The sequence below is a fragment of the Vulcanisaeta distributa JCM 11216 genome (genome assembly GCF_001315985.1).
Classification (GTDB): Archaea; Thermoproteota; Thermoprotei; order Thermoproteales; family Thermocladiaceae; genus Vulcanisaeta; species Vulcanisaeta distributa_E.
Genome location: NZ_BBBI01000007.1, coordinates 1 through 56,271 on the forward strand (window position 1 = coordinate 1; position 56,271 = coordinate 56,271).

Genomic DNA, 56,271 nt, shown 5'->3' on the forward strand with positions numbered 1-56,271 from the left:
TTCATGACCATACATGCAGCCGTCACCAGGGAATTAGCAATTAAGGCTTTGAAGAGCGATAGGGTCATACCCATCGTCTCTAGGGGGGGTGGGGGGGATATGCTCATTGGCTGGATGCTCCATAATAATGCTGAGAACCCATTCTACGCCAGGTGGGACTATGTGCTTGAGCTCTTTAAGGAGTACGACGCCATCATCTCGATAGGCGATGCCCTACGCCCAGGAGCCACGGCAGACAGCCACGACGAGTTCCACATAGCGGAACTAATCGAGGCGGCGAGACTGGTGAAGAGGCTAGGAAGGCCGGGGGGGTTCAAGTGATGGTTGAGGGTCCAGGACATGTACCACTTAACGAGATTGTTTGGGATGTTAAGCTAATGAAGAAGTTAACGGATAGCGCGCCGTACTACGTCCTGGGGCCGTTACCTACCGATGTGGCTGCCCCCCCCTACGACCACATCGCCGGCGCCATTGGCGCCGCAATTGCTGGGGGCAGCCGGCGCGGACTTACTATGCTACCTAACACCTGCTGAGCACCTGGGCTTACCAACGCCAAAGCAAGTTGAGGAAGGTGTAATAGCCTTTAAAGTGGCGGCTCACGTGGCGGACACGATAAAGCTTGGCAGGAGAGCCAGGGCCTGGGATGACGAGGTCAGTAGGTTAAGGGGTAGGCTTATGTGGAGGGAAATGATATCCAAATTAATAGATCCAGATAGGGCCTGGGCCGTGTATACGCAGTACGGGGAGCCCAGGGTTAAGGGTTGTACAATGTGCGGCGGTTACTGCCCAATGCTCATGGTGATGCAGCAAATTAAGAAAGTTAAGGGTGAGGCTAATGGATGAGACTTGGGTCTGGAGCACATGGGTTAAGGCTAGCAGGTTAAGGGGGGGCGCTGACGTTGCGATAGTCGCTGCTTGCCTACCCTTCGTAAACCCGAAACTCTATCAAGAGATTTCGAAGAATAAGGTAGTGCTGCTCGCCTGTCCTGAGCGTGAGCACTCGGCGCTTTACGGTAAAATAGCGAGCATGGTTCGATCGTCAAGGCCGAGGTCGATAATGATAGTCTCGATAGATGGTAGCCCACACTGTGCATTACTTCACGCATCGGTCAACGAGGCTGAGTACATACTCAATGAGGACATACCCAGGAGACACTACGTGGTACTTGACGGCGAAGAGCTTAGAGAAATATCGCCGAATGCCGTGAGAGTCGCTAGATACTTATCGATTGTTGAGGAGTTGATCAGGAAAAACCCCGAGGCACTCGAGGAGTTGGCAAAACATAGCCTTGAATATAGGAGTAGCCTCGCCAGGACTGGTAAAGGCGATGCATCAAGGACCTAATGGTGCTATTTCACAATACTTCTTGCAAGTTTTACCAAGTCCTCCACGTATCCTATATCCTCCCTAATCTGCCTCGCTTCAACCTTGCCTCATGGAATCCTTCCATATGCAGAAACCACGCCCTACCCCCCCACCAAAGCCTAACCTCCCCTATTGGGCTTGCTACTTATTGAGCTCACGGCGTCGAATAGCAACGTTGTTGTTTACCTCCCTGGGCCTAGGGCTATGGCCATCGCCTTGATGGCCTCCTCGGCGGCCTTGTAGAGCTTCTCGCTTGCCTGCACGGGGGGGTCCCTACTGACCAATTCAACGCCCTCCCTCAGGAACCTCTCGGCAAGCTCAAGGTGAACCTTAGACCGTTCACTTTTAGGTTTAATACCTTTGATATTATGTCAATACCCCCTCTTCATGGTCTCATTAATTAAGCTCTTAGGTATTGACGTTGTCGAAATCACTCTACACTCAGTATAAAGCCTTACTTAAAAAGTAGTTTGTGCTTTAATTAGTGCTAAACGGGATAGAGTGGAACATGTTCTAGTGCGGTTGTTTCGGGGGGGAAGCCTAGGGCCACGTTCATTGCCTGCACTGCCTGTCCTGACGCGCCCTTCATTAGGTTGTCTATTGCGGCTAGGATCACAAGCCTGTTTAACCTATTGTCTATTTCGAAGCCTATGTCAACCAGGTTCGACCCTATCACGTACTTAACGTCCGGATACCTCTGAAAGCCTGCTCTATCCTTAACAATCCTGATGAATGGTTCATTACTGTACATGGCCCTAATGGCTTCCACACGTCTGGCTCCTGCACAGATTTCGTTAACCACGCGTGTGCCGTGGTTAGTATCCCCCCCCTGACTAGGTCTACGGCGTGTGGGGTGAATGCTACGCGTACCTGCTTATTAATTAGTAGGCTTAGTTCCTGCTCTATTTCTGCCGTGTGCCTGTGGTGAACAACCTCGTAGGGCCTAATCACGTATGTCCTGAAGGGGGTGTAGGTCGAGCCTGGGCGCGTGTGCGCCGGCGCCTGAGCTCGATATCTTCGCATCAACCACAATCCTCTCAGTATCCACGAGACCAGCCTTCACCATAGGTGCTAGGGATATTATGGCTGCGGTTGCCATGCACCCAGGCACGGCTATTAACTTGGCGTTTCTTAATTCCTCCCTATGTAACTCGGGAAGCCCATAAACGGCCTTCTTAAGTAGGTCTGGGTATGGGTGTGGCTTCTCCCACCCGTACCACTCAACGTAGGCATTTGGGTCCTTAAGCCTGAAGTCCGCGGATAGGTCAATCACGGTTAGTCCAGCCTCGTAGAGCTTTGGAACCCACTCAATACTCTGCCATGTGGCAGCGCCAGGAATACTACGTCAACCTCCTTTTTGAGTATGGCGTCAATCGTGGAGTCACTGAAAGTTAGGTTTGTCCTGCCCCCCCTAAGGTTTGGGTGAACCCTAAATATGTACTCGCCCTTAAACTCCCTCGAGGTTGCGCAGGCAAGTTCAATACCCGGGTGGTTAAGCAATAACCTAAGTAACTCACCGCCGGTGACCCCCCCGCTGGCCCCCCCTACGACGCATGCCTTGTACTTACCACTCACCATTGAACCACCTCGCTATTGTGTTCACCACGTTATTCACGACATCCATTGTTAATTCAATCCTGGGTTCTACACCAAGGATTAGGTGCTCATTACCATAGGCGCCTATTGTGTACGTACACATAATGCACCCAATGTTCCTTGAAAGCTTCAAAACCCAGGGCTTTAGGTCGCCGCAACCAATACACTCATCACCGATGACTTGCACGTTAATGATTTTGTCTGGCGCCTTAATAACCATGTTAATTCTGGCCAGCGGATTAGCCATGTACATCCTATGCTCAGCCACTGATTTACCACCTTCCCACGTGGTTACTAAACCATCGAGACTTAACGCCGGTGATGGTGTAGCCAAGTAAGCCCTGCCAAGCCCCCCCCTAATTACCTTACCAACCACGTTGGGATTTAACGCAACACTTATCTCGGGCGTTGGGTAACCCAGCCTGGAGAGTTCCCTAAACAGTGCGGCTCTGTTAATAGCTAGCACGTAGGCGCCACGTGGATTTAACGTATCCTCAAACAAGCTGGATATTACGAGGGCCTCAAAGGTATCATCGAGGAGCAGCACAGCCTTGCTATTCCCGCGTTTCACTTCATCATCTCTAGTATTTATTATGGTAACCCTGAAGCCCCTATTTACTAGATCATTGTGTATTTTCTGCTCTACTGGACCGTACTTACTGAGTACAAGCGTGATGTCTTGGTTGACCGTGGTTCCTGCTTCAATGACCACCACCTGTGCTTACCGTAGCAATGAGACTTTTAAATATTTTCTTTACTATTGCAGGGGTTATAAACGTGTTATTGTTAGTAAAGGAAATGTTTATATAGTGTATTTAGTGGGTAACCTGTGGGAGTGATGGAACGGTTTCCATACTTTATGACACAATGAGAATTGAGGAAAGGCTAATACTTAGGGAGCTTAGGGACCTTGGCGCCAACGTTGCTCTAGTGAATATTGATAACATATCTCTTAACCTTAATGAGGGGGGGGTGATGACCTCGGCATAGTCCTCGTGAGGTCCATGAGCCATACGAAGGCGGGTTTAATTGCCCGTATTCTAAACATCCAGGGTGTTAAGACTATTAATAAGGGACTGGCCATAGAGAATTCATGGAATAAGGCCATTGCCATCTCAACATTGGCTAAGGCAGGTATACCCACCGTCCCAACAAGGCTCTTACTATCGGTGGATACGCAGTATGATGGTGTTAATTATCCGGCCATTGTTAAGCCTGTCCACGGTTCCTGGGGGGGAAGACTCGTAAGCCTAGTGGGCAATCACGATGAGTTAGTACTGTTGCTTAGGCATAAGGCCGTGGGTGATGCCTACTCAAAGATTGCCATGATTCAGCCATTCATTGGCGATGGTACTGACTACAGAGTCTTTATAATTGGTGATGAGGTGGTTGCGTCGATGGTTAGGAAACCAAGCCCAGGTGATTGGAGGAGTAACGTTGCCAGGGGTGGGGTTGCTCACGCACTCAAGCTTAGTGCAGACGCTTATGAAATTGCCATTAAGGCCGTGAAGGCCCTTGACCTTGATTACGCAGGCGTCGACCTACTATATAGCAATGAGACTGGTTACATGGTTAATGAGGTCAACGCAATACCTGAGTTTAAGGGCCTCATGAGCGTCTCGGGCATTAATATTGCGCGTAAAATAGCTGAGTATGTGATAAATACTGCCAGGAGGTGATCACTCAATGAGCAATGACCTACTTAGGTTTGAGGATGAGTACCTGGCTAGGTACTACAGCAAGAAGACCATAAACATTGTCAAGGGCTACATGCAGTATGTTTGGGACTCAAACAATAATAAGTACCTGGACATGCACACGGGCTTTGGCGTTGCATTCCTCGGCCATAGGAATCCAAGGATCATAAACGCCATCAAGGACCAACTTGATAAAATAATCACGGTACCACTGACCTTCTATAACGAGACGAGGGCCGAGTTCATTAGGGAGTTCATGAGGGTCGTACCGAGTAGTTTCGGCAAGGTATTCCTACAGAATAGCGGTACCGAGGCCGTGGAGGTCGCCCTTAAGATAGCGAGGAAAATTACTAAAAAGGCTGAGTTCCTGGCATTCCTGAACTCATTCCATGGCAGGACGATGGGTTCCCTCTCGGTAACCGGTAATGAGAAGTATAGGAGGGCCTTCGAACCAATGCCGTATAAGGTCAGGTTCGCACCATTCAACGTGGTTGACCAGGTGGATAAGTTGGTGACTGAGGATTTAGCAGCTGTGATTGTTGAGCCAATACAGGGCGAGGGCGGTGTTAACCCAGCAAGGCCTGAGTTCCTAAGGGCCCTTAGGCAGGTGACGAGGGAGAGGAATGTGTTGCTTATATTTGATGAGGTCCAGACCGGGTTTGGCAGGACTGGGCGTGTTTGGGCCTTTGAGAATTACGGCGTAGAGCCTGACATATTCACAGCGGGTAAGTCAATAGCCGGTGGGTTACCAATCGGAGTGGCAGTCGTTAGGAGGGAGTTCGGTGACGTTTTCGAACCTGGGGAGCACGGTAGTACCTTCGCAGGTAATCCACTCGTTATGGCTGCGGCTAGGGCAGGGGGTTGAGGTCCTGGTTAATGAGGATGTGCCTGATAGGGCGAGGGCTATGGGTGATAAGTTAATGAGGATACTAGAGGATGAGTTTAATGGCTTGAAAACAGTCTTGAGAATTAAGGGCATGGGACTTATGATGGGTATTGAACTTAAGAAGAGGGCTGATCCGTACATTGATAAATTAATGAGTGCTGGACTACTGGCGAGTGTTGCTGGTGGGACTACCGTGAGGTTACTACCACCTTACTGCATAACTGATGATGATTTAGAGACAGCGGTTAGGGCTCTTAGGTCTGTCCTGTCAGACTCATCATGATGTCATTAAGTATGTTATTCAATTCCTCATCACCTAACGGCTCCCTCCTTAAGCCATTATCGTAAAGATGCATGATCCTCTTATAGACCGCATCAATGAGTTGCGGTGTTGGTTCTATACCACGCTTCTTTAGCCAGTACTCTATCGATGACCTGCCTGAGTACGGCCCAACCAATATATTCGCCTCGCGACCAATTACGGTGGGATCCATTGATAGATACGTCATTGGATTCTTCAGTTGAGCATCGACGTGTATACCCGCTGCTGTTGTAAAGGCATTCTCGCCAACCAGTGGTTGATACCTCGGCACTGGGTAATTAAGACTTCGGAATTCCTCGGCTATCTTACTAATCACCCTGGGATTCATTCCATCAAAGGAACCCCCCCTAAGCCTGGCATACCAAATTACCAAGGCCTCTATGGCACATTACCAGCCCTTTCTCCAATGCCCAATAGCGTTCCATTGTTTATGGACGCACCGTAAAGCCAGGCAGCGACTGCGTTGGGTACTGCCATGTAGTAATCGCCATGACCATGGAACTCCAGGGACTCGCTGGGTATTCCCAACACCTTCCTAAGGACCCACACGAGCTTTGGTACGCTATAGGGCAGTGGCGCGAATGGGTAGGGTACGCCAACGCCTGTTGTGTCTGGTAGCTTTATCGTGATCTCAACGCCATACCTCTCCCCCAAGCTTAAGTAGCTTCTCCACAAAGGGTATTACAAAGCCGACCACGTCAGACCTGGTCACGTCCTCAAGGGAGCACCTAAGCCTAATACCCTCCCTCAACGCGTACTCCGCAACCTCTAGGTACTTAGCCACGACTCTATCCCTCGTGGAATTGAACTTATACCTAATGTGTATGTCAGATATCGACATTAACATAACCATTTCATCAAGGCCTGCCTCCTTAACGAGCCTCACATCCTCAACCCTAGCCCTGCCCCCCCCAACCAATTACCCTGGGCCATTCAAGGCCTAAGTCCCTAACTGCCTTAACAAGCTCTCTATCCCTACCAGTGTATAGGAAGAATTCGCTCCTAATTATTTTGCCGCTTCCATTATCTAAATCAGCCAATAACCTAAACAATTTAACAGCATCATTTATTGAGTAATAAACGTAGAAGGCTTGTTGCCCATCCCTAAACGTCGTGTCGGTTATGAATAAGCGCCCAGGTGGTTCTGGATCGATATTAATCCCATCAGTTATTAACCTAGGCGGTAAGGGCCATTGATTAAGATCAGCATACTCCAACTCCTTGTACTCAATACCCTCGTGCTTCAATAGTCGTATTAACGACTCATTATTTTCCCGGGCTAGTGAACCCTGGTTGTTAAGTGCTTCAATTAGAACCACCCAGGTTTTTCGTAAAATAAATAATTTATAAATTTTACCCCCTAATAATAAATATGGCTTAAAAAACAATACTATTTATAAATATTCATAAATTCAACTATCGCCTGCTTATATATATCTATGGCCCTAAGGTAATCCTCAACAAATATGTATTCCTCAAACGAGTGTGAGTACGCTCCATCGCCAGGCCCATACGCAACCATGTTCTTTGTCAATAATGCCAGGTCATTCATATCACTTGTACCCCATTTCCTGGCCGGGGGGGTGGGTCCCTTACCTAATACCTTAATTATTGCCCTAGACACTGCCCTAGCGCTTGTATTATTGATTGAAACCTCGACGGGTTCAGTGCACCACCTCATGTTTATGGTGATTAATCCTCCATACTTACCCAGTAACTCATTAATTCCCGCCTCAACATCCTTACATGATTTCCCAGGTGGTATCCTAACGTCGAGTATCAGCTGCAGTTACTTGGTATCATGTTCTCGGCCTCGCCGCAGTTCATTATTGTTGGCGTCACGAGAAAGTTCTCGTAGGATGTACCAGCCATTAACGTATTCCACAAATCCCTGTACACATTCATTGCAATGAGTATGGAGTTAGAGCCCAGGTCTGGATTTGATGCATGGCCGCCCCCCCTAGTCCTCACATTAACCTCAAGCCTAGTACCGCCCCCCCTGTACTTGACAACCACCTTATCAATCCCCCCCGTAGGCTCACCAACAATAATACCCGTGGGCCTCGGCACGTGATTACCACTTATCAAATACCTAGTGCCTAGGCTATCACCCTCCTCATGTACGACGGCCGTAAGCACGAGAGTTCCTCTACTCAATTCGCTCTCCATGAATGCCAGCAACATGGCCATTAACGGGCCCTTATCATCGCTGGCCCCCCTACCAATGATTTTATTACCCTCACGCCTAACCTCTATGAAGCCAGGCACCGTATCCATGTGAGCATGAAGCCATAGGACGGGCTCTCCATCACCCTTAATGGCGATTACATTACCAACCTCGTCAATTCTAGCCTCAAAACCATTCATAATTAGTAATTCCGTAAGGAATTCCGCCAACTCATGCTCATCACCCGTGGGTGAGTAAATGTTCAGGGCCTCCATGAGTAATTTTAACTTGGCCTCGTCACTGAACATCGTCAACCCCCCCTCTTAACAATGCCCATTACCAACTCCGCTATTCGCCTAGCCACATTAACACCTGTCACCCTCTGCACATTCTTGAACTCAGGCACTGTGTTGACCTCCAGGACCTTATAACCACCGTCAGACTCAACAACATCAACACCAGCGTAGTAAGCACCAACGGCCCTAGTAGCCTTGACACTTATGTCCTCAAGCTCCGGATCAATCCTCACGGCCTCCGCCTTACCACCCCCCCTCGCGGTGTTCGTCCTCCAATCATCATTAACCGCATACCTATAAATCGCTGCCACCGCCTCGTCACCAACCACAGTCACCCTAATGTCCCTACCGGGCTTCCTAATGAACTCCTGAACTAGATACGTCTCATACTGGGGGGGATTCTCCATGGAACTTCTATGCCTTGCGAGGAGCATTAGATCCTCCCTACTACCCACTAGGCTTACGAGTCTTCCCCAGGAACCGTGGACAGGCTTAACAATGGCCGGGGGGGACCCAACAACGCCTAGGGCCTTCATCGCGGACTCACTGGATAAGGCCACTATAGTGTTTGGTATTGGAACACCAAATCGATTGAGTATAGCCAGCGTGACCGCCTTGTTATTGCCAATCATTATTGATATGTAGGGATTTATTGATTTACCACCAATGGCTTCATACAATTGCGATAATAATTGAGTCCTGTGCTGACTGACAGTCCTTATAAATGCTGTGGCAACCTCATTAGCTCCAGGAAACTCAAAGGTTAAGTCCTCAGCACTCACAAGCCTATAATTAATGCCTAAATTATCGAACTCCCTAATGAGCAGCTTCTCGTCAAGCCTTATGGCATCGTAGAGGAAGTGTACGACTTCAATCAGAACCACCCCCCCTCAGCAATTATTCACCCCCCCAGTCCTCCTCCTCAACCTTAATCAGCTTCAACTGTATTAAGCCATTCTGAATAACCACTTGGTACTTCTGACCGCAACTTGGGCAGCTGACCAACTCACCATCAAGTACATCATCTGGTATTTCTATGTCTGCCCCCCCACAGACCTGGCAGGAAACCTTTGTTGGCATCACGTTACTACGTGAATATAGCTATTTAAGCATTGCGGCTAATAGCAGGAGGTTTTATAAGTCAATGGGCAGGATATATATTCTCAGGAATTACCTGTTGGGATTACGTGAGTGCCAACACCATTAATTGCAGACATGATTGGCTTATCGATCACGCCATTGGAGATTATCGCATATACGCCCTTACTGGCCAATTGGGCCGCCGTGTAGACCTTCCTCTTCATACCACCCCCCCTAACCTCCGGATTCTTAAACAAATCCTGCGCCTCAGCGGCGCTTACCCTATTAATGACCTTTCCATTTATGAGAACACCATCAACATCCGTAAGAATCACCGCGTATTTAGGCATTAAGAAGAGTGAGAGTATCTCGAGTGCTTGGTCTCCATCAACATTTAATGGACCACCAGTCTTATTATCCATGGCTATTGGCGCTATCACCGGCGTGAAACCATCATTAAGTAGTTTCATTATGAAGTCCTTATTCGCACTCTCTATCTTACCTGTGTAACCACCATCAACAACCCTCTCCCTACCCCCCCTCTCATCAATTATTATCATCGACTCCCTCCTCCTAGCCCTCAGTAGGCCACCGTCAACTCCAGAAAGCCCGATGGCGTTAACCCCCCCAACGCCTTGCAACCTACTCACCAAGTCCTTATTTAGGTACATCATACCCATGACGTAGGCACGCAAAGTCTCTTGATCTGTGTACCTGCTCGTAACCCCCCCGCTGGGGCTTGTTACGAACTTGGGCTTAAGCCCCCATTCTCTCCATTAGCTCATTTATGAAGTAACCACCACCATGAATTAGAATCACCCTATGGCCATTATTGATTAAACCAGGTACTTCCTTAACGAGGTTATCAACCCCCCCTTCCTTATTACGGACCCACCCACCTTCACTATTATTAGCATCATTAAGTGGCTGGTTATCAATATTATAAATATTGCCATAATGAAAACATCGGTTTAATATTTAGAAGCGAAAGCTACAACAAGCCTCTTAATTCATTAGCGGCCTCACTAATCCTCTCAATGCCCATGCGTATTCTCTCAATGCTCTCTACCACGAAGGATATCCTAATCGCTGATCTATAAATGTCACTGAAGTACGTGCCTGGTATCACGGTTACACCATACTTCTCAAGAAGCAACTCAGCAAATTTCTCGGAATCCCTGATATACCTCGATAAATCAACGAAGATGAACATGGAGCCCTTTGGAACAATAAACCTGGACTCGGGCAAGTACACCCTCAATGCCTCAACTGCAGCGTCCCTCCTTGACCTATACTCCTCGATTATGTACTTAAGGTGCTTCATCCTGGCCTCGGACCTGAGGTACGCGGCCACGAACTTCTGGGCAATAACGGGTGGGCAGTATGTCATCTCCTCAGCGGCTAGCTTCAACTTGGGTATTGCATCGCTTGGTCCGTAGATGAAGCCCAACCTCCAACCTGGTATTCCTGGATCCTTCGAGAATGTATTTATTGAGATTACGTGGTCAGGCGCATATTTATATATGTATACGTGTTCACCTTCGTAAATTAACGTCCTATATGCCTCATCGGACACTATCCAGAAGTCCCTATCCATGGCTAGATCGGCTATGGCCTTGGCGGTGTTCTTATCGATAATATTACCCGTTGGATTGTCTGGAGATACTATTACCAAAGCCTTCGTCTTATTGGTTACTAACTCCTTAAGTTTCTCAATATCAATCTTAAATCCGTCATCCATACTCAAACCAATCCTTTTTACCCTACCACCGAAGTACTCAATAATTGGTTTGTAGCCGAAGTACGTGGGGGGGTCCAGGAGAACAACTTCATCGCCTGGATTTAGGATCGTCATGAACGTTGCAAATATGCCCTCCTGACCACCCGCTATGATCACTACATTATCTGGACTCACATCAATGCTACCAAGTCTTCTTAAATCCTCAGAAACGGCTTCCCTTAACTCAATAATACCCTGGCTCGGTGTGTATCCGTAAGTTCCATGCTGTTATCCTCAACCAGTTGCTTAGCCAGTAAGGACCTTATCTCAATTGGTGGCGGTAGACCCGGTTGACCGGCAGATAGGTTTATGATATCCCTTCTCTCTCGCTTTAGTCTCTCCCTGATAGCGTCGATTCTCCTCGTGGGGGGGCTCTCCCTTAGGAAGGTTATTGATTGGGAAAAACCGCGCATTGAAGTCTTGTTTTGAGCAAGTATATATACATTATGTATCCAATACGGTACTGTAAATGTCTTAAGGGCAAAGCTTATAAAATATTTATAACAAGCCCGTGTGAATGATTCGGTTTGAGGAGGTACCTCGTACTTCAGGATGGGAGCGTGTACCGTGGCTATGCCTTTGGCGCTAATAACGATGCTGTTGGCGAGGTAGTGTTTACAACAGCTAATGTTGGTTATCCGGAATCCTTGACGGACCCATCATATAGAGGGCAAATACTCGTGTTCACAAGCCCATTAATAGGTAATTACGGCACATCGCCAGACCAGTGGGAGAGCGACTCAATTCAGGTGAGTGGCGCTGTTATTTTTGACTTAACAATGCCCAGTCACTACACGTCGATCATGAGCCTTAACGAGTGGTTTAAGAAGGAGGGTATACCAGGCATTTATAGGATTGATACCAGGGCGTTAACGGTTAAGCTAAGGGAGGTTGGCGTAATGATGGGTGCGATAGCCGATGATGTAAATAAGGCCGTAAAGCTTCTTAGGGATGCGCCTAGGTATGATGATGTTGATTTCACGAGATTAGTCTCGCCAAGTACGCCGATTAAGTATGGCGATGATGATAAGCCCTGCATTGGTATTATTGACTGCGGCGTTAAGATGAGTATTGTAAGGAACCTACTAAACAGGGGGGGCTTTAGGGTCGTTAGGTACCCATGCCACATGTGGAAGAACGCCTTAAATGACTGTGATGGAATCCTCCTTAGTAATGGCCCTGGCAACCCAAACCTACTGACCTATTTAAGCGATGTTGTTACCGATGTGATTAGGGATAGAAAACCAACCCTAGGGATATGCCTAGGACACCAGGTAATTGCCCTAGGCGTTGGGGGGGCTAGGATCTACAAGATGAGGTATGGGCATAGGGCAATCAATAAACCAGTACTGGACCTAATTAGGAATAGGGTCTACATAACGACCCACAACCATGGATATGCCATTGACCCACAGAGCATAAAGGGCACAGGTTTCAGGGTATGGGCTATACAGCCTGATGATAATACGGTGGAGGGGGGGCTGATTCATGATAGATTGCCAATACTAACAACGCAGTTCCACCCCGAGTCCAAGCCCGGCCCCCTTAGACGCTAATTGGGTCTTTGATGAGTTCGCGAGGATGGTGATCAACCATGGACGTTAGGAAGGTCCTAGTGATTGGTAGCGGCCCCATTAAGATTGCGGAGGCTGCGGAATTCGATTACTCGGGGATACAGGCGCTTAAGGCGTATAAGGAGGAGGGCTTAACTACGGTCCTCGTTAATCCAAATGTTGCCACAGTACAAACAACGCGTGTATTTGCAGATAGGGTTTACCTGATGCCCATAAAGCCTGAGTTCCTGGAAATGGTTATTGAGAAGGAAAGACCTGATGCAATTGCCTGCGGCTTCGGTGGCCAGACAGCGTTGTCGGCGTGCATAAGTCTCAACGATTTAGGAATTCTTAGGAAGTATGGCATTAGGGTTCTGGGAACGCCAATAGATGGCGTTAGGTCAGCCCTGAGTAGGCAATTGTTTAAAGACCTAATGAGTAAGTATGGGATACCGGTACTACCATCAAAGACCACGTACTCACTTGAGGAGGCCTTATCAGCGGCCAGGGAATTGGGCTACCCAGTGCTTGCCAGGGTATCCTTTAACCTAGGTGGTGCAGGTGCCTTCGTTGCACATGGCGATGATGAGTTAGTTAATAAGTATCATAAGGCATTGGCCATGAGCGAGATTAAGGAGGTTCTCGTTGAGAAGTACATAGGCGGTTGGAAGGAGATCGAGTTCGAGGTCATGAGGGATCAGTATGGGGGGGAGTCAGTGGCCGTGGTTTGCATGGAGAACATAGACCCCATGGGCGTGCACACGGGCGACTCAGTGGTTGTTGCGCCCTGCCTAACATTAACAAATGATGAGTACCAGAGGGCTAGGTTAATCTCCATTGGCGTTGCAAACGCGATAAACCTAGTCGGTGAGTGCAACGTGCAGGTTGCTATTAATCCCAGGGGGGGCCCGGAGATGTACGTAATAGAGACAAACCCAAGGATGAGTAGATCAAGCGCCCTGGCGAGTAAGGCCTCGGGGGGGTACCCACTGGCGTATATAGCGGCTAAGCTGACGCTTGGTTATAGGCTAAGTGAGTTGATTAATAAGGTGACCGGCAAGACCGTGGCCGCCTTTGAACCAAGCCTTGACTACATAGTAGTTAAGATACCGAGGTGGGAGAGCGATAGGTTTGGCATTGATGAGCCCCCCCTGGGCCCTGAAATGATGAGTATTGGCGAGGTCATGGGCATTGGGAGGACGCTTGAGGAGGCTTGGCAGAAGGCAGTGAGGATGCTTGACATTGGTGAGCCAGGCCTCGTGGGTGGTAGGATATACCATGAGGCAAGTATTGAAGAGGCTGTGAAAATGGTTAAGGAGAGGAAGCCCTACTGGTTCCTGTACGCGGCTGTGCTTCTTAGGGAGGGCTTCTCCGTTGATGATATTAATGAGTGGACCGGCGTTGACAAGTTCTTCCTATACGCGATTAAGAGGGTTGTGGATTTCTACGAGGGATTAAGGAGGGGCGAACCATTACCGCTTGAGGAAGCCTACATACTCGGTTTTAGCGAGGAACAGCTAAGGAATGCTCTTGGCAATGAACCGGAGAAAAAATTACCCGTGATTAAACAAATCGATACCTTAGCCGGGGAGTGGCCTGCGGCCACGAACTACCTATACTTAACGCATGGTGGTGAGGTTGATGATGATGCAGGGCCTGGCGTTGATGTCGTAGTCACGGGCGCCGGTGTCTTTAGGATTGGCGTTAGTGTTGAGTTTGATTGGTCCGTGGTTAATACAGTACTCATGCTTAAGAGACTTGGTTACAGGGTTGGGGTGTTGAATTACAACCCAGAGACCGTATCCACGGACTGGGACTTCGCGGATAAACTCTTCTTCGACCAATTAACCCCCAGAAACCCTAAGGAACATACTAATTAAGGAGAGGCCCAAGTTCGTGGTGCTATGGGCTGGGGGGGCCAGATTGGACAGAGACTCTATGGCAAGGCTAGGTCCTGGCTAATTGAGAATGTCAGGATACTGGGCACGAGACCGGAGTCCGTGGATCTGGCAGAGGATAGGTCCAAGTTCTCGAAATTACTCGATGAGTTAGGCCTTGACCAACCACCCTGGGCCTACGCATCAACTATTGAGGAGTTGATAGGGCTTGTGGAGAGGTGGCTTGATTACCCAGTAATTGTTAGGCCAGTTATGTGCTTGGTGGTACGTACATGGGCATTGCCAGGAATAGGCAGGAACTACTCAATTACGTTAATAAGGCAGCTAGGATAAGCCCCCCCGAGCACCCCCCCGTGGTTGTGTCCAAATTCATCGGTGATGGTATTGAGGCTGAGGTTGATGGTGTTGGTGATGGTAATTCCGTGATCGTTGTGCCCGTGGAACACATAGAACCACCTGGCGTGCACTCCGGCGATAGTACCATGGTAATACCACCGAGAGGTGTTGATTATAGGTTAGATGACAATTGGAGAATTAGAATGGCCGAGGCTCATTGAGAATCGCTAAGGCATTAGGCATTGTTGGGCCATTCAACATACAGTTCATTGCCGGGGGGGATAAGCTATACGTGATTGAGGCTAACGTGAGGGCCAGTAGGTCAATGCCCTTCACCAGCAAGGCCACTGGTGTTAACCTAATGAATTTGTCCGTAAAGGCTGCATTAAGTGGCCTGGGCATGGATAGGGAATTCATCGTGCTTAGGCCAAGGCGCTGGTGGGTTAAGGCAAGTCAATTCGCCTGGAGTAGGGTTAGGGGGGGTTCATACCCGAGGCTTGGGCCTGTGATGTATAGTACGGGTGAGGTGGCATCGAGTGGTAAGGCCTTTGAGGAGGCATTACTTAAGGCCTGGTTATCGACCACGCCATCGAGAATCCCAAGTAAAAACGCCCTGGTTTATACATACGATGAGCAATACGTTAAGGCAATCGACGAAATAAGAAATCGCCTGAGCAGGTGGCTCACGGTTTTAGACGATACTGGGGGGGAGGTTAGGGCCATGCTTAAACAAGGCTCCGTGGATATACTCATGACTGGGGGGGGCGATACTATGAATAAGGACTATGCCACACGTAGACTGGCTGCGGATACCGCAACACCAATAATACTACACCCAAGCCTCGGGCTTGAGCTAACGAGAGCCTTTGAGTGGTTGAGAGGTGGTGGTAAATACGTGATCGAGGAATTGCTTGAGACCGAAATTAGCTAGTAACCAAGTAGTTTATTCTCAATTTCATTAAGCCTACCCATTATTGAATTAACCCTAGCCATTAACTCCCTAACCTCACCAAGCCTGGCCTTAGCATTCTCAATAACCGAACGTGGATTTGATGAACCATGTACAGGCTTCATTAGTGACTCAATAACATCAAGGCCAACCTTAATGCCGCTCCTCAACTCCCTAGCGACCTCACTATACACGTCCCTAAACGGCCTACCCTCCCTCATCGATACGGTCTCTGCATACTCAGCAGCCGTAACCACGTACTTACCCAGTGACTCCTTAACACCCTCCTCATTAACCTTAATGCTGTTGATGAAATCCATGAATATCGAGAGGCCCTCAAGGGCTATTTTAATAATAAGCCATAGGTGCCTAGTCAATTCCTGCAGGTCAAGCTGATAGCCAGATTCTACGGGCCTAAGTATCGAGTACATGGCCATCAAATGCCCCCCCACGGCCTCCCCCCCAATCCTAGCCCTAAAAACCTCCAGGGTGGCTGGGTTCCTCTTATGCGGCATGATACTACTCGTGGCGAGGTGACTCGGGTCAGCACTCACGTAACTTAGCTGGGGGGGCATCAACCACATCTCAAGGTTATTAATGAACCTGCCAACCTCCACCAGGTAATTAACTACCACCGAGGCCGCGGATATTACGAAGTACCTGGAGCCCGTCGCATATATTGTATTATCAACAACACCATCAAAACCCAGTTCTGCAGCCTCCCTAAATCTGTCAATACTAACCATGGTACCAGCAAGCGGGCCTGAGCCCAGTGGCGACCTATTGATTAATTCGTAGACATGCATTAACTCGCTGAGGAAGTCCCTGGATAGGTCGTCTAGGTAAAGCATGTAGTGACCAAGCGTCGTTACCTGGGCTGGCTGCCTATGGGTTGAGCCTATTATCACCTTATCATACTCCTCAACGGCCTTGCTCAGAACGACCTCCCTGAGCTTAAGCGTGGTGAGTATTAAGTCGAGTAAAGCCCTCCTAAGCCTAAGCCTAATTGCCGTTGTCACGTGGTCATTCCTAGACCTACCAATGCCGACCCAACCACCTATGCTGCCCAATCTCCTGATTAATTCTGCCTCGATGTACTCATGCACATCCTCATAACCAACAAGCCTGCCTGGTTCATAACCACCACGCCAAATATCCCTGAGGGCATCCCTAATCCTCCCAGCCACATCATTATTAATAACGCCAACCCTCTCAAGCTCGTTAACATGAACAATGAGAGTAATTATCACGTACTTAAAAATCTCGGAATCATCAATGATCGATGACGTATAACTAATCTTATCAATACTTCCAGCCCCAAGTAACTCCCTGCGATACACAGGGTTAAGTCAGAAATCACGTTTTAAGTATTTCATTGACCAATGCTACGTAGAATGTCCTCCATCCCCCCCCTAATTAATGTCTCAATATCTCTCCTAGCAGAATCATCATCTCCGTAAGGGCTAAGGACCCTTTCAGGGTCAGGTCCATTGTATTGGTACTGATAGATCCATAAGGCCTTATCCGTGAGTAGGTCAACCCTGCCGCCGATGATCATTGCCACATCCTTCAGGTAACTCGTCGGCATAACCGCTATTACCCAATCAACCCTATCAACACGCTCTCTCCTACCCCCCCTCAACCTAACCTTACCACTAAAGACCTTGCTCAACTCATCCCTCCTGTCAACAGCCAATGCGGCCACTAGGGCCTTCCACGCCTGAAACGCCTTGCCAGCAGCGTTTCTGATCAATCCCTCGCTAAGGAATCTCTTAGCAAGTTCTAACTTAATCTTAGCCTCATCAATCCTAATCCTTTTGTACTCCTTAGGGTCGTACCACGGCTTCACTAATTGCATATGAAATTCCCTCCTAGGTAGTGGAAATCTAGGCAGGTATTTAATTTATCTTAAACGGAATATAGTAAGTTTATCCTGAGTATATTAAGTCATTGGGAACCCTTTACCGCGAGCACCATGTTCCTCAACTTTCGTCTTGCAGATTCAAGGGTTTGCACAGGGTTTGTGGCACTTGAGGCAAAACCACATCCTGGAGCTACGATTAACTTACCCGGGTCACCACTGACCACCTCCAGCGCTGCTTCGTACCTCCTCCTAATGACCTCCACTGGCTCCACATTCCTTGACTTAACACTGACGATTCCCAACGCCAACTTCTTATCCCTTGGTACCGCGTACTGTTTGAAGTACTTTAGTTCCTCGAAATCCCTAATACCATCAAATACCTCGAAGGGTCCGAGAACACCCACCTTTAGATCGTAGAGCTCGGGCAACGCATCATCATAATGACCAAGTGTATTGAACTGGGAGTTATTGAAATTTCCCCAGCAGGAGTGGATCTCGAGATGCTCAGCAGGTAATTTAGAGAGGACCTCGTTATTCAATTCCACAGCCCTCCTAACACGCTCCTTAGCCTTACTCTTATCGGGGGGGTTATACTCGCCATACACGTCGAACTGGAGTATGTCTGGCGCATCGAATTGGACAACATCAGCACCCGCATTAAGTGCTGCCCTAACCTCGTTAATTATTATTTTCTCGACATCATCGAGGTAATCATCAACCGTAGGATAATACTGCTTAGCCCGCTGACGGTACTTATCAATTAACTCCTTAGGCCTTGCAGGCATCCAATCAGGGTCTGGGTAGACCCTGGCCATGAAGCTTGGTGCAAGTATCGTCACCTTAATCCTCCTCCTAACTCCCAATTTATCCAAGGCCCTCTTAATGCCCTCGACCTCCCTAGCTAGTATTGGCTTACTTGGGTCGTACTCTATGCTTCTCAATATGACCGGTATGAACCTCCTATCACCTGCTGAGTTTTCCCAGTATAATTCCGTGACCTCAAATCCAGGTAATTCCGTTAAGTCGCTAATGAATGATTGACGCCTGTACTCCCCCCCATCATTGATTTCGTCAAGCCCAATCTCGACTTGCATCCTAACTACATCCTCAATGGCCTTATCCAGGTTTTGAGGAGATAGGTTAGGTGGTCTTGGTAAACTACCCACGTGGGTTGTCCTAACCTTTTCCAAATCCATATAGTTGATTTAACTAAGGAGGTATTTTTAACAATAGTCTCTTTACGCTCTATGCCTAACTCTATAGGCCGTTAATGAATGCAGCACGTGCATCTTTATGAAGCCCCCCCTGGCCTCTTCCTCACTTGGGTACCAACCACTCACGTAATCTACGAGGTCCTTACTATAGCTTGCGTATGGACTCTCCCTACCAAGTATTGTTAATCCACCGAAGACCTTAACCTTAACGACACCGCTAACCCACTTATTCATGGCTTTAATGAGGCCTTCAAGCTCCTCACGCAGTGGCTCATGCCATAGACCACCATAGACCAGGTCCGTCCAGGCCTGGTCAACAATCTTCTTAAACCTGTACTCAAGCGGTGTATAGACAAGCTTCTCCAGGTCCCTATGGACCTCGATTAGGGTTAATGCAGCCGGGGGGGCCTCATAGACCTCCCTTGATTTAAATCCAACAACCCTATTCTCGATATGATCAACCTACCGAAGCCATGGGCACCAACAACCTTATTAAGCAATGATATTATGCCAACCATGCCCATCCTCTCACCGTTAACCGCCACGGGTAGGCCCTCCCTGAACTCAACCTCAAGGATCAGCGGCTCGCTGACCTTCTCAGGTGATACCGTCCACTTAAAGGCATCCTCAGGAACCTCGACACCCGGGTCGTCAGTCTCACGACCTCTATACTCCTCGACCATAGATTATCATCAATACTAAACCTACCGTGTATGTTAGGTATTGGTATGCCATGTTTCCTCGCGTACTCAATCTCCTCAGCCCTATTCATTCCCCCCCAAATCTTCGCTGGCTCAATTATCATGAGATCGGGTGCCAGGGCCATCAATGCCTCGTTAAACCTGACCTGGTCATTACCCTTGGAGGTTGATCCATGGGCAACCGCGTCACAGCCCTCCCTCTTAGCTACCTCAACGACCTTCTCGCAATTAACGGCCTGGCCAATGCCGTACCCAATGGGTACCTGTCCTCATAGAGTGCGTTGGCCATTATTGCCATTGCAACGGGACCCTCGGCAAAATCCCTCTTGGCATCTATCGTGTAATGCTTAGTGGCGCCAGCCTATATGCCCTTTCCTCAATGTCTCTGAAATCATCGTCTTGCCCGACATCAACTGTGACCGTTATAACCTCCGCATTAAACCTCTCCCTAAGCCAATGAATGGCTACTGTGGTATCGAGACCCCCCCGAGTAGGCAAGTGCGATTTTACTGGGTTTCCTAGTCGCCGGTTTAGGGAATTCACGTCCTTCCTAAACCCTATGTATTAATAAGCCTTATCCCAATAACCTATATAACTTTAACCAACCACTGCAATGACAGGTTTCGAAAGACTCCTTAATTCCCTTGAAATATCCTCAGGCCTTAACCTACTTATATAATTAATGAACCTCTCGTAATAATCAGTTGGCAAGCCGTAGGTTGGTATCACTGAATGGAGCATCGCCATGCCCTCCGGTGATTCGCCAGTAACCTTAAGCCTACCAACCCTATTCCTAATAGCCATCCTTAGCTCCTCCTCTGAAACGACAGAGTCTCCCATAGTGCTGAGCATGACGTTAAGGGCATCCTTAAGGACTTCCCTACGCACACCGGCCATTACGATAAGGACTCCTGAGCTGCCCAACGGCCAGTACATGGAGTAGGCATAGTAGGCCAATCCCCCCCTCTTTACCCTAACCTCCCTGTAAAGCCTCGATACTAAACCCATGCCTCCGAGTATCGTATTCATCACCATAACCCTGAAGGAGCCCTCAAGGTCCATAACGTCATAACTTGGGTATGCAATGGCCACCGTGGTCTGCACCTTACCCTCAAGCCTAATATCGACATCACCACTCCCAAATCTGTCAATGGGTACCTTAACGTAGTTTGTAAATGGCAGGTTAATCTCTAAATAATCCTCTGGAGCCACGACAGTTAGTGATAATACCCTCAATGCGTCAATGGCATCTTTAATGTGGCCCTTCGTCATATCAATAAATTTATAATCATAAGCAATTGGGTGCCTTGAGTATGGGTGATCATTAAATAATACTTTCAATGCCTCCGCCACAGACCTAATGGCCGTATCCTCTCTGTTAATGCCTATGCTCGTTCTCGCCTCTCTAATGGCATCATCAATCCTATCAATGACTGGACTCAGTAGCATATCCTCAATGAGCTTCACAGCTTTATCAACAATGGGGGGGTATCTAGCCTTAACCCTTAGGTTAGTGCGTCAAACCCTTTCTCAAAGGAGAATGATACTCCAATCCTCTCAAGTTCCTTAGCGTAACTGCTCATCCTCCACAGTGGTATTAACACATTCGCAATCCCAGGACGAGATTCCTGCAGCGAGCCTAGGTTTAATTTAATGTCGAGTACAGCCACGTCCTTAACGGGAGACCTAATGAATAGTTTATTCGCCGTACCCATCACCTATAAATTATTGATATTGACCTATCTAATAATTTATCCACGAAATCCACGTACTCGGTGGCGCCCACTTTCATGGCGTCCTCAATTATCGAAATTAACCTACCTGGGTCATTCATAAGTAACTGCGACAAACCATAAATCTGGCCTAACTTACTCGGTGAGTCCATGGAGAAGGCCAACCTGGCCCTTATCCTCTCCCTAGCGAAGCTTAGCTCATCCTCGCTAGGTCTCTCCATAATTAATTCCCCAATCCTTGCGATTACCCTGTCGGGGGGGTCCTTAACATTATAAATGATTATTGAGTATAGGTTATTCATGTACGTCACCTCATAATAACTATAAACAGCGTCTCCAAGGCCCTCCTCAACAAGCCTATAGAGCCTTGATGACCTTGGGACCGCCATGGGTTCCCTACTCGTTAGGCCATATGCAAAGGCCCTATCGCCCGAAACTACGAAATCCATGAGAATAAGCCTTCTCAAGCCATCAATGTCATGCATCCCAGGGACCTTGAAGGTTATTAGTAACCTGGGTGTTTCACCACTTGATGCCTTTAACTCAACCCTGACCTTACCCTGCAATCCATCATCCCAGGGCTTAACGACCCCCCCTGATTCACCGCTAGACCCTATATTGCCGAAGTGCTATTGGCTAGTTCCGTGGCTTTATCCTCACTTAACCCGCCGACCACGACCAATACGGCATTACTGGGGTTGTAATAACGCCTATAATACCTAAACAACTCATCCCTGGACACCCTGTTTAGGTCACTTCTCAAGCCAATGACTGCGTACCTATACGGGTGCGTGTCCCAGGCAATCATCGAGGCCCTATACATGAGCCTGAAGTCTGGGTCATTCTCATTCATATCAAATTCACTAAGCACAATCTTCCTCTCAAGCTCGAATTCGCTTGGGTCAAAAACCGCATTTACCATTCTCTTACTCTCAATTTCAAAACCCAACTCGGCGTATTCCGTGGGCAGCACCTCTACGTAGGCTGTGTAGTCGTAGTTCGTAAAGCCATTAAAATAACCACCAACCCCCCCCTCGATGAGCTCGTCCACGCTACCCTTTATTCCCTCAATCCTCCTGAAGAGCATGTGCTCGACTAAGTGTGAGCCCCCCCGAATATACCTGGTACTCATTCTTGGCGCCCACGTTGTAAAACATGTAAATTGCAACAACATCAACGGGCATGTAGTGAGTAATTACTGTTAGTCCATTACCCAACCTGGAGATACGCACCATACAAAAGGGTAATAAGGCAGTGGCCATAAAAGGATTGCGAGTGATGAGTTCGCGAAATGATGAATAACCAGTTCTATACTGAAGCAATAATTCCCCTTAATTAAGACCCAGGGATAAGGCTTTTTACCTTTAATTCATGGTTAATTTAAGTGACGAGTTTAGAGCCCACTGATTAATGCCTGTAAAGGGTGATGAGTGGCTGAGTGCTGATTAATAATTTATTGAGAAATGGTATAATAATTTAAGGAAATTTTAGAAAAGTGAAATGGATAAGAGGAGAAACTAGTCCACAAGTTCTATCTCGATTTTTATGTTCTCAGGCACCCTCATCCTCATTAACTGCCTAATGGCCCTCTCATCAGCGTCCATGTCTATTAATCGCTTATAGATCCTCATCTCCCAATGGTCATACGTGTGGTATCCCTGCCCACTCGGTGCCCTCCTAACAGTGACCAACAACCTCTTCCTGGGTAGTGGTATTGGCCCTGAGACCTTAACGCCGAGTTTCTTGGCTATGCCCACTATTTCACTGGCTAGGTTATCAACCTGCTTACTGTCTGTTCCCCAAATGCGTATTCGCGCCTTTCTCGGCATTAATCATCACGCCTTAATTTCAACCTTCTTCGGCTTAATCTCGATTATCTGGCCCGCGGCTATTGTCCTACCCATGTCCCTGAGGGCAAACCTACCAAGCCCTGGGAAGTCACTGTACTTCTCAACAACCACATCCTTGAGCGGCTTAAGCCTAACAACGGCCACATCACCCTGCTTAATGAACTGGGGCTTCTGCTCCACGGTCTGTCCAGTCCTTGGGTCCAGCCTAGCGATTATCTCGATTATCTGTGCCGGCACGGTTGCTGTGTGCACATGTAGCACTGGTGTGTATCCAGGGCCTATTGCCGTTGGATGCCATAGCACTGCCAGCCTCGCCACAATTTCCTCAGCAACTGTTGGTGGGTTGGCTAGGTGACCCATCACGTCACCCCTCTTTACGTCCTCCTTCTCAATACCCCCCCTAACGTTAATACCAACGTTGTCTCCTGGTTGTGCCTGCTCTAGCTTCATGTGGTGGGTCTCAATGCTCCTGACATCGCCGACCTTTGCGGGTGGCATAACGACGACCCTATCACCAACCTTCAACACGCCGGTTTCGATTCTGCCGACAACCACCGTACCGGCTCCAGTTATTGTGTAAACGTCCTGTATTGGTAATCTGAATGGCTTGTCAACGGGTCTCGGTGGCGGCTGTATTGCGTCCAGGGCCTCTATTAGGTTGGTCCGTTGTACCATGGCATGTTCTGGCTCTTCTCCTTGATATTATCGCCCTTCAGGGCGCTGACGGGTATGAAGGGCACCTTTGATGGGTCATAGCGAGAAGCTTCATGAACTTGCTAACCTCGGCCTTGATTTGCTCATACCTCTTCTGGTCATAATTAACAACGTCCATCTTATTAACAACCACTATTATCTGCCTAATACCCAACGTGGCGGCTAGGAATAGGTGTTCCCTGGTCTGCCCCCCCTGTGGGCCAATGCCTGTCTCGAACTCACCAGGTCTTGCAGATACAACGAGCATGGCAGCATCCGCCTGGCTTGCACCGACTATCATGTTCTTTATGAAGTCCCTGTGGCCTGGCAGGTCTATGATTGTTATGAAGTACTTGGGAGTCTCGAAGCCTACGTGCATTGCCTCAATCGTGACACCCCCCCTCTCCCTCTCCTCCTTCAGCCTGTCCGTTACCCAGGCATAGACGAAGTCCTCCTTACCCATCTTCTTGGCTTGTTCCTCAAGCTCCTTGAAGCCCTTCTCATCGACGTAGCCAGTAACCACCAGTAGATGACCTACCAATGTTGATTTGCCGTGGTCCACATGCCCTATAACAGCTAGGTTAAGGTGTGGCTTTTGTAAAGCCGACTCCTTAGGCTTCAGTATTAGGCTCATACTTATCAAGACCGAGTTATGAATGAGTTAATAAATTTTTAGGTTTTTAATAACGAAGAACCTAGGGAAACAGGCTCAGGATAACCTCTGCCTAAGCTTCTCCACGCTGTCCTGGACTATTTTCTGAGCCACCGGGTCCAGCACCCTGGCGCCCATAGAACCTATTAAGCCGCCGACGTTTCCATCGAAGTACCAATTAACCCTAGTCCTACCTGGGCTCGGTTCCTCAAGTTTGAAGCCAATCTCGAAGTCCATGGTGCTCTGCATGCCCGTGCCCCCCTACCAACAACCCTGGCGCTCTCTGGCGGCTTCTTCTCGGCGAATTTGGCGGTTATGTTTATCGTACCCTTAATAGCCCCAACACCCATGCTAGCCTTAACCCTGAAGTTATCGGGGGGGTCAACCACGTCAACAGACTCAACGCCTGGTATTATAGAGGCTATGTTCCTCGGGTCAACGAGGAAGTTATAAACCACATCCCTAGGCTTATTAACCTCAAAGGAACCATCATAGTGAACCCTCGCCATACAGCAGGTCAATGCTGAACTCATTTATAAGTAATTCTAACGGTACTTAAATCAATAGGGTGATTATTGAGATCACGCAGGACATGATTAGTGATGCGGGTATGGCTATGAACCCAGTGTTGAGGCCGTACACCGATATTAATATTGACAATAGGTAATTAATTAGGCCACCTAATGAACTAGCTATGTGGTATGAAACGCCTGAACTAACATGCCTAATATCGCTCCTAAATAGTGATACCAGATATAGTGATTGGGGGGGCGTATAGGCTAATGCATCGGCTATACCAAATAAGATAAATAGTAATAATGGCTGCACCCTAAACATTAATGCATTTATTAATGCGAAAATTACGTACCCAAGCACCAACACCTTAACAGGCCCTGCCCGAGTCATTACGGCCGACGTTATTAACGTGAATATTAATAGGGAGATTGTGGCTGCGATTATTAGGTTTGAAATCCCATACTCATTAAAATATATTAGGAGTACGGAGGTATATACGTAGAAGCTGGAGCTTTCACCGAACTTAACGCCAATCGCCCTCACGACCTTCCAGGCATCCTCAATACGGAGGGTGGGCCTCCAATTAATGGGTTTGGCGCCCTCGGCAAGCGCCAGGATTATTATGGCTGATGAAAGGCTTAGTAGTGACCCCATCAACAATGCCAAACGCCAATTAATAACGGCAAAGGCCGTCAATAGCATACCCAATGGCACGCCGAGCTGTATTAAACTCGTTAGGAACCTGCCAACACTACCTCTCACGGATTCGTAGGTCAGTATCGATGCCGAGGCCCACTCGCCGCCGATGGAGAGTCCCTGGGCGATCCTTAGGACTATTAATTCATACGCAGTGTACCATGTTCTTTCAATGATCGAGATTAATAGTGTCGAGACACCCATGATAATGAGAGTCAGCACCAGTGATGCCTTGCTTGAGAATTTATCACCGATTATGCCGAATACGTATGCACCAATGGGTCTCGCAATGAATGCTACAAATATTGTCGTGAAGGATAATAATACGCCCAAATGTAGTGCTGACTTCGTTAGTATTATTGATGCAACAACATTGTAGGCTAGGAAGTTATACCATATAGACACCGTGCTCACCACGCTGAATAATGCCACTACTAAATTCCTCATGCGTTTAATCTTAATATTAAATCTGGGCTCTTGAATATTGCGGATTAACCCACCTACGGATTAATTATTATCAATAGCGTGGTTAGTAGTAGGATTATGTCCGTGGTTAAGCAATACATGCAATAAGCCCTGTGGCTCACCTGTAGGTATATTCCGTAAACACCAATTAGTAGGTCAATCATTGATAGGAACAATGCAATCATTAGCATGTTCATCATTATTAGGAGACCTATTAGGAATAGAACAATGGCAGCCCCCCCAACGGCTAGTAATAGCCTAATCCTCCTTGGCACTATGAAGTTAAACCTATCACAATGAAAAACGCCGGGTAGGCACACATTCACGTACCTAATATTCTCATACGTGTAGTACGTCATTAGTCCTGAACCAATCAGTGGTATTACGGCGAGTAATGGTGTCATTGAAACGCCTAAAGAAACACGTATTAAAATCAGGATTGATTTGTGCAATATGCTATCTAATACATTATTAAATTAGTGAATGCCCACTAGGACCTAATTATATAAAGTATGTGAGGTAATTCCTGAAGTATTATCTCAAGCCCTGTCTTAACACCATCCGGCGAGCCGGGTAGGGCCACTATTAACTTACCCCCTGCGATGCCGGCCGTGGCCCTCGTCATTATCACGCCAGTACCAATCTTCTGATAACTAACCTGCCTAAACAACTCACCAAAGCCCTCAAGCTCCTTCTCAAAGAGTGGCCTAAGGGCCTCTATCGTCACGTCACTCCTGGCGAGGCCTGTACCACCTGTGAGTACTATCACATCCACGTCATCACGAAGGAGTAGGGAGTCGACGAGCGAGCGTATCATGACCAGGTCATCCTTAATCAACTCCCTACCAACAACCCTATGCCCAGCCTGCCTGAGCATGGACTCCGCCAGGTCCCCCCCTGATTCATCGGTGTATTGTTGACCACTCACCTTTGCGTTATAGCGTGATGTGGACACTGTTATCACGAAGAAATTAGCAGTCTTAGGACCAGCCTCCCTATGTATTGTTCTTGGCACACTCATTGAAGAAAGCACCTCATGATTTAGTATTTAAGGACTTCATCTGGCTTACGCATAATTATTCATTAACCGCGTAAAAACACTTATTTAGTCCAGCTAATCAACAAGTCGATGTCTTCCTGCGAATTCTTCAGGGCCTTAACTAAGGCTGGTTCAGAGAGTGATAGAATGGTTATTGTTAAAATGTTTGTTGGCGATAATGCGCTATCCGACATAATAGTTAATGGAAAGTCACTACTCGGCATTACGACCAATAAGGAGGTACTGGAACTGGCCGGCAAGGCATTGACTGAGGGGGGGAGGACCGTTGAGACCGTGGTAAACGGCATTAAGGTGATTTTAGAACCGGTGGAACCAAGGCCTACGGTCATCGTTGTTGGCTCGGGGGGGCTTATAGCCAAGGCCCTTGTTGATGTTGGTAATGCCATTGGCTATTACGTGGCCGTTGTAGGGAACGGTGACGTAGATAAGGACCGCTTTAGCAATGCGCACTTCATAAGTAATGACCTCAGGGACCTCGAGAGACTCGTTGATGAGAACTCCATCATAATAATAGCAAATGAGGGTGGCAAGCCGTATGATACCGAGGCCCTCTACATAGCCCTTAAGCACAATGCAAAGTTCATAGGCCTACTCGCCAGCCAGAGGAGGGCTGCCGTGATGATTGCGGATATGGTTAGGAGGGGGTTAAGCCTTGACTACGTATTAAGTAAGTTGCACTCACCCGTTGGGCTTGACATTGGGGCTAAGACTGCAGGCGAAATAGCCCTTAGCATACTCGCCGAGGTTATGATGTTCATGAGAAACGCAAGTGGTAAACCAATGCGTGAGGTTAAGGATCCGAGGAAGTTCGTAAAGGATGCCCTTGAGGGTAGGATACAGGAGCAATCATGTTCCTGGAGACCCACTGAATTTAAGTTGTGAATTTGTCTCGACTTACTGCATCGTTTTCAACTCTCTCAACCTCTGAACGGCTAATTTAACGGCCTCGATAATGTTCTGGTAGCCAGTACACCTGCATAGGTTTCCCGACAGACCCCCCCTCCTAATCTCCTCCTCTGTTGGGTTGGGGGGGTTCTCACTCAATAGCCAGTAGGTCTCCATTATAAAACCAGGCGTGCAGTAACCACATTGAAGGGCGTGCTTCTCCCAAAAGGCCTCCTGTATCGGGTGTAGCTTGCCGTCCTTGGCCAAGCCCTCAAGCGTAAGTATCTCAGCGCCATCCGCCTGAACCGCAAGTACTTGGCAGGACTTGACACTAACTCCATTCATTATGACCGTGCACGCACCACAATGCCCAGTATCACAGCCAACATGTACACTAGTGAGCCCAAGATCCTCCCTTAGGAAGTGAACGAGTAGTTTCCTTGGTTCCACCTCCCTCTCGTACCAGACACCGTTGACCTTGACCCTAATCCTAACCCTCTCCTCAGGCCCAACCTTGAGTGTTGCCGCCATGCCCATCACCTCGACAATGCATTCTTAATAGCCCTCCTAGTCATTACCTTAACCATGGCCCTCTTATACTCGGCTGAGCCCCTAATGTCGCTTATCGGGCTTGACTCCTTCATCGCCCTTTCAGCCGCGTCCTCAATAACGTCATCCGTTAATTTACGCCCAATCAGGGCCTTCTCGGCCTCGCGGGCTCTAAAAGGCCTGGGCCCCGCGGCCGTGATTCCAATACCCGCGTCCTCCACTGAACCATCAGGGCTGAGCTTAAGCATTACTGCGACACCGACAACCGCGAAGTCACCGGCCTTACGCTCAAGCTTAACATATGAGGACTTAACGGTACCGCTTAACCTAGGTATCACGATCTCGCCAAGAACCTCGCCCCTACCTAACACCGTAGTGAATGGACCGGTTATGAAGTCCTCAACAGGCACCTCCCTAGTTCCTGAGGGACCAAGCACCTTTACAGAAGCCCTAAGCGCTATTAAAGTTGCGGGCCAGTCAGCCGCTGGGTCTGCATGAGCCAGAGAACCCGCCATTGTGCCTAGGTTCCTGATTTGAGGATCACCAATCTGTACCGCAGTCTCAGGAAGTGCTGGGTATATTTTCCAGAGGTCACGATTAACCTCCACCTGGTGGTGCCTAACCAATGCGCCGATGCGTATCTTATCATTCTCAATGCTTATATACGATAAGTTAGGTACCCTGTTGATATCAACCAAGTAGGAGGGCCTAACCAACCTAAGCTTTAGCATGGGCATTAGGCTCTGTCCTCCTGCAAGTATTTTGGCATTCTCATCAGCCTCAAGGACCTTCACGGCCTCCTCCAATGAGTTAACCCTTATGTAACCAAATTTCGGAGGATACACGTTAATGCGGTTACGATCATACTAATTAAGCATTACTTCAATATTCAGTTAAAGTACTTAAGGCGTAATTACTTATAAAACATTATTTACTTACACGTTAATTAATGCCTTACATAGGTGCTCGTATTAAGAGGATCGAGGATCCTAAATTCATCACCGGCAGTGCCAGGTATGTCGATGACATAGTGTATCCAGGTACGCTTTACATGGCGATACTAAGAAGTGCAGTCCCCCCATGCGAGGCTTCTTAGGGTTGATTACGAAGATGCATTAAAAATTCCAGGGGGGGTTATTGGCGTCATAACGGGATTAAACATTAATGTTGAGAATAGGCCTAGGAATTTTCCCATGGCTAAGGATGAGATTCTATACGTGGGTCAACCAATAGCTGCCGTGGTTGCGGAGGATAGGTATAAGGCCTATGACGCCCTTGATTATATACAGGTTGATTATGAGCCATTACCTGCTGTGGTTAACCCAGAGGAGGCCGTTAAGGATGATGTAAAGGCTGTGGAGGGCATAAGTAATATCGGCTATAGGTGGACATATAGGGCTGGAAACCCGGAGGAGGAATTGGGAAAGAGCGATGTCGTTATTGAGGCAAAACTCGAAATCGGTAGAGTTTACCCAGCCGCGATGGAGCCCAGGGGGGGATTGCTATCGGTGTACCAGGAGGGAAGGTTGACGGTTTACGCCTCGACACAGGCACCGCATTATATGCGTAAGTTCCTCCTTGATGCATTCAAGAGTTATGTCAGTGATATAAGGGTTGTTCAAGCCGACACCGGTGGTGCCTTTGGCTCGAAGATGTTCCCATACCCTGAGGACTACATAGTCACTTACGCAAGCATTATCTACAGAAGGCCCGTTAAGTGGGTAGCCACTAGACGTGAGGATTTATTGAGTACATACCATAGCAGGGCCCAGATACATAGGATTAAGGCTGGATTTACGAGGAATGGTGAATGGAGGGCATTGATTGATGAATTGATAATAGACCTGGGTGTGGCAACCCATGGCTATTACCTGGCCGACATAACGTCCACGTTGATAACAGGCCCCCTATAAACTCAGGAATGTGCTTGTGGAGGTGTACGGCGTCAAAACAAACAAAACACCGCTTGACCAGTATAGGGGGGGGCTGGTAGGCCTGAAGCTGCCTTTGTTTATGAGAGGATAATGGACATGGCTGCTGATGAGTTAGGAATGGACCCCCCCATAGAGATAAGGAGGAGGAACCTAGTGACGGAGCTACCCTACACTAACCCATTTAATCATAAGTATGATAGCGGTAACTACCTACACCTACTCAGTATTGCCGAGGGTTATTACAGGGATTTTGAGAAGAAGGCCGAGGAATTAAGAAACAGGCAGAAGGGCCGGTGTTGGCCTGTCATTTTACATAGAGCAGAATAACTTTGGCCCGTGGGAATCTGCATCAGTTAGGGTTAAGTCTGATGGTAAGGTCCTCGTGATAATCGGCGCGGCACCCCATGGGCAGGGTGATGCAACCGCCATAGCGCAGATAGTGGCTGATGAACTCGGCATCGACATAAGCCAGGTGGAGGTTTCATGGGGGGGCGACACCGAACTTATTGGTGAAGGCTTTGGCACGTTTGGCAGTAGGACACTGACACTGGCCGGTAATGCCGCATTGCTTGCTGCGAGGAAGCTTAAGGATAAGCTTAGGAGGGTTGGCGCCGCGCTGATGGGTGTTAATTACGAGGATGTGGTTTATGAAAATGGTGTTGTTAGGGATACTAAAAGCGGTAAGTCATTAAGCATTGAGGATATAGCGAACGCATTAACCACAAGTGTTGGTGGTACATGGACATACCCAGTCGAGCCATCGCTTGAGGAGACGGCCTATTTTGGCTTAAGTGGCTATACATATCCGTATGGCTCTCATGTAGCCTTAGTTGAGGTTACCGAGGAGGGGTTGGTTAAGGTCCTCGATTACGTGGCTATCGACGATATTGGCATGGTGGTCAACCCAATGCTCGCTGAGGGTCAGGTAATTGGTGGAGTTATCCAGGGCTTTGGTGAGGTCGTCCTAGAGGAGGTTAGGTATGATAATGACGGCAATCCACTTACACAAACCTTCAGTGAGTACTGGATACCAACGATAATGGAGTCCTTTAACGTTAAGTGGTATTACCTCGAAGAGGGCAAATCCAATGCGCCACTGCCAACTAAGGGCATTGCCGAGGGACCTCTGATTGGTGTATTGCCGGCATTAACGAGGGCTGTGGAGAATGCCGTTGGTAGAAGAATCACGAAGATACCCATAGACCCATCATTATTGGTTAGATAGTGTGCTACGGGCTCTACTTTTTATTTAGGGTGATTTAATCCTTAGTACGGGGGCGGATGATGGCGAGCCACCTAGGCGGCTACTCGCCTGACACCCCCCCTTACTATTTATTATTTTATAAAGTAAAATTCACCGACTTTCCTTCATGGCTTCTACGTATATTGCAGGTCTTCCAGGCAGTGAATTCCTAGCCCTATTGCTGGGGTCGTACGCCGGATTGGTCGCATCCTGGATAAAAACCTCAGTGCCTATTCTCGACCTGATGTAACTGCTTAATTCCTTGAATACCCTTATTTCCATCTCCCTACTAACTATTTTCCTCGGTATTGTACCATCAACGACCTTAGACACCAAGTTAGCCACCCTATCAGCCATGCGCCTATACTCCGGCTTACCCACTATTGCCCTTATTGTCTCACCCATCGTCTTACCCTCATTGATAAGTCTAGTGGCCTCATTAACGATTTGGTAATACTCATTTGGTGGACCCACGTATAGATATACCGACTTAGGCGTTATCTTCGTAACCCTGAGTATCTCCTGCACGTCCTCCACAGCCCTCTCAATAAGGTCTAGGGCAATGTCCAACTCATCATTTATTAACTCCTCACTATACTCAGGCCAGGGTTCCAGGGATATGAACGTATCATTACCCATCCTATGCCAAAGCTCCTCAGCAATGTGAGGCATGACCGGCTGTAACAACTTAACCCAACGCTCCAGTACGTACCACAGGGCCCACCTAACCTCATCCCTACTCGCATTAATGACACCCGTAATCTCTAAGTACTTCTCAACCGATGAGAGTAGGTCGAAGAATGCCTTAAGCGTGTACCCCCCTAATGTTCTCATTATCCATATCAACCGTCGAATCACGTATTACCTTATTCACCTTAGAAACTAACCACTGCGTAATTAATGATGAACTCCTAACATCAATATTAACTGTTGGTTTGCCCTCCTTGATTACTTCATTTGCAAGGTTCCAGAACCTAACTAACCTACCTGCGACACTGGCTACGTCATCCTCCCTCCAATCAAGTGTTGAGTCCAGGTCGGTAGCTGAGGCCAGGTAAAGCCTGGCAAGGTCTGCGCTGTACTTCCTTGGAATGTAGGGTAGTGGAAGTACGTTACCCAACGACCTACTCATCTTCATGCCCTCCCTAATCACGTACTCATTGAGCGTTATCGACCTCGGCCAATACTTCTCTGGAAATATGGCGACGTGGTGGAACACGAAGAAGCTCAGGTGACTACTTATTAGATCAGGACCGCTATGCCTCTCATCCACTGGGTACCAGTAGTCAAACTCATTTCTTAAATCCTCAACAAGCTCCTTACTGACACCAAATAACTCAGCGACACGGCTTGGATCACCCTCGCCTAAGAACACGTAGTTGAAGAATGCCATTATTGCATTGAGGGCATCCTTATCGTTACCCCTACTATTTATGACCCTCTTGGCGAAATCGCCTAGTTTCTTATCAAGGCCGCTTGACCTTACTTTATGGGCGATTGTGTAATATGCCATATATATCGTTGAGTCACTCAGGGACTCGATTATCCAGTCTGGATCCCAGGGCAGTCTCGTGCCTAACCCCCCTCTTCCTTGCGCACGGTCTCATGGACAACCAATTAAACACGTCCTCAAAGTTCTTCCTGTACTTCTCGGGTATTATCCTCATTGAATTAAGGCACTTGAATGCTTTAGCCTTCCACTCTGGATTTCCGTAATTTAAGAACCACTGATCCTTAATCACAGCCGCGATGACGGGATTGCCGCTCCTTGTATATACCTTCCTGGGTTCAAGCTCGTACATTCTACCCCCCCACGCACCCTGCTCACTCAGTGCCTTAATCGTCCTCTCCCTAGCCTCATTGACGCTTAATCCAGGGAATAACGTATTCTCCTTCATAACGCCGTTGTAAAACTCCTCCCTATACACGATTCTCGTAGCCTCGTCAAGCTTCTCCTTATCGCCTTGGTCCTTAACGCCGAGTTTCTCGACCACGTCCTTGGCCGGATACCTACCGTAGTTGGGTAGCTTAATGATGCTTATGGGCTCTATCGATTCAACAACCTCCTTAATCCCGTACCTACTCAATGCCTCCTCATCCTTCTTAAGGTCTATTAGGGCTACGTAATCGTAGGGTGCGTGGGCAGGTACGCTATAGACGATACCCGTGCCCGTATTCTCATCGATGAAACCGCGGGTAGCACCGGCACTCTCCTATTAATTAGTGGTGTAATTACGTACTTACCTATCAATTCCTCACCACGTACTGAACCAACGACCTTAACGTCATAGCCCTGATAACCTAACTTCCAGGCGGCTGGCTTCGATATTATCCATCTCTCGCCATTAACCTCGGCAATGACGTACTCAATGCTTGGGTGAACCCACACATTCGTGATTCCATATATGGTCTCAGGCCTTAATGTAGCCGCGACCAGGTACTCATTTGAATTCTCCAGCTTAAACTTCACTAGGTTGAACTCGAGTATGTCTATTGTTATTTCGTCCCCCCCACCCTTAATGTCATGCTCACCCACTGCCTGATTCTCATCCGGTGAGTATAGGACTACGTGGCTGCCCTGCGTTATGTAACCGGCCTCCCTTAACCTGTAGTACTGCCAGATAATGAATGCGTTGTAGTCAGGGTCTCCGGTCGTGAATTGTCTCCTAAAGTCCATTGAGTAGCCCATGGACATGAAGTCCCTAGTGTAGACTGAGGCGAAGAATTGGGCTATGTTCCAGGGGTTAGTGAATGTGCTTAGTACCTCCTTAATCTTGCCTGGGTCGTCTACGTATAGGCTTACGTACCAGGAATACAGCTTTATATCCTCTGGGTCCCCCTTCATTATCCTGTCAGCCACTGACTGTATCGGAGTTCCCGTTATATGCCATGCGATTGGGAATAGAACATTAAACCCCCCCCTAGCCCTCTTATACCTAGCCATTATGTCGCCTATCGTGAACGTCCTACCATGTCCTATGTGCGGTGAACCCGATACGTATGGGTAAGGCACCGTGATAAAGTACTTGGGTTTATTAGACCTTGGTTCGGCATTAAAAATGCCTCTCTCGTACCACTCCCTCTGCCACTTTCTCTCAATTTCCCTAATTTCCCTTAGAAATTCACCGTATAATTCTTCAACCTTTGACTTAAACGCTTCCATTTCATTTCCTAAGAAAAACCATCGTTTTTAATAATTACTATTTCATTTTTAAGTCTTTAGTCAGCACCGCTGACCTCGGTATCAAGGAACTTAGTCTCCGCTAATTCAGCAAATCTAGAAATAACCCTCTCCTCACTAATTATGTCTCTGATGGAGATAACACCACGTAATTTATCCCCATCCATGACTATTAAATGCCTCACTTTATAATCATTCATTAGTAGGCAGCCCTATAAACACTATCCTTGGGACTTATAGTAACGAGGTTACCCACAGTACCAACATCCGTAACCCTGGCGTTTAAGTCAACGCCATTAGCCAGTGCCTTAATTATGTCTCTCTCCGAAATAACACCAATGGGTTTTCCTGAACTATTAACGATCACCAGTAGGCCGATGTTTTCCTTACTCATTAAATCAATAGCGTCCTTAACCCTGGCCTTATCGTTTATTACAACGGGTTCTCTCTTTATTATTTTATCAACAGTAATGCTCATCGACAATTAACGCATATAATCATTTATAAACTTTATGCGTTATTTATAATGATAAAATAATATGAATAATCGCCAAAAAGATGATAAAATAATTTAAAAAGAGAATACGATCCTTATTAAGTAATGGCGTATTTAACGACCCAATCCATAATTGGGATCATAATCTTCATAATATTAATCATAACAACAATAATAGGGTTTAGAGGTAAGACCGTGATTATTCGCGAGTTGATAAGACACTCACGCGTTGGTGATACTTGCATACTCTCCATGGACTTAGACATAGTAGACCCGTTAAGACGAAGGACCGCATTGGAGGGACTCTATGCATACATTACTATGTACTTCGTTAGGGATGATGGTTCCATGATACAATTCTTTAAGGGTTACGTACCCTCATTGAGCAATACTTGGAGAGTAATGGATTTATCACCAAGCATTAGGTTGTTTAACCTAGCCATTGGTGGTGATGGTATAGTCGTTACTGATATATTAATACCATATCCATCATCCCTTGAATCACCTGGTGGCTTAATAATGCCATTTGATATAAAGACCGGCGAACCCACTGGAATTATCAATTTCCTAAGCATTAGGAGGGCCTTGGCATCAGAGCTCGGTGAGAGACTTGCTCAATCAATGAGCCTAGCGAGATTGTAAAGAGGATTAGATTAGATTTATCATTTTACAATGGCGTGAGTCTCACAGAGTATTCAACATCATTATTGAAGTTATTGGCACATGTGGGTGTTCAGGTTAATAATGAGGTTAGGATTATTGAGGGTTCCGTTGATGCGAGCCTTAGGAAAAACATTAATTGCCCATACCTCTTTAGTAACGCGCAATGCCTATGTAAGGCATTTAGGACTACATGGGCTTGGTTTACTATTATTGAGGCAATCCTCAGCCTAACCTACGTACTCATACCCTCCCTACTCATACCATTAATAATAGCCCCCCCGATAATATACATAGTATTGACTTTACTGCTCTCGCTACTGAGGATCATCTAACAATACTGTATGGGCAATACCTCCTGTGTTCACAGCCCGAACATAACCCCCTACTCGGTGATGGCTTTGGATTCCTAAGTCCGAGCCAATAATCAATAGCGTAATCAACATCCCTAAGAAACTCATCAAATCCCCTAATACTTATTCTATGAATAGTAACGTACTTAGAGAGCCTCACAAAATCCTCACCACCCTCCAACTGCTTAATTATTATGTCTATGTTATTGATTATTCGAAAGTCCGAGCCACGTATAACCTTTATAATAGCCACACCCCGTGGGTTAAGCCCTAGGTAATTCATCATGTGGAAGTACGACTCTGCCTGCAACACATCTCTACCCTTCACACTCCCTAATCCTGCTGGACCACCTATCGTCTTTAACTCAATTATATACGCGGGTCTATTATCAAGGTTAATTACCAAGTCAGGAAGGCCAAGTATTGGCACATTCCTCCTAACCATGATAAGTGACGCCTCCTGAATAAACGGCTTGCTAAAATCCGCATGACCAATCCAATGCTCCATCTTAGAATTGAAAAAGTAAATACCCTCCTCGCCGCGATTTACAATGACTGGGTTCCAACCAGGCTCAAGCCCAAGTCCCTCCTCATTCACACCGAGTTGCTTGAATGCTCTTGAAGCCCATTAATCACGTTCTTATTAACAATCCTACCCTTTAGGTAGTCCAAGTGCATTCTATATTCGCAACCATGAACCTGCGAACCAACGTATCCACTCATTAAAAAGAGGACACCATGCTTAAGCCTAGGAATTATAATCCTCTCGTCGCCCCCAATAGAGCACGGCTGATTCACCAAGCAATTCCATGCGAGGCGCAATATCGAGCCTAGGCAAGTAAGTCACCCAAGATATGTCATTAATTGACCTTATATCACCTATAAGCATTACTGGACCAATCCCGTTAATTACCCCTTATAATAGGTAAACCCAGTAATTCCCGTATTCACCTAAGGTTTATAATCCCAGCGGTAAGGCGTTGTTGTGGGTAAGGTAAAGATCATAGCGACTATAGGGCCTGCCTCAGAGAAGCCTGAGGTATTGAGGGAATTAATTAAGTACGTCGATGGCATAAGGATAAACTTCTCCCACGGCAATACCGAGGAGTGGAGATCCAGAATATCGAATGCCAAGGGCTTTAGGGGGGGCGATATTGCAGTACTTGGTGATTTGAGGGGGGGCCCTGGGGGGGTTAGGACGGGTAGTATGAAACCCATAACGCTTAATGTTGGCGATTCCGTGGAGTTTAGGCTCGCTGATAAGTCGAATGGGGGGGGATTCGTACCAATACCCAGCCCATCATTCTTCAGAGTCATAACCATTGACGATGTCATTGTGATGAATGATGGTAGGTTAAGACTACGTGTTGATAAGGTTTCGGCCAATAATGCCGTATTAACGGCATTAACCGCGGGGGGGACTATTTCCCAGGAAAAGGCCGTGGTTATTAAGGGTAAGGATTATCCACTGCCAATACTTGATGATTATGATAGGGAGGCCCTTAGGTTCGCCGTAGAAGTCGGTATGGACTACGTGGGTATTAGCCACGTTAGGAGCTCGGACGATATTGACGAGGTCCGGACTGAGTTAAGGAGCTCGGTGGCGACTGGGTTAAGCTCGTGGCTAAGATTGAGGGTCCCGACGCCGTGAGGAACATGAGGGATGTCATTTGCGCCAGTGACTATGTGATGGTTGCCAGGGGGGGCGACCTAGGCATGCACTTTGACCTTGAGGAGATACCCAGGATACAAAGCTCAATAATTCGGGAGGCACAGAAATGCGGTGTACCCACCATGGTTGCCACGCAATTGCTTGAGTCTATGATTGAGCAGCCGGTGCCGACTAGGGCTGAGGTTGTGGATATAACGAATGCCGTCATGGAGGGCGTTGACTCATTATTACTGACTGGGGGGGAGACGGCGGTTGGTAAATACCCAGTGGATGCTGTACAGTGGTTGAGGAGGGTTGCCACGGAGTATGAGGATGATGTGCGTATTGATAGGGATGTGATGGCTAACCTAACCGATAGGCTCGCCCTGGGCATTGTTCAACTTGCGAGGACATTGGTGCTAAGATTGTGATTTATTCGAGGGGTGGCAGGTTTGTTGAAGCAATTTCTAAGTATAGGCCTAGGGTGCCACGTACGTGGGTGTTAGTGATGAGAGGATACTCAGGAGATTAAGGCTTTATTGGGGCGTTGAGCGATACTCATTGGTGACGTTAAGGACTATGACGAGGGTGAGAGGGAGACCTTAAATCGACTGATAAGGGACGGCTTAATTGCAAAGGGAGACCTGGTTTTGTTGACCCATGGGGTTATAGATACGTATAATGACTATAGCATAAGGATACTCAGGGTTTGATTAGGCGACAACGTCTTCTATGTATTATTATATACGCCACGTAGGCAAGCACTAGGGTAATTATTAGGAAGAAAATGGTCACCGACGTGTAGCCCATGATTAACGACCTTATTGATAGGTATAGAGGTAATAATGGCATTAATATAACCAACGCTAGGCATAGGTATTTTATGTAATTCGCGCTGAATGCGGCATGGGAGGCATTAACCGAGTTAATAACCCTTAACACATCACCAAGCTTTTTACTATTTGGCTCTATGTAGAGCTTGACGTAACCAAGCCTCACCAACTCCTCAACGGCCTTCCTCTCATCTTCACTCAACGAGTCATAGGCAATCCTACCCCTACTCAAAATTCTCCTGAGTAACTCCCTACCCCCCCTCTCGCTCAACTCATCCATCTCAGTATCACCTCACTAATTAATTCAGACGAAGATAACTGCCTAAATAAGGCATTACGGGATCTAAGTAACTCAACGGCCGTGTTAAGCCTAATAGATACCTCATCAGGCTTTCACCATAAATAACTAAGTAATTACTACCGCCATCACTGATGAAGCCCCCAAGGCCCATTATATCACGAAGCAAGGAGAAATCCAGGGTGTCAATTCGTAATGCTGAAACCCACCTATCGCCAATACGCACCACACCATCACCAACACCAACACTGAGACAAAGCCTGCTAAGTTTTAAGTCATTAATTCCCTGAGAGGAAACACTCCTTAATAGCCTAATTTTAGTTGTAACCAAGCCCCCTGAGGTACCCTTACTTTTCCTACGCCTCACAACAAGGAAATAAATTACTAATGCAATAACCAGTACAATCATGAATAATACGGGACTTATTATAAAGAGAAAGAAAGATACTAAAATACCTAAAATCCAATACCAATTTTTCCTTAAAAAATCACTAAACATGATTGCCTTCAGAATATAATAATCGTAGAAGCTAATTAATTAATTGGATAAAAAGAGAAAGAACCATCAATAGAAAAGCTTCATTAAATACGAATTAACGATGCTGATTTCCTACAAATCAACATAAGGCCTTATGAAGCATGAAGATAAATGCTTTATTAAGTATATAATGAACCAACGTGATTAAACACCTGTCACAACCCAACTTTCACATTACAAATTAAATTACAACCTTTATAAGAACCCGTAATATAAATGAAACGGTATGTCCAAGAAGGAGAAGAAGGAGGAAGGAAAGAAGGAGGAGAAGAAGGAAAAGAAGAAGTGATAATAAATATGTTGGGTGAGCGAATGATATTTACTTAAAACAATTTATATTTTCTTTTTCCTTACTGTTTAAACATGCTGTGATCAATAAACCTATAATGAAGAACTACCTGGAGGAAAATGGCCGCTGTGCGCCCAGCCACGGCATAACTCCCCCCCTTCTGTAGTATTTGTCTAAGGCCCTACCCGGACCTCACCCGTGGAGATCACAGGCCCCCTATTTGGGCCACCGTCCCACAGCGACCTCTCGGTCGGCGGGTTGCCCCCCCGCGGGGGGGACCCACGGCACTGTGGGGAAGTTTCCTCAGGCGAGCCGTTGCCGGGCTCGCCCGGTTGCCTGCCGTGGCTGGGCGCACAGCCGCAAATTACTTAAGTATACTGAGGCTTGATAAAGCTTATCCCGTGCATTGGATATACTTCCTCATGTGCTGAAATCTTATTAAACCCTTAATGCCAGTTCGATTTGAATGAGTAAATACATATACCCAAACGCCATTATTGCAACTGCAGGTCACGTGGATCACGGCAAGACAACACTGGTGCACGCACTCAGCGGTGTCTGGGTCGCCAGGTACAGTGAGGAGATTAAGAGGGCCATGACTGTTAAACTCGGCTACATAACCATAGGCCTCTACGAGTGCTCGTCAATGGATGGCGAGTTTAGGATGATAAGTGATGGATTGCTTAAAGACGGTAAGTGCCCCCCCAATGGCGATGAACCGGTACTAAAGAGGAAGGTGTCAATACTTGATGTACCGGGCCATGAAGTGTTAATAAGTACTATGATATCAGGAATTTCCTATATCGATGCCGCTTTGCTCGTGATCGATGCCTCAATGCCAGTGCCCCCCCAACCACAGACTGAGGAGCACTTCACGGCATTAACAATAATGGGTCTCAATAAGTTAATAGTTGTTCAGAACAAGCTTGACCTAGTGAATAAGGAACAGGCCCTAGAGAACTACAGACAGATTAAGCAGTTCCTTGGCAATACCTGGGCCAGGAACTCACCAATAATACCCGTGTCCTCGCTACACAAGGTCAATATCGAGGCCATATCCTCATTAATCGACAGATTAGTACCACCCAGGGAAACCTCAGGTGGCGACTTTAGAATGCTCGTATTAAGAAGCTTCAATGTTAATAAGCCAGGTACCCCACCAGACAAATTGGTTGGTGGCGTGCTTGGTGGTACCGTTATTAAAGGCTCGGCTAAGGTTAATGATGAGATTGAGATAAGACCAGGGCTTAAATTGGGTAATAAGTATGAACCAATAATCACGAAGATAGTCAGCATAGCCATCGGTAATGAGTACATCGAGGAAGCCAGACCAGGTGGTTTAGTGGGTATCGGCACCGAGCTTGATCCAGCATTAACGAAGGCTGACTCCCTCGTCGGCAGTATTGTTGGTAAACCCGGCACACTACCACCAGTATGGAGTGAATTAACTCTTGAGTTCCATAGGATAGAGAAACCCAGCGATCAAGCGTTGAGGGAGGTTACGTTTAAGCCTAAGGACGTGATCATGGTCCATGTTGGATCAGCAGCCGTTATGGGAATCGTAAAGGGATTTCACAGTGATAAGCTTGATGTGATACTTAGGAAGCCGTCTCCGCAGAGGAGGGTTCCAAGGCCGTGATCACAAAGCAGGTGAATAATAGGTGGAGGATCGTTGGTTATGGAATCCTAAAGGGCGGTAATGCAGTTCTAGAGTGAAGTAATTGATATGAAAGTAGAGTGCGTGGTCTTCGATACAAGCGCAATACTACTAATGTTCACCGAGGGCCTGCGCGTCATTGATCAAGTAATTGAACTTATTAATTCACCAATAATACCCATGATCCCATACCCAATACTTAGTGAATTAATTAAACTAAGCAAATTAGGTAGGCCCAGTATATCTAGGGCCTCAAGTAACGCCCTTAATTACGTTATTAATAATTTCTCAATAGCCAACGCCGCGGGTTCACCTGACAATTCCGTGGTGGAGGTATCCACTAGGTATGGCTGCATTGCTGTGACTTGCGACATGAAATTACTAAAGAGACTGAGGCGGATGGGCGTTAAAACAATTTATCTAAGGGCCAGTGCAGGCAAACTCGAAGCTGACTTTGACCTTAATTTTTAAGGTAAGAAAAACAAGACTTTATTGATTTTAAGATGAAACTTCTTTGTTATTATTTATTGTATTATTAATCACCGAAACAACAACGCCTGCGGCCAATCTCTCCGCATCACCCTGCGTTGCGAAGGCGAATTCATCATAGGCAACCTCACCATGCATCTCCCTATCACCAATCCTCAGAGCCTGTGGCGGCGCCCTCAACGGCACGATCTTACTTATTAGCTTAAGGATTAGGTACGTCATTAAGGCGTCATAGGCTATCACCACGGCGACCCCCCCCAATAATTGTAAAACTACCTGGAATGGGTTACCATAAAGCGCGCCAGTAAGGCCTGGATCCACATACTTAGTAATGCGTGGATCCGCAAATACTCCGGCGAGAATGCCGCCAATTATGCCTGGGACCGCGTGGTCTGAGAATACGCCTAAGGCATCGTCAATGCGTTTCGTAAGCCTAGACCTAAATTGGAACATGTTTAGTGAGTACCATGCGGCGGCGCTTGACACGGCACCGATTATTACTGCGCCAACGCCATTTACGTAGCCCGCGGCTGGCGTTATACCAACGAGGCCGGCCACCGCGCCGGACACGGCGCCCGTGAACGTGGGCCTCTCAAGATAGGCCATGTCAAGTATCATCCATACCACGACAGCCACCGCCGTAGCCAGGTTAGTGTTTATCACAGCTATTGCAGCGTCTATCGTTGACCCATACGGATCACCGCCATTAAATCCGTTCCAACCAAGCCAGACAAGGCCGAGGCCCGCCGCGACCTGGGTCAAGTTATGCGGTTGTAACTTCCTCTCCTCAACCAACCTCTCGCCAACCATCGCAGCTGCTATGAAGGCCGCTATACCCGCATCAACATGTATTACGTAACCACCTGAGAAATCCACAACACCAAGTTGCATAAGCCAACCACCGCCCCCCCAAAGCCAAAAGGCCACTGGACTATAAACGAGCAAGGACCATAGTGGTACGAAGAGCATCCAAGCCTTAAAGTTCATCCTCTCTATTAGGGCGCCGACCATCAGCGCCGGCGTTATTGCGGCGAAAACGAATTGAAAGAATATCAACGTCGACATGGTTATGTTAGGGTACTGCTGCGCAGCAGGTACGCTGGCCTGCGACGCAATAATATTGCTTGTTAACGCCGGTATTGGCGTGCCCAATATGTTAAGACTGCCTATCTTCACTAACGTAGGTCCAAATGCGAACATGTAGCCCGCTAATACCCAAATGATTAGTACTATGGCAAAGGCGTAGAGCACCATCATCATTGTATTTATTGCATACTTACGCTTGGTCATGCCTCCATAAAGGAGCATTAGGCCAGGTACGCTTTGAAGACCTACGAGGGTCGCTGCCGTGAGCATCCACGCATTACTGCCGGTGTCTAGCATGGTGGCACAGAGGCTGGTGGGTACCCAGAGAGATTTGGCGGTGTATCAGCTTAGCAACCATTGCAGTCGCTAAAGCCATGATTAAAAGCACTGGCGTTATCCTGCTCAGTATTACTAACCTATTTATCCTATTTACCGTTTTAATGGGTCACTGGGCACAAACTATGTAGACTAAGTAGTTTTTAAGCTTTTCTCTCTGTGCTATTTATATTATTATCGTAAAAATATTGGATCAGGGAATAAATATAAATTACTATGTATTTTTATTTTAAATATATTGATCATCTTGATTTAAGCAGTGACTAGGTACTTACTGTACTCCCACTGGGTTATTATATTCCAGGTCTTCTCCCAGGGACCAACATTTGTCAGGTAGTCCTCCCACTCATTCTGCTTAATCTTAACGTAGGCATTTACCAACTCGCTTGGTAATTCAGCGGCTAGGAAGCTCTTTGATAATTCCTTTAATGTGTCCTCAAGTGTGGCTGGCGTTTCCTGGGCATTGGCTAACTCATACGCCACCTCCTCAGTTGGTGGTGGTGGTTCCTTCCTATCCTCGAGACCCTTAATTGTGGTCTTCACCATGCCGCGAAGGCCAGGTATGGGTTCATGCTTGGGTCTGGGTGCTATACTCAATCCTGTTAATCCTCATCTTATACTGTGGTATCCTAATCATGGCGCTCCTATTTGCGTAGCCCCAGACAATCCTCGTGGGGGGGCCTCGTAGTGAGGTACCAACCTCTTGTATGAATTGACGAGTGGTGCGACGAAGCTGCTTAATGCCCTCGCATTGCTCAATATTGCGCTTATTGCGTAGCCGCACTCCTCAGTTATCTTTCCAGTATTGCTCTGGAATAGGTTCTTGCCGTCCTTCCAGACGCTGATGTGCGTATGCGCGCCGCTACCGTTGACTCCCCCCCAGAAGGGCTTTGGCATGAATGTGGCCACTAAGCCGTATTTCCTAGCAATGTCCTTAGCCATTATCTTAAAGTACACAACCTGGTCAGCAAGCCTAAGTGGGTCCGTGGCGCCTATATTTATTTCGTATTGACTTGGTGCGACCTCGTGATGGATCTTCGTATAATTAATGCCCGCATCGGCTATTGCCGTTATTAACTCCTTCATGAACTGCGACTGCACTGTGACGTTCCAACCATCGAAGTAAATACCTGGGTCAGCAAACGCAGGTTTACCACCATCTTCCTTAACCACGAAGAACTCAACCTCAACGCCCATTAGGAACTCATAGCCCTTCGACCTAGCCTGCTCCAGTGTATCATTAAGTACCCTCCTCGGGTCGAGCGGTGATGGTTTATCTGCTATGTCAGATATAAGTGTGAATACGTCGGCTACCTTACCATCCTGCCAATACTCAATGTACACAGCCCTTGGGTCGACATACGCCACGAAGTCACTCCTATTTACTGTTGAGTATGATGGTATTGACGAGGCATCAAAGGGCATTCCATCAATGAAGAGGTCCTTGGCCATGTCTATTGGTACTATTTCGGACCTTGGTGCGCCGTTTATGTCGACTATTATGAACTTAACGTACTTTATGCCTGAGGCCTTTAGGATTCTCCATAGGTCTGCCGGTTCGATTTCTAGGCTCTTTGTGGGCACGGATAATGTGCATAAAGAGGTTTTTAAGCTTTATTCTTATTATACTTAGTCTTTCCGTAATAATATATAGTACGAGATAATTCATATATATTCATAATATTTTATTTAATTTAACATCATAACGCATTAAAGTATATTGAGTAAGTCCTGATACCGTAATTACCCATCATGAACAAAAGGTTTTATTAATTGGCCCTCCTATGTGGCGTTGATATGATGCAGATAAAGCTTGGTTTTGAGGAGTGGCGTAAGTTGGGTAAGGAGATTGAGAGGATCGCCCAGAGTGATGAACTTGAGTTAATCATTAGTATGACATTTGGATTTACGGGCATTGAGGGTAATGAGGGTGAGGAGGAAGAGGAGGTTGAGGAGGAACATGAACATCATCACCATCACATAACGGAATTACCTAGGGAGGTCATCGAGGAACTGAATGATTTCATGGACATACTAAAGACAAAGTATAATGCAAAGATTGACCACCACGTGCATGGAGACCACGCAGGCGTGGTCGCCTCAGTGATGACAAATGGTAAGGATGCAATAAACGTGTTTAGGAACATAATCGATGATGCCAAGAACTGCGAGAACTGCGTATTAGCTGGAATTGACGGTGAGTTTCACCTTGGTAATGACGTTAGTATAATCTTCTTCGGCGATAGTTATAAGTTAACATTCATATTACCTGCCCAGGACGGTAGGCGATTAATAATTAGTGAGGTAAATACCTAGGGCTTAACTCCTAGGTAAATCTCGATATACCTCCTCATCGTGTTATAATCAACGGCACCAATTATTCTATAGATTTCTTCACCATTCCTGAATAGTATCGTGGTTGGTATTGACATAACACCATACTCAGCGGCAATCTCTGGGTATGAATCGACATCGATACGCCCAAAGAATACCCTGCCCGCAAATACCTGGGCCAACTTATTGAGTATTGGTTCCATTATCCTGCAGGGTATGCACCAGTCAGCGTAGAAATCAATCACGGAGGCTGAGCACTCCCTAATGTACGATACGAAGTTGGTATTGTTAAGTACTGCAATACCATTAGGCACGTAGGCCTATTAATTTGTGTTTCCCTGGCACGTGCCATTATCATTTCCCTGTATATTCTCTCAATTATCTCCCTCTCCTCATCCATCCTAAAGGGCAAATTACTGAGCCTTTAAAAGCCGTTAGCGCCTGTTCACTCGCAAATCAACTCAGTACATACACACCATACACCTTATTAATATTGTCCACACAAAGCGTGTGTAGGAATTCCTCATTGATGAAACCATTTATTAAGTAACTCCTTAACTTCCTAATTAATGTCCACGGTGGTATCACAGCACCGGGCCTCTTGGGATCATCAATGAAGTCACTCTCAACAACGAACCTCGGCCCATGCTTAACGGCCTCCTCAAACTCGCCCCCTCCTCCCCATGGGTATTGATGGCATTATACCATTATTACTAGCCATGTCAATCGTTACGGGCTCTGCATGATGCATAATAACACTATAGGGCCTATTGCCCACCCTTTTGACCATATTTATTATTGATAATGCAGTGTCAATACCATTCCTCTCCAGGTGTAGGTGTACGATAGCATTGACGTCCTTGGCAACGCCGAATGCGTACTCTAACAATTCATTGAAGAGGTTAGTAACGTCGCCCGGCACCTCCCAATGGGGCCTACCAACCTCGCCGATACCCACAGCCTTGCCTTCCCTAACATACTCAGCAGCTAAGTCAATTCCCCTTCTCATGAAGTCAAGAACCTCCTCCCTGGACCAACCCCTCCTGAGTAATTCATAACCCTCGGCTGGGTGTAAGCCAACAACGGCCACGGACTTAACGCCCTCCTCATTAATAATCCTGGCGGACTCCACGGTGATGTCGTACATCCTCCTAACACTGTCAAGATCCCCCCCAGGCGTTAAACCTAGGCTCCAGGTGAGTAGGGCGACTATCACTATGAATCTGCCACCCTCCCTCTTAAACCTTCTCGCCAACTCCCTGGGGCCCATGCCGATTACAGGGTTTGTATGTGCATGGTTATCGCATAGTGGTAATTCCCTGCCCTGCATTGCCATGTGGTTCATGTTTTTATTAGGACTTAATTAATAACCCTTCAGGTGATACTTGGCAATCAATTACTGAGCACCCTAAGGAGTCTCGGCATTCATAGGTTGTGCATACCCCCCCACAGGCTCAAGTGCAATTATTACCTGCCGCAGTGCATAGCCGTGAATTTATTACTGGGTAAGTACGTACTGTGCTTAGGCGGTTTTGGTTACCGCGTAATTACGGGAATTAATGAACTTGAGGTGCTTGCGTTATCCTTAACGGGTACAATACCATGCGATGTATACCTAACTAAGCCCGAGGATTGCTTGGTGTCACTGGATTTCCCAATTAATGCTCCTGAGAAGCCGCACTTCATAATTGACCTATCCCTCTGGAGCGATCATACGGATTCCGAGAAGAACGAACTCATAGAGCAGGTACTGGCGTCGATAAATACCGTAAGGAGGTACCTTTGGGACCCGAATCTGGAATTAACAAGTGTGAATGATGAGTTCCTCGATAAATTTAACAAATTCGCCAGGGGGGGGTTTAGGCACGGCGTAGTTATTAGACGAGACCTATCTATCATACGCGGCAATGCGGTTATGCTTGATCCGGAGGGTGATTGCGTACTTAATGAGGAGTTGATAAGGAATGTCCATACATTCATTATTGGGGGGGTATTGTCGATAAGGAGAGGAGGATTAAGGGCGAGACGGCTAGGCTGTATAGGCTGCTTGGCCTTAGTGTACCTAGGTGCAGGATCGAGCTTAGGGGATCGATAATAGGCGTTCCTGATAGGATAAATAAGGTGATCGAAATAATACTAACGACACTATTTGAGACCGGCAATGTCGAGGCTGCGATCATCAGGGCTATGTCCAAGAGGGATAGGGTGAATAGGCTGTTTTATGAAATCCAAAGGGCTGCGTATAGGTTACGTAGGAGGGTAGCACCGTGCTTGTGATCCCGAAATCCATGGTAAGCAGGATCAATTGGGTCAATGCAACTGAGGAGGAATTGAATTTAGCACTAAGGAAGTCGCACATTTACGTGATTAATGACGAGGAACTAAGCAAATACCTATCACTCGGTATGGCTAGGCCTGGACCCCCCCTAACGAGCAAATACGTAAGTAAAGCATAAAAACTCATAGGTGATTTGGCGAGCAATTATGCCAAGGCCGGCATTAAGGTCAAGGAGATTAAGGAGAACGCAAGCCAGAACGCCGGGTGGCAAGCACGTAGTTCATTACGAAAAGAGGCTTGCCTCTAAACCAAGATGCGCCATCTGTGGAAAGCCGCTCCAGGGCATTGATGAGGCTAGGGTTAAGACCAGGCATGTTTCTGGTTTAATGGTATCGAGGCCATACGGCGGCTATATTTGTCACAGATGCTTGGCCCTCGCCCTTAGGATGGCCGTACGATTGTCCTCAACGTGATTAGAAATGGGTATTGTAGCCATTAGTGGACAAGCAGCCAGTGGGAAGACCACAGTGGCCAGAGAATTGGCAAATAGGTTGAATTACAGATTTGTATCTGCTGGTGAGTTATTTAGGAAAATAGCCATTCAACGAGGCATATCGTTACTCGAGCTTCATAGGATTGCAGAGACGGACTTTAGCATTGATAAGGCCGTTGATGAGGAGACAATCAAGGAGGCTAGAAAGGGTAATGTAGTTATTGAGGGCCACCTAGCCGCTTGGATACTCAGGGATGTGGCTGATGTACGCATTTATCTGAAAGCCGATATTAAGGCTAGGTCGCAGAGGTTGTCGGCTAGGGATGGTAAGTCAATTGAGGATGCGTTGAGAGAGATTAAGGCCCGGGAAGAATCAAATAGGAGAAGGTACCTGCCATCTATGGCATTGATATAAGCGATATCTCATTTTTTGATCTCGTCATTGATACAACATACATAGATGCTAAGAAGGTCGTCGATATTATCTATGAGTATGTGTATAATGTATTACGTAATAAGGGCAGGTTTTAACTTAACACCCCAATTACGCGGCTAACTAATCCACCGTCGTTAATCCTCAACTAGTAACTTAAATCAAGTTGTCTCACAGAACCCACTCGGTAATGGATTCAGGAAGTAATTGAACGCACAGCTTTAAGGTTAAAGTCATAAGGGTGCTTATTAAACTCATTAATGCAATGCTAATTTTTATGCTGAGCCGATATACTACATCCTTAGTGATTACATTTACTTAGCCTAATATCTTTCGATACGCCCTTAGCCAGGTATAGATTGATTCACCGCCAGCCACGTACTTGTCCTTCATGAGTCTGTAAGCTGATACATAGCCTTTATAGACGAGGTACGCGTAATAGCTATTAAGCTTGGCCTTGATCACGTTAGCTTGTCGGACTTCGCCATAAGGAGGGCCATGTGGTATGCGTAATACTCCCTGGTCTTGACATCACCGTTCCACCACTTATCATAGAATACGTCGAGAAAGCTTAGGTACTCATCGATCTTATCCTTAAACGGGTCCCTCACGTGCCTTGCCAATACTTCCCTTAATTCATCCTTCCACGTCCTCACCTCCTTGGGCTGTATAATACTCATCAGAGTAGCTAGTTATTTCTCTTTCTATTTAAATCTTTCTCTTTTTAATCAAAAGAGAAAATGATCACACCATACCTAGGTTATCCAGTAATTAGGCTTACCTTAGCTCCTGAGTTACTTAATAAATACTGAACCGCTTGATAGGTGTAATCCGCTATAATTTTTAGTAATGTGTATGACAAATAACCCAGTTTATAAATAATATATCCTCCTATATATAATAAATCACTAACCTGCTTATCTCCAATGCTAAATATGTATGCCTTTAGCTCAGCCTTAAATGGAGCGACTATTGAGTAGATCAGGGCCAGAGCCACTATAACTAGTAGTACCTCGAAAAACACCCTAACAGCACTCATATTTAATTATACCTAATTGAATTAATTAATTAAATATTTCGTTTAATCGAATACGAGAATATCCTCATAGGTAAAAGGCTATTGATGCGTAACCCACGGTCTCCAATGTATAGCCACTGGTGTCGCCAGACGTGGCATGCCTCAATAGTACCACGTTCTTAACACCAAGTCTCTTGGCTGCAATTATCGCTGTCGCAATTGCACCATAACCACAAGCTGACACATCATAACGCTCAATAACGTCGAAGAAGGAATCCTCATCAAGCCTAAGGACTGGGTCTATGGCCCTCATGTCCTTCTCAGTGGTTATTTCATGAGGCTCATAATGATTCCAATCACTGGAAGCCACATAGACTATAGAACTTGGCTCATGACTTAATATGACCTCGGCAATTGCATTGCAAGGTCCTTAGCCACCTCCTTTGTCTGTCTCCAAATTATTATTGGCACGATCTTCACGTTATTGCCAAATATGTACTGTATAAAGGGTAATTGAACCTCAAGTGAGTGCTCCTGGACAAAGGCATAGGTGTCAGGTTCCAGGTACTTAACCCTACTCATCAGTTCCTTGGCCACCTCAGAATCAACCTCAAGGGTACCAAGTGGGGGGGTTTCCCAGGCACCCTCGGGGGGGTATATGGCTACAGGCGCGCCAATACCATAGTGATTAGGCCCAACTAGGATGAACGTCCTTGGACTATGAAACCTGTAAACCTCAGCGAAGGACATGGCAGCCACGGGACCCGAGTATACATATCCTGCGTGTGGGACTATGACTATGGGCACGGCCTTAAACCCCCCCTCACGGGGGCTGCCTAACTAATTGACCAGGGCCTAATGGGTGGCTTATTGACCATTCAATCTGCTTGATTAATTTATCCCTATCAGCCTCATAGAATGCACCCGCAACCGCTGGTTTGCGTACCTTGGCCATACAGTGATTAGTCTAGGCCGGGAAAAATAAACGCTTTACTTTGCATTGATTAGTTAATTAATCTCAGTGCTTTATTGGCTAACTCCCTCAATCGATATCCTGACCTCGAATTCCTCAGGTGGCACAGGCAGGTCCTCATTCTCCTTCAACTCGCCCCTAACCCTAAGCACCTGCCTAGCCAATAACCAGTATATCAGCGCCAAGCTCCTCCTCCCTTGTTGTTGCATGGTATTATCAAGTCCACGTAGGATATTGGCGTGTCCGTATCCACGAGCGCAATGACTGGTATACCCATCGTGGCTGCCTCCTCAATCGCCTGCGCATCCGCCTTTGGGTCAGTGGATATTAGTAGGTCAGCCTCTATGTAGTGGTTAAGGTTCGGGTTTGTGAATGTCCCTGGTATGAACCTACCCGTTATCGCCCTACACCTAACGAATTTACAGAACATCTCCACTGGCTTGAAGCCATAGGGCTTGGCTGAGTAGGCTACCACCTTCTCAGGGTCATACATAGTAATCATCTTGGCCGCAATCCTAATCCTCTCATCAATCTTCCTAAGATTGAGAATCCTAAGACCATCAGGCCTCACGGAAAACACGAAGCCCCTCCTCTGCAGATAGGCATTGGACACCCTAGTACCAAGCCTAACACCAGCCGCTAGGTAGCGCTCAATTGCAATTAGCAGCTCCTCCTGCGGTGGAACCGGCGCAAGCCCTTCCTCACGGGTCTCCTTACGTTCCTCACCCATTGAGAACTACGGTGAAGAATCTAATTAATAAGTATTTCACTATGAAGAATTTAATAGTGAGTATTAATGCCTAAGCCTTTGGACTAATGACTGATTCATCCTGGCTGCCTTACCCATGTAGTCCTGAATCCTAATCAACTCATTAAGCTTGACAATCCTCTCACCACCAAGGACCCCGCTCTTGATTATCGGTGCCCCAAAGCCAACGGCTATGTGCGCCAGGGTCTCATACTCAGTATCGCCAGATCTATGGGACACCACTGGCACGTAACCGTTAGACACCGCCAACCTAACAGCCTCCCAAGCCCTTGATAATGTGCCTATTTGATCGGGCTTTATTATTATGGCGTTTGCGGCACCCTCCTTAATGCCCCCTGGTTAACCTGGATGGATTCGTCGTGAATAGATCATCACCAACAATTAGGCACTTGTCGCCTATGGAGTCCGTTAGCTCCGCGAAGGATTGGAAGTCCTCCTCATGGAATGGGTCCTCGACGTAGACAAGCCCGTACTTCTCAATCAACCCCCCCTAACAAACTCAAGCTGTTCCTTGGGCGTTCTTGAAACCCCCTCATTGGTGTATACGTACTTCTCACCATTCCATAGTGTTGATGCCGCCATATCAACGCCAATCCCTATTTCAAAACCCATCTTGGAGCTGACCTCCTTAACAGCCCTACTCAGGATATCCAATGCCACGTTAGTGGATACTTTGGCTGACCAAGCACCCTCATCATTACGACCACCGGTAAACGTTGGGTCAGCCTTAACCAACTCCTTAAAGACAGCCCTATGAACCTCAATGTTGGCTTTAAGGGCGGAGTAAATGTCCTGTGCGCCGTACGGTAGCACCAGGAATTCCTGAATATCAGGGCCAAGCCCGCGGCTATGCTTACCACCGCCAATTACATTACCGAGTGGGTACGGCAAATCCCTGATATTAGCGCCGCCAAGGTGTTGATAAAGTGGTATCTCTAGGGCGTTTGCCGCTGCCCTGGCGGTTGCCATTGACGTGGCTATGGCAACCGCACCGCCTATCCTCGAGAAGTTCTCCGTACCATCGATCTCCTCAAGCCTTGCATCAACTTCACCCTGTATTGACGCATCCAAACCCATTAGGTCAGGTGCCACGCTCTTCTCAAAGGTACTAATTGCCAGGTCGACGTCGTTATTGGGGAAGTAAACGACCTCGTGAGAGCCCTTGATGCACCGGCTGGTGCTGCCGCCCTCCCATAACCATCTGTCAGGTATACTTCAACTTCAACGGTCTCCTCACCCCTTGAGTTAAAGATTTTCCTGATACCCAAATCCTCTATGGTCGTGTCTGGCATAAACCCTAGTAAGGTGAAGAGCCCCAGTATTAATGTGTTATTAGCGGTAAGTATACGTTTACTTTACGTATACGCATCAATCCATTACCTAGTTAGTATAGCCCTTGCAATATCAATTATTGGGTATAGTGTGTCGGAATTAACAACAATCCTCGCAGCATTAGCTACCTCCTCATTGACAGGGTTATAGGCTATGGAGTACCTAGCCCTCCTGAGCATTGGTAGGTCCATGTCACTATCACCAACGGCCATGATGTAGTCCCAATCTAGTCCCAACTCGTTAATTAACTCGTGAACAATATCCTTATTCTCGACATTTACCTTAACTGAGATTAATGAGCCATCCTCATTAAATATTAATTCATTGCTTATGAAGTAGTTCACGTAATCCCTAATGGGGGGGATACCCGTGTAGCTCAGGCCACCACTAACCGCTATTATCAACACGTTATTATCCTTAAGGAACTTCAGCAGTTCTAAGGCGCCTCTCCTCAGGGTTATGGGGACCTCAATCCAGGTCCTGGGCACGCCCATCCAGAGAAGGGCATCAACGAGCGCCCAATCCCTATAATTAATGAGCCCTGCCTTATACGCCTCCCTATTTATCGAAGCCCAATCATCAGTACCGAGAACCTTATGTAGGTGCTGCCACGCTGACCTGAAGTACGTGAGGACCCCCCCATCAATGTCGAGGATTGCCGCCTTAATCATTACTCATCACCAATGCCAACGTCCTTTATTAGTAGTCTAATCATTAGTAGTCTATTCCTGTGCTTAGCATGTGAGTTCTTTGCAGTGGCTGGCGCAGATAATTCCTTAATGAGTAGATGGTTCTTATTATTGTCCTTAGTTCTAATGAAGAGCTTATTATCGTTAAGGGCCTTCACGGTTATACCTTCCCTATTAATGCCTAGAACCTCAACCTTAGTGATCACATAATCATCTTCAACTTTAATTATGCACTTAGGCTCCCTATACCCATCGTATTCGGATACCTCCCAATTACCCAAGCCATCCCTAATTACTATATCCATGATGTTCATTAAACCTTGCATAAAAGCGTTTTTAAAGGCATAATACGTCATTCCCGAGTATGCCCATTGACTTCAGGGATTGGTCCTCAGGCGCAATAACGACGCTTGAGATGAGGGTCATTGATAGGAATGCCGTCTACATGGGCATTGATAGGCACATACTCATGGAGAACGCAGGTAGGTCTGTGGCAACGGTAGTCATTGAGAGGTACCCAAAGGCCAGGAGGATACTCGTTGTTGCTGGGCTTGGTGATAATGGTGGTGATGGTATTGTGGCTGCTAGGTACCTACACTCATGGGGGGGTAGGGAGGTCAAGGTTGTTCTCCTGGGACGCATTAGTGATGCCAGGGAGGAATTGGTTGTGGATAACCTGGGTATTCTTAGGGGGGGGTTGAATGTTGAGATAATAGAGGCTCCAACACCCTACGACTTACTCGCTCATCAGGAGGTCTTTCACCCATGGGCTGAGGTTATAATTGACGCAATCATAGGAACTGGGATTAGGGGGGGTGTTCTTAGGGAGCCGCAGGCAACGGCTATTGAGTTAATCAATAAGTCATCGGCGTATAAGGTAGCTGTTGACATACCCAGTGGGTTGGACCCCCCCGACACCGGCGAGGTTAGGGATATCGCTGTTAAGGCCCACGTTACCGTAACAATGCACAGGCCTAAGGTTGGCTTGGTTAAGGAGGGTGTTTCCCAATATGTCGGTGATTTGGTGATTGCGGATATCGGGATTTCTGAGGAGATAGAGCACATCGTCGGTCCCGGCGACCTATACTACATGAGCTATGCCAGAAGGCCCGACTCTAAGAAGGGTGATAATGGGCGTGTATTATTCATTGGTGGTTCCAGGGAGTTCACGGGCGCCATTTACTTAGCGGCTAAGGCGGCACTTAGGACTGGGGGGGTCGACCTGTCAGTGGTTATGGCTCCCAGGGATGTGGCCAGGGACATAAGGGCTCACGATCCAAGCATAATAGCTATACCCCCCCTAGACGGTGATTACCTAATGCTTAGTCATGTGGATCAAATAATGGAGCAGGTTGGTAAGTCCCATGTAATAGCTATTGGGCCTGGGCTTGGGCTTAGGGAGGAGACTATGAGAGCAGTTGTTGAGTTGATCTCTAGGGCTGTTGATGTTGGTAAGAGGGTGGTCATTGATGCTGACGCCATTAAGGCAATTGGTGAGTTGAAGAGGCAGGACTTAATAACGAAGAATGTAATTGTAACGCCGCACGCCGGCGAATTTAAGTGGTTGACAGGCGTGGATGTTACTAAGGAGGTTAACACCTGGTCGAGGGCCTTGATGGTGCGTGATGTGGTTAAATCATCACTGAGGGGCGGTGTTGTGTTGCTTAAGGGTAATGTTGACATAATAACCGATGGCGAGAGGTACAAGCTCAACTTCACGGGTAATCCGGGTATGACTATTGGAGGCACTGGGGGGGATGTGTTGACTGGCGTTGTTTCGGCATTAATGGTTAAGGTCCAGGACCCACTTGAGGCAGCTGCAATTAGTGCCTTCGTGACGGGGCTCGCAGGTGATTTAGCAGTTAAAGATCTCGGCTATCACATATTACCAACTGACGTTATAGATAACATACCTAAGGTATTCAGGAGTTTGATGAACATTGATGATATTGTTAGATCATCGATTCATCCACAGGCCTTAAAGCTAATTGGTTAGGCAATTAATTATCAGTAGCCTGGAAGATCATCAATTACTGATCAGGGTCCACCATAGTCATCATTAACATTCAAAGGAACTATGAATTAATTAAGTTTATTCTAATGG

60 protein-coding genes and 18 pseudogenes (1 of these 78 only partly in view) are annotated in these 56,271 nt (G+C 47.1%); 23 read left to right on the forward strand and 55 right to left on the reverse strand.

Going from position 1 to position 56,271, the window contains the following annotated elements:
• The 4 genes from JCM11216_RS17540 to JCM11216_RS07005 all read left to right on the forward strand — a co-directional run.
• A partial coding sequence (locus JCM11216_RS17540; RefSeq protein ID WP_243675635.1) for a phosphomethylpyrimidine synthase ThiC occupies positions 1–321 on the forward strand: 321 nt, incomplete at its 5' end.
• On the forward strand, positions 321–533 hold the full coding sequence (locus JCM11216_RS17545; protein ID WP_243675636.1) for a phosphomethylpyrimidine synthase ThiC: 213 nt from the start codon (positions 321–323) through the stop codon (positions 531–533). The genes JCM11216_RS17540 and JCM11216_RS17545, both read left to right, overlap by 1 nt.
• Positions 472–843, forward strand: a complete 372-nt coding sequence (locus JCM11216_RS17550) for a phosphomethylpyrimidine synthase ThiC (protein WP_243675637.1) — start codon at positions 472–474, stop codon at positions 841–843. Before JCM11216_RS17545 ends, JCM11216_RS17550 begins: the two co-directional genes overlap by 62 nt.
• Positions 836–1,345: a hypothetical protein gene (locus tag JCM11216_RS07005; RefSeq protein ID WP_054853819.1), complete on the forward strand. Its 510-nt coding sequence runs from the start codon at positions 836–838 to the stop codon at positions 1,343–1,345. Before JCM11216_RS17550 ends, JCM11216_RS07005 begins: the two co-directional genes overlap by 8 nt.
• A gap of 5 nt (positions 1,346–1,350) precedes the next feature.
• Here the strand turns inward: JCM11216_RS07005 and JCM11216_RS07010 are convergent.
• From JCM11216_RS07010 to JCM11216_RS07020, 3 genes and pseudogenes are all read right to left on the reverse strand, one after another.
• Positions 1,351–1,731: pseudogene (locus JCM11216_RS07010) on the reverse strand (PaREP1 family protein).
• A 122-nt stretch (positions 1,732–1,853) separates the two neighbouring features.
• Positions 1,854–2,944, reverse strand: a pseudogene (argC, locus tag JCM11216_RS07015) (N-acetyl-gamma-glutamyl-phosphate reductase).
• On the reverse strand, positions 2,931–3,677 hold the full coding sequence (locus JCM11216_RS07020; RefSeq protein WP_054853749.1) for a hypothetical protein: 747 nt from the start codon (positions 3,675–3,677) through the stop codon (positions 2,931–2,933). The pseudogene argC and the gene JCM11216_RS07020 overlap by 14 nt, the downstream one beginning before the upstream one ends.
• 289 nt (positions 3,678–3,966) lie before the next feature.
• Between JCM11216_RS07020 and JCM11216_RS07025 the strand changes: the two genes are divergently transcribed.
• Positions 3,967–4,641: a RimK family alpha-L-glutamate ligase gene (locus JCM11216_RS07025; RefSeq protein ID WP_243675638.1), complete on the forward strand. Its 675-nt coding sequence runs from the start codon at positions 3,967–3,969 to the stop codon at positions 4,639–4,641.
• 7 nt (positions 4,642–4,648) lie between these two features.
• A pseudogene (locus tag JCM11216_RS07030) lies at positions 4,649–5,828 on the forward strand (aspartate aminotransferase family protein).
• Here the strand turns inward: JCM11216_RS07030 and JCM11216_RS17555 are convergent.
• The 9 genes and pseudogenes from JCM11216_RS17555 to JCM11216_RS07060 form a co-directional block, all read right to left on the reverse strand.
• Positions 5,800–6,240: a hypothetical protein gene (locus JCM11216_RS17555; protein WP_243675639.1), complete on the reverse strand. Its 441-nt coding sequence runs from the start codon at positions 6,238–6,240 to the stop codon at positions 5,800–5,802. The pseudogene JCM11216_RS07030 and the gene JCM11216_RS17555 overlap by 29 nt on opposite strands.
• 5 nt (positions 6,241–6,245) lie before the next feature.
• Positions 6,246–6,714: pseudogene (locus JCM11216_RS17560) on the reverse strand (hypothetical protein).
• Between the two features lie 49 nt (positions 6,715–6,763).
• Positions 6,764–7,186 carry a hypothetical protein gene (locus tag JCM11216_RS17565; protein WP_243675640.1) on the reverse strand — a complete coding sequence of 141 codons (423 nt, stop codon included), beginning with the start codon at positions 7,184–7,186 and terminating at the stop codon, positions 6,764–6,766.
• 71 nt (positions 7,187–7,257) lie between these two features.
• A complete protein-coding gene (locus JCM11216_RS17570; protein ID WP_243675641.1) occupies positions 7,258–7,548 on the reverse strand; it encodes a M20/M25/M40 family metallo-hydrolase in 291 nt (96 codons plus the stop codon).
• 98 nt (positions 7,549–7,646) lie between these two features.
• Positions 7,647–8,342, reverse strand: coding sequence for a M20/M25/M40 family metallo-hydrolase (locus JCM11216_RS17575; protein WP_243675642.1), 696 nt, complete (start codon positions 8,340–8,342; stop codon positions 7,647–7,649).
• Between the two features lie 2 nt (positions 8,343–8,344).
• A complete protein-coding gene (gene lysX, locus JCM11216_RS07045; RefSeq protein ID WP_054853751.1) occupies positions 8,345–9,214 on the reverse strand; it encodes a lysine biosynthesis protein LysX in 870 nt (289 codons plus the stop codon).
• 13 nt (positions 9,215–9,227) lie between these two features.
• The gene (locus JCM11216_RS07050; protein ID WP_054853752.1) at positions 9,228–9,410 is read right to left on the reverse strand and encodes an alpha-aminoadipate/glutamate carrier protein LysW/ArgW; all 183 of its coding nucleotides are present in this window, start codon (positions 9,408–9,410) and stop codon (positions 9,228–9,230) included.
• A gap of 83 nt (positions 9,411–9,493) precedes the next feature.
• Positions 9,494–10,117: pseudogene (locus JCM11216_RS07055) on the reverse strand (acetylglutamate kinase); the annotation flags it as partial.
• Between the two features lie 284 nt (positions 10,118–10,401).
• Positions 10,402–11,603, reverse strand: a pseudogene (locus JCM11216_RS07060) (pyridoxal phosphate-dependent aminotransferase).
• Positions 11,604–11,750: 147 nt separating this feature from the next.
• On the opposite strand from JCM11216_RS07060, the pseudogene carA reads away from it, so the two are divergent.
• Positions 11,751–12,795 (forward strand): annotated as a pseudogene (gene carA / locus JCM11216_RS07065) (glutamine-hydrolyzing carbamoyl-phosphate synthase small subunit).
• Positions 12,785–15,908: pseudogene (gene carB / locus JCM11216_RS07070) on the forward strand (carbamoyl-phosphate synthase (glutamine-hydrolyzing) large subunit). The pseudogenes carA and carB overlap by 11 nt, the downstream one beginning before the upstream one ends.
• Here carB and JCM11216_RS07075 read toward each other — a convergent pair.
• The 18 genes and pseudogenes from JCM11216_RS07075 to JCM11216_RS07145 all read right to left on the reverse strand — a co-directional run bounded on the left by JCM11216_RS07075 (position 15,905) and on the right by JCM11216_RS07145 (position 27,331).
• Positions 15,905–17,266, reverse strand: a complete 1,362-nt coding sequence (locus JCM11216_RS07075; protein WP_054853753.1) for a lyase family protein — start codon at positions 17,264–17,266, stop codon at positions 15,905–15,907. The pseudogene carB and the gene JCM11216_RS07075 sit on opposite strands and share 4 nt — an antisense overlap.
• 32 nt (positions 17,267–17,298) lie before the next feature.
• Positions 17,299–17,784 (reverse strand): PaREP1 family protein, encoded by a 486-nt coding sequence (locus JCM11216_RS07080; protein ID WP_054853754.1) that lies wholly within the window; start codon positions 17,782–17,784, stop codon positions 17,299–17,301.
• An 89-nt stretch (positions 17,785–17,873) separates the two neighbouring features.
• On the reverse strand, positions 17,874–18,986 hold the full coding sequence (locus JCM11216_RS07085) for a cobalamin-independent methionine synthase II family protein (RefSeq protein WP_054853755.1): 1,113 nt from the start codon (positions 18,984–18,986) through the stop codon (positions 17,874–17,876).
• A 42-nt stretch (positions 18,987–19,028) separates the two neighbouring features.
• Complete coding sequence (locus tag JCM11216_RS17580; protein WP_243675715.1) at positions 19,029–19,457, reverse strand: argininosuccinate synthase; 429 nt, start codon at positions 19,455–19,457, stop codon at positions 19,029–19,031.
• Positions 19,394–19,687 carry an argininosuccinate synthase gene (locus tag JCM11216_RS17585; protein WP_243675643.1) on the reverse strand — a complete coding sequence of 98 codons (294 nt, stop codon included), beginning with the start codon at positions 19,685–19,687 and terminating at the stop codon, positions 19,394–19,396. Before JCM11216_RS17585 ends, JCM11216_RS17580 begins: the two co-directional genes overlap by 64 nt.
• Positions 19,582–20,248, reverse strand: a pseudogene (locus JCM11216_RS17590) (argininosuccinate synthase). Before JCM11216_RS17590 ends, JCM11216_RS17585 begins: the two are co-directional and overlap by 106 nt.
• Positions 20,249–20,302: 54 nt before the next feature.
• A complete protein-coding gene (locus tag JCM11216_RS07100) occupies positions 20,303–21,172 on the reverse strand; it encodes an insulinase family protein (protein ID WP_054853757.1) in 870 nt (289 codons plus the stop codon).
• 38 nt (positions 21,173–21,210) lie between these two features.
• The gene (locus JCM11216_RS07105) at positions 21,211–21,423 is read right to left on the reverse strand and encodes a hypothetical protein (protein WP_054853758.1); all 213 of its coding nucleotides are present in this window, start codon (positions 21,421–21,423) and stop codon (positions 21,211–21,213) included.
• Entirely contained in the window at positions 21,420–22,004 is a 585-nt protein-coding gene (locus tag JCM11216_RS07110; protein ID WP_054853759.1) for a hypothetical protein, read from the reverse strand. Before JCM11216_RS07110 ends, JCM11216_RS07105 begins: the two co-directional genes overlap by 4 nt.
• A 47-nt stretch (positions 22,005–22,051) precedes the next feature.
• Entirely contained in the window at positions 22,052–22,525 is a 474-nt protein-coding gene (locus JCM11216_RS07115; protein ID WP_054853760.1) for an insulinase family protein, read from the reverse strand.
• Positions 22,506–22,673: a hypothetical protein gene (locus JCM11216_RS17595; protein ID WP_243675644.1), complete on the reverse strand. Its 168-nt coding sequence runs from the start codon at positions 22,671–22,673 to the stop codon at positions 22,506–22,508. The genes JCM11216_RS07115 and JCM11216_RS17595 overlap by 20 nt, the downstream gene beginning before the upstream one ends.
• A gap of 282 nt (positions 22,674–22,955) precedes the next feature.
• The gene (gene rpsJ / locus JCM11216_RS07120) at positions 22,956–23,267 is read right to left on the reverse strand and encodes a 30S ribosomal protein S10 (RefSeq protein ID WP_054853761.1); all 312 of its coding nucleotides are present in this window, start codon (positions 23,265–23,267) and stop codon (positions 22,956–22,958) included.
• Positions 23,268–23,273: 6 nt separating this feature from the next.
• Positions 23,274–24,615, reverse strand: a pseudogene (tuf, locus tag JCM11216_RS07125) (translation elongation factor EF-1 subunit alpha).
• A gap of 75 nt (positions 24,616–24,690) precedes the next feature.
• Positions 24,691–24,858 (reverse strand): SRPBCC domain-containing protein, encoded by a 168-nt coding sequence (locus JCM11216_RS17600; protein ID WP_243675716.1) that lies wholly within the window; start codon positions 24,856–24,858, stop codon positions 24,691–24,693.
• Positions 24,780–25,142, reverse strand: a complete 363-nt coding sequence (locus JCM11216_RS07130) for an SRPBCC domain-containing protein (protein ID WP_243675645.1) — start codon at positions 25,140–25,142, stop codon at positions 24,780–24,782. Before JCM11216_RS07130 ends, JCM11216_RS17600 begins: the two co-directional genes overlap by 79 nt.
• Positions 25,143–25,188: 46 nt before the next feature.
• Positions 25,189–26,292, reverse strand: coding sequence for an MFS transporter (locus tag JCM11216_RS07135; protein WP_054853762.1), 1,104 nt, complete (start codon positions 26,290–26,292; stop codon positions 25,189–25,191).
• A 53-nt stretch (positions 26,293–26,345) separates the two neighbouring features.
• Positions 26,346–26,714 (reverse strand): hypothetical protein, encoded by a 369-nt coding sequence (locus JCM11216_RS07140; protein ID WP_054853763.1) that lies wholly within the window; start codon positions 26,712–26,714, stop codon positions 26,346–26,348.
• An 86-nt stretch (positions 26,715–26,800) separates the two neighbouring features.
• Entirely contained in the window at positions 26,801–27,331 is a 531-nt protein-coding gene (locus JCM11216_RS07145) for a MogA/MoaB family molybdenum cofactor biosynthesis protein (protein WP_054853764.1), read from the reverse strand.
• A gap of 108 nt (positions 27,332–27,439) precedes the next feature.
• Between JCM11216_RS07145 and JCM11216_RS07150 the strand changes: the two genes are divergently transcribed.
• On the forward strand, positions 27,440–28,252 hold the full coding sequence (locus tag JCM11216_RS07150) for an XdhC family protein (RefSeq protein WP_054853765.1): 813 nt from the start codon (positions 27,440–27,442) through the stop codon (positions 28,250–28,252).
• Between the two features lie 12 nt (positions 28,253–28,264).
• Here the strand turns inward: JCM11216_RS07150 and JCM11216_RS07155 are convergent, their stop codons facing one another.
• Positions 28,265–28,792: a glyceraldehyde dehydrogenase subunit gamma gene (locus JCM11216_RS07155; RefSeq protein WP_243675717.1), complete on the reverse strand. Its 528-nt coding sequence runs from the start codon at positions 28,790–28,792 to the stop codon at positions 28,265–28,267.
• Positions 28,792–29,649, reverse strand: a complete 858-nt coding sequence (locus JCM11216_RS07160; RefSeq protein ID WP_054853766.1) for a glyceraldehyde dehydrogenase subunit beta — start codon at positions 29,647–29,649, stop codon at positions 28,792–28,794. The genes JCM11216_RS07155 and JCM11216_RS07160 overlap by 1 nt, the downstream gene beginning before the upstream one ends.
• 104 nt (positions 29,650–29,753) lie before the next feature.
• On the opposite strand from JCM11216_RS07160, the gene JCM11216_RS17605 reads away from it, so the two are divergent.
• On the forward strand, positions 29,754–29,900 hold the full coding sequence (locus JCM11216_RS17605) for a hypothetical protein (protein WP_243675646.1): 147 nt from the start codon (positions 29,754–29,756) through the stop codon (positions 29,898–29,900).
• Positions 29,872–31,963: pseudogene (locus JCM11216_RS07165) on the forward strand (xanthine dehydrogenase family protein molybdopterin-binding subunit). Before JCM11216_RS17605 ends, JCM11216_RS07165 begins: the two are co-directional and overlap by 29 nt.
• A gap of 129 nt (positions 31,964–32,092) precedes the next feature.
• Here the strand turns inward: JCM11216_RS07165 and JCM11216_RS17610 are convergent.
• The 5 genes from JCM11216_RS17610 to JCM11216_RS17630 all read right to left on the reverse strand — a co-directional run bounded on the left by JCM11216_RS17610 (position 32,093) and on the right by JCM11216_RS17630 (position 35,640).
• Positions 32,093–32,815: a class I tRNA ligase family protein gene (locus JCM11216_RS17610; RefSeq protein ID WP_243675647.1), complete on the reverse strand. Its 723-nt coding sequence runs from the start codon at positions 32,813–32,815 to the stop codon at positions 32,093–32,095.
• On the reverse strand, positions 32,787–33,494 hold the full coding sequence (locus JCM11216_RS17615; RefSeq protein ID WP_243675648.1) for a class I tRNA ligase family protein: 708 nt from the start codon (positions 33,492–33,494) through the stop codon (positions 32,787–32,789). Before JCM11216_RS17615 ends, JCM11216_RS17610 begins: the two co-directional genes overlap by 29 nt.
• A gap of 13 nt (positions 33,495–33,507) precedes the next feature.
• The gene (locus JCM11216_RS17620) at positions 33,508–34,068 is read right to left on the reverse strand and encodes a hypothetical protein (RefSeq protein WP_243675649.1); all 561 of its coding nucleotides are present in this window, start codon (positions 34,066–34,068) and stop codon (positions 33,508–33,510) included.
• Positions 34,069–34,100: 32 nt separating this feature from the next.
• The gene (locus JCM11216_RS17625) at positions 34,101–35,144 is read right to left on the reverse strand and encodes a class I tRNA ligase family protein (RefSeq protein WP_243675650.1); all 1,044 of its coding nucleotides are present in this window, start codon (positions 35,142–35,144) and stop codon (positions 34,101–34,103) included.
• A 217-nt stretch (positions 35,145–35,361) separates the two neighbouring features.
• Complete coding sequence (locus tag JCM11216_RS17630) at positions 35,362–35,640, reverse strand: CBS domain-containing protein (RefSeq protein WP_243675651.1); 279 nt, start codon at positions 35,638–35,640, stop codon at positions 35,362–35,364.
• Between the two features lie 123 nt (positions 35,641–35,763).
• Here JCM11216_RS17630 and JCM11216_RS17635 point away from each other — a divergent pair, with 123 nt between their 5' ends.
• The gene (locus JCM11216_RS17635) at positions 35,764–36,300 is read left to right on the forward strand and encodes a hypothetical protein (RefSeq protein WP_243675652.1); all 537 of its coding nucleotides are present in this window, start codon (positions 35,764–35,766) and stop codon (positions 36,298–36,300) included.
• A 35-nt stretch (positions 36,301–36,335) separates the two neighbouring features.
• Complete coding sequence (locus tag JCM11216_RS17640) at positions 36,336–36,653, forward strand: hypothetical protein (RefSeq protein ID WP_243675653.1); 318 nt, start codon at positions 36,336–36,338, stop codon at positions 36,651–36,653.
• On the opposite strand, the gene JCM11216_RS07185 is transcribed toward JCM11216_RS17640, so the two are convergent.
• Complete coding sequence (locus tag JCM11216_RS07185; RefSeq protein ID WP_054853767.1) at positions 36,646–37,269, reverse strand: hypothetical protein; 624 nt, start codon at positions 37,267–37,269, stop codon at positions 36,646–36,648. The two genes, JCM11216_RS17640 and JCM11216_RS07185, sit on opposite strands and share 8 nt — an antisense overlap.
• The gene (locus JCM11216_RS07190) at positions 37,266–37,469 is read right to left on the reverse strand and encodes a hypothetical protein (protein ID WP_054853768.1); all 204 of its coding nucleotides are present in this window, start codon (positions 37,467–37,469) and stop codon (positions 37,266–37,268) included. The genes JCM11216_RS07185 and JCM11216_RS07190 overlap by 4 nt, the downstream gene beginning before the upstream one ends.
• 187 nt (positions 37,470–37,656) lie before the next feature.
• On the opposite strand from JCM11216_RS07190, the pseudogene pyk reads away from it, so the two are divergent.
• Positions 37,657–38,753: pseudogene (gene pyk, locus JCM11216_RS07195) on the forward strand (pyruvate kinase).
• 271 nt (positions 38,754–39,024) lie between these two features.
• Here pyk and JCM11216_RS07200 read toward each other — a convergent pair.
• Entirely contained in the window at positions 39,025–39,435 is a 411-nt protein-coding gene (locus tag JCM11216_RS07200) for a hypothetical protein (protein ID WP_054853769.1), read from the reverse strand.
• A 19-nt stretch (positions 39,436–39,454) separates the two neighbouring features.
• Positions 39,455–39,784 carry a hypothetical protein gene (locus tag JCM11216_RS07205; protein ID WP_243675654.1) on the reverse strand — a complete coding sequence of 110 codons (330 nt, stop codon included), beginning with the start codon at positions 39,782–39,784 and terminating at the stop codon, positions 39,455–39,457.
• A 962-nt stretch (positions 39,785–40,746) separates the two neighbouring features.
• Between JCM11216_RS07205 and JCM11216_RS07210 the strand changes: the two are divergent.
• Both JCM11216_RS07210 and JCM11216_RS07215 read left to right on the forward strand, forming a co-directional pair.
• Positions 40,747–41,996, forward strand: a pseudogene (locus JCM11216_RS07210) (translation initiation factor IF-2 subunit gamma).
• Positions 41,997–42,006: 10 nt separating this feature from the next.
• Positions 42,007–42,408, forward strand: a complete 402-nt coding sequence (locus JCM11216_RS07215; RefSeq protein ID WP_243675655.1) for a nucleotide-binding protein — start codon at positions 42,007–42,009, stop codon at positions 42,406–42,408.
• A 27-nt stretch (positions 42,409–42,435) separates the two neighbouring features.
• Here the strand turns inward: JCM11216_RS07215 and JCM11216_RS07220 are convergent, their stop codons facing one another.
• A complete protein-coding gene (locus JCM11216_RS07220) occupies positions 42,436–43,809 on the reverse strand; it encodes an ammonium transporter (protein ID WP_243675656.1) in 1,374 nt (457 codons plus the stop codon).
• Positions 43,810–44,100: 291 nt separating this feature from the next.
• Positions 44,101–45,432, reverse strand: a pseudogene (locus tag JCM11216_RS07225) (glutamine synthetase family protein).
• A gap of 213 nt (positions 45,433–45,645) precedes the next feature.
• On the opposite strand from JCM11216_RS07225, the gene JCM11216_RS07230 reads away from it, so the two are divergent.
• Positions 45,646–46,164, forward strand: coding sequence for a hypothetical protein (locus tag JCM11216_RS07230; RefSeq protein WP_054853771.1), 519 nt, complete (start codon positions 45,646–45,648; stop codon positions 46,162–46,164).
• On the opposite strand, the gene JCM11216_RS07235 is transcribed toward JCM11216_RS07230, so the two are convergent.
• Positions 46,161–46,496 carry a thioredoxin family protein gene (locus tag JCM11216_RS07235; protein ID WP_243675657.1) on the reverse strand — a complete coding sequence of 112 codons (336 nt, stop codon included), beginning with the start codon at positions 46,494–46,496 and terminating at the stop codon, positions 46,161–46,163. The two genes, JCM11216_RS07230 and JCM11216_RS07235, sit on opposite strands and share 4 nt — an antisense overlap.
• Positions 46,497–46,638: 142 nt before the next feature.
• Positions 46,639–47,518: pseudogene (locus tag JCM11216_RS07240) on the reverse strand (TatD family hydrolase).
• 42 nt (positions 47,519–47,560) lie between these two features.
• On the opposite strand from JCM11216_RS07240, the gene JCM11216_RS07245 reads away from it, so the two are divergent.
• From JCM11216_RS07245 to JCM11216_RS07255, 5 genes are read left to right on the forward strand one after another with little or no spacing between them, the layout of a single operon-like run.
• On the forward strand, positions 47,561–48,277 hold the full coding sequence (locus JCM11216_RS07245; RefSeq protein ID WP_243675658.1) for a hypothetical protein: 717 nt from the start codon (positions 47,561–47,563) through the stop codon (positions 48,275–48,277).
• A 26-nt stretch (positions 48,278–48,303) separates the two neighbouring features.
• A complete protein-coding gene (locus JCM11216_RS17645) occupies positions 48,304–48,459 on the forward strand; it encodes a hypothetical protein (protein WP_243675659.1) in 156 nt (51 codons plus the stop codon).
• Positions 48,450–48,638 (forward strand): hypothetical protein, encoded by a 189-nt coding sequence (locus tag JCM11216_RS17650; RefSeq protein WP_243675660.1) that lies wholly within the window; start codon positions 48,450–48,452, stop codon positions 48,636–48,638. Before JCM11216_RS17645 ends, JCM11216_RS17650 begins: the two co-directional genes overlap by 10 nt.
• A 28-nt stretch (positions 48,639–48,666) precedes the next feature.
• Complete coding sequence (locus JCM11216_RS07250) at positions 48,667–48,933, forward strand: 50S ribosomal protein L34 (RefSeq protein WP_054853773.1); 267 nt, start codon at positions 48,667–48,669, stop codon at positions 48,931–48,933.
• A 6-nt stretch (positions 48,934–48,939) separates the two neighbouring features.
• On the forward strand, positions 48,940–49,368 hold the full coding sequence (locus JCM11216_RS07255; protein WP_243675661.1) for a cytidylate kinase family protein: 429 nt from the start codon (positions 48,940–48,942) through the stop codon (positions 49,366–49,368).
• 336 nt (positions 49,369–49,704) lie between these two features.
• Here JCM11216_RS07255 and JCM11216_RS17655 read toward each other — a convergent pair whose 3' ends face one another.
• The 9 genes and pseudogenes from JCM11216_RS17655 to JCM11216_RS07290 form a co-directional block, all read right to left on the reverse strand.
• On the reverse strand, positions 49,705–49,851 hold the full coding sequence (locus JCM11216_RS17655) for a hypothetical protein (RefSeq protein ID WP_243675662.1): 147 nt from the start codon (positions 49,849–49,851) through the stop codon (positions 49,705–49,707).
• A complete protein-coding gene (locus tag JCM11216_RS17660) occupies positions 49,848–50,066 on the reverse strand; it encodes a hypothetical protein (protein WP_243675663.1) in 219 nt (72 codons plus the stop codon). Before JCM11216_RS17660 ends, JCM11216_RS17655 begins: the two co-directional genes overlap by 4 nt.
• 80 nt (positions 50,067–50,146) lie before the next feature.
• On the reverse strand, positions 50,147–50,425 hold the full coding sequence (locus tag JCM11216_RS07265) for a hypothetical protein (RefSeq protein WP_054853774.1): 279 nt from the start codon (positions 50,423–50,425) through the stop codon (positions 50,147–50,149).
• Between the two features lie 64 nt (positions 50,426–50,489).
• Positions 50,490–50,774, reverse strand: coding sequence for an AmmeMemoRadiSam system protein B (amrB, locus tag JCM11216_RS17665; protein WP_243675664.1), 285 nt, complete (start codon positions 50,772–50,774; stop codon positions 50,490–50,492).
• Positions 50,775–50,800: 26 nt separating this feature from the next.
• Positions 50,801–51,359: pseudogene (amrB, locus tag JCM11216_RS17670) on the reverse strand (AmmeMemoRadiSam system protein B).
• A gap of 71 nt (positions 51,360–51,430) precedes the next feature.
• Positions 51,431–52,107 (reverse strand): annotated as a pseudogene (gene rpsB, locus JCM11216_RS07275) (30S ribosomal protein S2).
• Positions 52,108–52,170: 63 nt separating this feature from the next.
• Positions 52,171–53,438 (reverse strand): annotated as a pseudogene (locus JCM11216_RS07280) (enolase).
• An 84-nt stretch (positions 53,439–53,522) separates the two neighbouring features.
• Positions 53,523–54,149 carry an HAD-IB family phosphatase gene (locus JCM11216_RS07285; protein WP_054853776.1) on the reverse strand — a complete coding sequence of 209 codons (627 nt, stop codon included), beginning with the start codon at positions 54,147–54,149 and terminating at the stop codon, positions 53,523–53,525.
• Positions 54,149–54,481: a hypothetical protein gene (locus JCM11216_RS07290; protein ID WP_243675665.1), complete on the reverse strand. Its 333-nt coding sequence runs from the start codon at positions 54,479–54,481 to the stop codon at positions 54,149–54,151. Before JCM11216_RS07290 ends, JCM11216_RS07285 begins: the two co-directional genes overlap by 1 nt.
• Before the next feature lie 50 nt (positions 54,482–54,531).
• Here JCM11216_RS07290 and JCM11216_RS07295 point away from each other — a divergent pair, with 50 nt between their 5' ends.
• Positions 54,532–56,163 (forward strand): bifunctional ADP-dependent NAD(P)H-hydrate dehydratase/NAD(P)H-hydrate epimerase, encoded by a 1,632-nt coding sequence (locus JCM11216_RS07295; protein WP_054853777.1) that lies wholly within the window; start codon positions 54,532–54,534, stop codon positions 56,161–56,163.
• 96 nt (positions 56,164–56,259) lie between these two features.
• Here the strand turns inward: JCM11216_RS07295 and JCM11216_RS07300 are convergent, their stop codons facing one another.
• A protein-coding gene (locus JCM11216_RS07300) for a hypothetical protein (RefSeq protein ID WP_054853778.1) crosses the window boundary here: on the reverse strand, positions 56,260–56,271 show its 3' portion. The gene runs 279 nt beyond the window's last position; the window shows 12 of its 291 coding nt (coding positions 280–291); the start codon falls outside the window, past its right edge; it ends in the stop codon at positions 56,260–56,262.

Excerpts from the sequence above, each read along its gene's own strand:
- JCM11216_RS07025 (WP_243675638.1), top strand. The coding sequence starts at position 3,967 with ATGAGCCATACGAAGGCGGGTTTAATTGCCCGTATTCTAAACATCCAG.
- JCM11216_RS07080 (WP_054853754.1), bottom strand. The coding sequence starts at position 17,784 with ATGCAATTAGTGAAGCCGTGGTACGACCCTAAGGAGTACAAAAGGATT.
- JCM11216_RS17570 (WP_243675641.1), bottom strand. The coding sequence starts at position 7,548 with ATGAGGTGGTGCACTGAACCCGTCGAGGTTTCAATCAATAATACAAGC.
- rpsJ (WP_054853761.1), bottom strand. The coding sequence starts at position 23,267 with ATGCCGAGAAAGGCGCGAATACGCATTTGGGGAACAGACAGTAAGCAG.
- JCM11216_RS07290 (WP_243675665.1), bottom strand. The coding sequence starts at position 54,481 with ATGAACATCATGGATATAGTAATTAGGGATGGCTTGGGTAATTGGGAG.
- JCM11216_RS07285 (WP_054853776.1), bottom strand. The coding sequence starts at position 54,149 with ATGATTAAGGCGGCAATCCTCGACATTGATGGGGGGGTCCTCACGTAC.
- JCM11216_RS07150 (WP_054853765.1), top strand. The coding sequence starts at position 27,440 with ATGTCTTCCTGCGAATTCTTCAGGGCCTTAACTAAGGCTGGTTCAGAG.
- JCM11216_RS07250 (WP_054853773.1), top strand. The coding sequence starts at position 48,667 with ATGCCAAGGCCGGCATTAAGGTCAAGGAGATTAAGGAGAACGCAAGCC.
- JCM11216_RS17610 (WP_243675647.1), bottom strand. The coding sequence starts at position 32,815 with ATGAGAACATTAGGGGGGTACACGCTTAAGGCATTCTTCGACCTACTC.
- JCM11216_RS07050 (WP_054853752.1), bottom strand. The coding sequence starts at position 9,410 with ATGCCAACAAAGGTTTCCTGCCAGGTCTGTGGGGGGGCAGACATAGAA.
- JCM11216_RS17575 (WP_243675642.1), bottom strand. The coding sequence starts at position 8,342 with ATGTTCAGTGACGAGGCCAAGTTAAAATTACTCATGGAGGCCCTGAAC.
- JCM11216_RS17630 (WP_243675651.1), bottom strand. The coding sequence starts at position 35,640 with ATGAGCATTACTGTTGATAAAATAATAAAGAGAGAACCCGTTGTAATA.
- JCM11216_RS07215 (WP_243675655.1), top strand. The coding sequence starts at position 42,007 with ATGAAAGTAGAGTGCGTGGTCTTCGATACAAGCGCAATACTACTAATG.
- JCM11216_RS17605 (WP_243675646.1), top strand. The coding sequence starts at position 29,754 with ATGCCTTACATAGGTGCTCGTATTAAGAGGATCGAGGATCCTAAATTC.
- JCM11216_RS07295 (WP_054853777.1), top strand. The coding sequence starts at position 54,532 with ATGCCCATTGACTTCAGGGATTGGTCCTCAGGCGCAATAACGACGCTT.
- JCM11216_RS17595 (WP_243675644.1), bottom strand. The coding sequence starts at position 22,673 with ATGGTGCGTATCTCCAGGTTGGGTAATGGACTAACAGTAATTACTCAC.
- JCM11216_RS17635 (WP_243675652.1), top strand. The coding sequence starts at position 35,764 with ATGGCGTATTTAACGACCCAATCCATAATTGGGATCATAATCTTCATA.
- JCM11216_RS17585 (WP_243675643.1), bottom strand. The coding sequence starts at position 19,687 with ATGGTCGAGGAGTATAGAGGTCGTGAGACTGACGACCCGGGTGTCGAG.
- JCM11216_RS07135 (WP_054853762.1), bottom strand. The coding sequence starts at position 26,292 with ATGAGGAATTTAGTAGTGGCATTATTCAGCGTGGTGAGCACGGTGTCT.
- JCM11216_RS07005 (WP_054853819.1), top strand. The coding sequence starts at position 836 with ATGGATGAGACTTGGGTCTGGAGCACATGGGTTAAGGCTAGCAGGTTA.
- JCM11216_RS07230 (WP_054853771.1), top strand. The coding sequence starts at position 45,646 with ATGATGCAGATAAAGCTTGGTTTTGAGGAGTGGCGTAAGTTGGGTAAG.
- JCM11216_RS17625 (WP_243675650.1), bottom strand. The coding sequence starts at position 35,144 with ATGGAAGCGTTTAAGTCAAAGGTTGAAGAATTATACGGTGAATTTCTA.
- JCM11216_RS07220 (WP_243675656.1), bottom strand. The coding sequence starts at position 43,809 with ATGCTAGACACCGGCAGTAATGCGTGGATGCTCACGGCAGCGACCCTC.
- JCM11216_RS07085 (WP_054853755.1), bottom strand. The coding sequence starts at position 18,986 with ATGGATTTGGAAAAGGTTAGGACAACCCACGTGGGTAGTTTACCAAGA.
- JCM11216_RS07145 (WP_054853764.1), bottom strand. The coding sequence starts at position 27,331 with ATGAGTGTGCCAAGAACAATACATAGGGAGGCTGGTCCTAAGACTGCT.
- JCM11216_RS07200 (WP_054853769.1), bottom strand. The coding sequence starts at position 39,435 with ATGGATGAGTTGAGCGAGAGGGGGGGTAGGGAGTTACTCAGGAGAATT.
- JCM11216_RS17615 (WP_243675648.1), bottom strand. The coding sequence starts at position 33,494 with ATGGCATATTACACAATCGCCCATAAAGTAAGGTCAAGCGGCCTTGAT.
- JCM11216_RS07255 (WP_243675661.1), top strand. The coding sequence starts at position 48,940 with ATGGGTATTGTAGCCATTAGTGGACAAGCAGCCAGTGGGAAGACCACA.
- JCM11216_RS07140 (WP_054853763.1), bottom strand. The coding sequence starts at position 26,714 with ATGACACCATTACTCGCCGTAATACCACTGATTGGTTCAGGACTAATG.
- JCM11216_RS17545 (WP_243675636.1), top strand. The coding sequence starts at position 321 with ATGGTTGAGGGTCCAGGACATGTACCACTTAACGAGATTGTTTGGGAT.
- JCM11216_RS07265 (WP_054853774.1), bottom strand. The coding sequence starts at position 50,425 with ATGAGTGCTGTTAGGGTGTTTTTCGAGGTACTACTAGTTATAGTGGCT.
- JCM11216_RS17660 (WP_243675663.1), bottom strand. The coding sequence starts at position 50,066 with ATGAGTATTATACAGCCCAAGGAGGTGAGGACGTGGAAGGATGAATTA.
- JCM11216_RS07155 (WP_243675717.1), bottom strand. The coding sequence starts at position 28,792 with ATGGGCATGGCGGCAACACTCAAGGTTGGGCCTGAGGAGAGGGTTAGG.
- JCM11216_RS07115 (WP_054853760.1), bottom strand. The coding sequence starts at position 22,525 with ATGCTCTTCAGGAGGATTGAGGGAATAAAGGGTAGCGTGGACGAGCTC.
- JCM11216_RS07130 (WP_243675645.1), bottom strand. The coding sequence starts at position 25,142 with ATGGCGAGGGTTCACTATGATGGTTCCTTTGAGGTTAATAAGCCTAGG.